Here is a 57671-nt window from a genome sequence, read left to right as displayed (position 1 = left end):
CATCGCCGAGATCGGCGGCGTCGTCCGCTCGCGAGCGCCCTACGCACTCGTGGCGGCCGGAATCAGCGCCGTGCTCTTCCTCGTCTTCGGACTCGTCGGCTCGGGCCGCGGCGCTTCGGGGGCGATCGCCGGCGCGGACGGCGACCCGATGAGCCTCGTCATGGTCGTTCCCGTGGTCGTCCTCCTCGCCGTCGCGTTCTGGAAGCGCGACATCTTCCTCGCCGCGACCGTCGGACTCCTCTCGGGCATCGTCATCGGACTCGCGACGGGGCTCATGAGCCTGGCCGACGTGATCTCGGTGGGAGAGGACGGCGCCCCGGGAGGCCTTCTCGTCACCGGTGTCGGCGACATGCTCCCGCTCGTCGGTCTCGCGATCGTGATCTTCGCGATCGTCGGCATCCTCCAGGGTGCCGGGGTGTTCGACCTCGTCGTCGATCTGGTCGGACGCTCGGAGCGGTCGGCCACTCCCATGCGGGCCGAGCTGACGATGGGCATCGGTGCGGCCGCTGCCGCGGCGCTGTTCGCCGGCGTCAACAGTCCGTCGATGCTCATGTTCGGACCCGTCGCCGACAAGCTCGGAGCCAAGGCTCAGCTCCACCCGTACCGCCGGGCAAACGTCATGGACGGCTTCACGCTCGGCATCGGCGCCGTCGTCCCGGTGGCGAGCGTCTTCCTCCTCATCTCGAGCCAGTTGACGCAGGGCTACGGCGACGATGTACCGGTGCTCTCGGCATTCTCCATCTTCACCACGTCGTTCTACCCGCTCATGCTCACCGCGGTGATGCTCGTGGCCGTGCTGACGGGCTGGGGTCGTCGGTTTGAAGGGGAGGGCGGGGCCGCGGTGCGTCGTCGCCCCGACGGCGCAGTGGATACCGTCACGGTCTAGCCCTTCGGTGCACGCCACAGGTTGCCGTCGTCTCCGTCTGACCGGAGACGGCGGCAGCCTCGTGGGCCGGTCGATCGGCTAGAGCGTCGCCGCGTGGTCCGGCACGAACCGGTGGTCCTCGATCGGCGGGCGTTCGGTGTCGGACGCGGCCGGCCGCTCGGGGAAGTGCACCTCATCGGGGTCGAGGCGGTCGTACGGGATCTGGCTCAGCAGATGGTTGATCGTGTTGATGCGAGCTGCTTTCTTGTCGTCGCTGTCGATCGACCACCAGGGTGCGTACTCGTGGTCGGTCACGTCGAACATGGCGTCCTTCGCCCGCGAGTAGTCCTCCCACTTCGTGATGGACAGCAGGTCGGTGTCCGAGAGCTTCCAGCGTCGCATCGGGTCGTGCAGCCGCGAACGGAACCGCTTCTCCTGCTCGGTGTCGGAGACCGAGTACCAGTACTTGAGGAGGATGATGCCGTCGTCGACGAGCATCTTCTCCACCTGGGGCACCTGCGCGAGGAAGCGCTCGTACTCCTCGTCGGTGCAGTAGCCCATGACGCGCTCGACGCCGGCCCGGTTGTACCAGGAGCGGTCCATGAGCACGATCTCGCCCTTCGTCGGGAGACGTTCGATGTAGCGCTGGAAGTACCACTGACCCTTCTCGCGCTCGGACGGCTGCGGCAGCGCGACGACGCGGGCCGTGCGCGGGTTCAAGTACTGCATGACGCGCTTGATGGCGCCGCCCTTCCCGGCGGCGTCGCGGCCCTCGAAGATCACGAGGACGCGCGCCCCGGATGCGCCGATCCACTGCTGCATGCTCACGAGTTCGACCTGGAGACGCTTCAGTTCCTTCTCGTACGCCTTCTTGTCGATGTGGTTCTGCTGCTTCTTCGACTTCTTCTTATGGCCCATGGCGGCGAGGCTACGCCCGTGTGGCACCTGCACGACGGGCTTGCGTTATCCCGCCGAATCCGAATCTCACCAGTCGGCAGGACCGGCGCCGCCCGCCTCGTACTCCTCGAGCGGAGCGTCGCCCTCGCTCCAGGCGGTGAGGACGGGCGTGACGATGCGCCAGCACTGCTCGGCGACGTCGCCGCGGACCGAGAGCAGGGTGTCCCCGTCGAGGATTCCCGCGAGCACCTGGCCGTAGGCGTCGAGGTCGGCCGTGCCGGGCCGCGCTTCGAGGACCACCCGTTCGAGTTCCGCGACGTCCTGCGCGCCGTTGACGAACAGGTCGAGGTCGACGTCGCCGGTCTTGAGCGACATCCTGAGCACCGTCCCGCCGTCGGCCGACGCGCCGCCGAGTCCCGTCGGAGGGGTCGATGGACGGAAGTGCACGGCGACCTCCCTGCGGGGGGATCCGATCGCCTTGCCGGAGCGCAGCACGATGGGCACGCCCTCCCAGCGGGGGTTGTCGATCTGCAGGAGGATCTGCGCGAGCGTCTCGATGCCGCGATCGGCGTCCACGTCGGGCTCGTCGACGTAGGAGGGGAAGAGGCGCCCGTCGACGCGCCCCTCCGTGTAGCGAGCGCGCCGTGCCGTTCGCGGGTCGTCGCGCCACAGGCGGACGGACCCGAGCACCTCGGCCATGCGGTCGTGCACCTCGTCCGCCGTGATGGCGTCCGGGCGTTCCATCGTGGTGAGCGCGAGGACCATGAGGAGGTGGCTCTGCAGCATGTCGCGGAGAGCGCCGGTCTGGTCGTAGAACGTGGCGCGGCCCTCGATGCCGAGCTCCTCGTCGTAGAGCACCTCGATCTTCTCGACGTGCTCGGCGTTCCACGTGGCCTCGAGGAAGCGGTTCCCGAACCGCAGCCCCAGCATTCCGAGCGCGGTCGCGTTGCCGAGGAAGTGATCGATGCGCCACAGGCGGTCCTCGGGGATGACGTCGGCGAGCGCCTCGTTGAGGGAACGCGCGTCGTCGAGGTCCTCACCGAAGGGCTTCTCGATCGCGACGACGAGGTCGTCGGGCAGATCGATGGCGGCGAGCGACTCGGCGACGGTGTGCCCCATGGACGGTGGGAGCGCCACGTAGAGGACAGGCGAGGACGGGCACGCGTCGAGGAGCGCCTTCAGCTGCTCCGGATCGGAGGCGTCGGTCGCGACGAACCGCGCGCCGGCGGTCAGCGAGTCGACGGTGTGCGAGGAGATGCCCGCGGCCTCGAGGCTGCGGCGGACGAGGGCCTGCCACTCGTCGTCGCTCTGGGGTGTGCGCGCGGCGCCGATGAGTGTGAGGTCCAGACCCCGCGCGTTCTCGACGACGTGGCCGAGTCCGGGCAGGAGGAGGCGTTCGGTGAGGTCGCCGCCGGCCCCGAGGATCGCGATCGTGCGGGCGTCCGGGGAGAGGGACTCCGCCTCGGGTATTCCGGCCTGGTCGTTCATCGGTACTCCTCCTCGTCGGCGTCACGTGTGCTGCTGTTCCATCTCACGCGAATCGACGGGGCCGGGGGAGGGCCTTGCGTGCACGTCGGGCGCGTGCGACCGGCCCGGATCTCCAGGCATGGAATGTTCATAGGTTTCTCATGGGTGACTGCTGTGTGGTCGATCCACACTCGGGGAATCGACCGGTACACGACCGAAGGAGAAGGACCCATGACACGCATCCCCGAACCCGAGCAGACCCCTGACGGCCCCGCCTACGAGGGCCGTCTCCTCGACCGGGCCGACGAGGAGGTCGTCGACCAGGGAGCCCCCTTCGACATCCGGACGCTCATCAGCCGTCGCGGTGTCCTGACCCTCGTCGGCGCCGGAGTCGGAGCCGTGACGCTCGCCGCCTGCTCCTCGACCGCGACGGGCAGCACGACGGCCGCGGCGACAGCGACCTCCTCGGCGACGCCGACGGCGACGGCGAGACCGAGCGCCACGGCCACCGCGACGACCGCCGCCGTGGACGTCCCCGCAGCCGAGATCCCCGACGAGACGGCCGGGCCCTACCCCGGAGACGGCTCCAACGGCGCCGACGTGCTGGAGCAGTCGGGCATCGTCCGCAGCGACATCCGGTCGAGCATCGACGGCGCCGCCACGGCCGAGGGCGTTCCGATCACGCTCGACCTCACGATCCTCGACATGGCGAACGGTGACGTGCCGTTCGAGAACGTCGCCGTCTACGTCTGGCACTGCGACTCCCAGGGCCGCTACTCGATGTACTCGTCCGGCATCGAGGACGTGACCTACCTGCGCGGCGTCCAGGTGGCGGGCTCCGACGGGGTCGTCTCCTTCACGTCGATCTACCCCGCGTGCTACTCGGGTCGCTGGCCGCACATACACTTCGAGGTCTACCCGGACGTCGACTCGATCAGCGACGCCTCCAACGCGATCGCGACCTCCCAAGTGGCGATGCCCGAGGACCCCTGCAGCGCGGTCTACGCCCTCTCCGCCTACAGCGGCTCGAGCAGCAACCTCGCGCAGGTGAGCCTCGACTCCGACAACGTCTTCGGCGACGACGGCGGCGCCCTCCAGATCGCCACCGTGACCGGCGACACGACAGCCGGCTACGCCGTGTCGCTCACCGTCCGCGTCGACACCTCGACGACCCCGACCGCTGGAGCCGCGCCGTCCGGCGGTGGTGGTGGCGGCGGCAACTGATCGACCACCCACTCCATTCCACCCGCCCATCAACGACCGTCAGGACATCTCATGCTTCAGAACCTCACCGGATGGCACGCCCTCATCATCCTCGCCATCGTGCTCCTCGTCTTCGGAGCGGCCAAGCTCCCGTCTCTCGCCCGCAGCGTGGGCCAATCCGTGCGCATCCTCAAGGCGGAGACGTCGGAGACGACGCCCGACCGCGCGGACTCGCGTGAGACGAGTGCGCGGACGGCCACCGCCGACGACGCGTCCGTATCCACGTCGGTGGACGCTCGCACTCCAGAGCACACCCGCCCATGACCGCCATCGGAGCGCCGGCCGCGCGGATGCCCCTCTCCCGGCATCTCGCTGAGGCGCGAACGCGCCTCATCCGCTCGGCCGCCGCTCTGCTCGTCGGCTGTGTCGCCGGCTACCTCCTCTCCGGCACCATCCTGGAGTTCGTCCGCGCACCGATCGAGGAGCTTGCGGCCTCCCGCAACGCGAGCCTCAACTTCGACAGCGTCACCGGCGCCTTCGATCTGACGATCGCGATCGCCGTCGGCGCCGGAGTCGTCCTCTCGAGTCCCGTCTGGCTCGCCGAGCTCTTCGCGTTCATCGCGCCGGGGCTGACGCGACGGGAGAAGAGATACACGATCGGCTTCCTCGTGAGCGCCGTCCCTCTGTTCCTCGCGGGATGCGCCATGGGGCTGCTCGTCTTCCCGCACATGGTTCTGCTCCTCACGAGCTTCGCCTCCGACGAGAGCAGCAGCGTGCTGGACGCATCGTCCTACGTCGGCTTCGTCGTCAAGTTCGTGGTCGCGACCGGAACCGCTTTCGTCCTGCCCGTCTTCATCGTGCTCCTCAACCTCATCGGCCTGCTGCCGGCCCGCACGATCGTGCGGAGTTGGCGGGTGTGGATCATCGCGATCGTCCTCTTCAGCGCGCTCGTCACGCCGGCGGCGGACGTGATGTCGATGTTCCTCATCGCCGTGCCCATGTCGGCGCTCTTCGTCGCCGCCGGCGCCGTCGTGGTCGTCCACGACCGTCTGGCCGCGCGACGCGCGGCTCTCGACCCGGCCGACTCCCACGAACCCGTTCCCGCGCTCTAGCGCATCCCCGCCTCAGGAGGCAGCACATGTTCGGACTCACGGCTGAGAAGCTCATCGTGGTGGCCCTCGTCGCCGCGCTCATCATCGGTCCGCATCGCCTGCCCGCGTACGCGGAGAAACTCGCGAGCACGATCCGTGCGATCCGGCTCTTCGTGCAGTCGGCGCGGATCGCGGCGGAGCGCGAGATGGGCACGACGCTCGACCCGTCGGAGTGGCGTTCGCTCGACCCGCGTCAGTACGACCCGCGGCGCATCATCCGCGACGCCCTCGCGGAGGACGCCGATCGACGGGAGGGTGGTGGACGGGATGACGCGAAGCGACGGGCGGAGCTCCCGGGTGACGCCCGCGCCGAGTCCGACCCCTCGCCGGCGATCGAGGATCCGGTGACCCCGCCGCCCGCGGACACTCCGAGCGAGACTCGCCGGCAGCGACGCGTCATGACCGGGACATCCGCGCACCCCCGTTGGATACTCGTCGACATCGACGAGGAGGACGAAGCCGAGGCGTCCGCCGAGGAACAATCGTCGGACGATGTGCGTGTGCCTGTGCCTGTGCCTGTGCCTGTGCCGTCGTCGGCGGGCGTCGGTGCGGTATGACGGTCGACTACCCGCTCGCCTCCGAGCGCCGCTCGATAGCGGCATCGGTATCGTCGGCGGCGCTCGGGGCATCGTGCATCTCGACCGACTCGGTCGGCGCATCGTCATCCGAGTCGGTCGAGGACCTCTGAGCGGACTCCGACGGAGCCGAGGGGTCGGGTCCCGGGGCCCGGCGCTTCGCGGGCCGACGGATGCGGCGGGCGATGATCTCTCCGAGGGTGACGCCCGCGGCGAGACTCAGCCCCGTCATCGCTGCCTGGAGGAGCAGCTGTCCGCCGTCGGTCTCGGAGCTGCCGGTCACGACCGCGAGCATCCCGCGGTAGATGGTGAGGCCGGGGAGCAGCGGCACGATGCCGCACACCGTGATCGCCACGAGAGGGATGTCCGTGCGGCGCGAGACGAGGCTCGCGGCGAATCCGACGGCCGTCGCGGCGATCGCGGCCGCCGCCGGGTTGCTCGCGCCCGCCGCGACGGCGGTCGCGAAGACGGCCAATCCGCCGGCCCCTGCGAGGGCGCTCACGACGGCCGTGAGGCGACCGGCATGAGACGCGGCCGCCCACGCAGCCGACGCGATGCCGGCGGCGAGCACTTGCGCGTAGAGGGGCGCGGGGTTCGCGGGGATGTCGTCGAGGGTCAGCGTGATGTCCAGCCGACGCGCCAGGTCGAGCACGCCTCCGATGCCGGCGACGATGCCGACGGTGAGAAGGAGGACCTCGAGGATCCGACCGCTCGCCGTGATGGGGTAGCCGTTGATGGCGTCGTTCGCCGCGCCGACGACGGTGCCGCCGGCGAGGAGCACCACGACGCCCGACGCCACGACGAGGGCAGGGGGAAGGGTCGTGAACTCCACGGGCAGACCGGGGATCGCCGCGCTCAGAGCGACGGCGACGGTCGTCGCTATCGCGGCCCCCGCCGCCTGCCGGAAGAAGACCGGCAGCCCCCATGCGCTCAGGATGCGGCTGGCGGAGTCGATGAGGACCGTCGTCGCCGCGGCGATCGCCACGATCGCCGGGCCGCCTCCGAGAAGCACGGCGACGGCGCCGGCGAGCACGGCGAGGAGAAGGGTGACCATCCAGCGACGCACACGGTGGGGTGCCGACAGCGCCTCGTCGAGCTGGGCATGGGTGGCTTCGAGGACCTCTCGGACCTCGTCGCGCTCCTCCGACCCGATCCCCGGGTCGGACACACTCGTGCCGATCCGGGTCGCACTCAGGGCCCGCTCGATTGCGAGCACACGGCTGAGGCGGCCGTAGTCGGCCGTCGGCGACCCCACGACGCGGAGCACGCTGACTCCCGCGAGCCGGTCGGTGCCGTCGTGCGTCACGAGGATGGAGGTGAACGTGAGGTCGATGTGGCTCTCGACGCCGAACGTCCGGCAGACGCGTGCGATCGCGTCGGTGACGTCGTCGGCCGACTCTCCGAGGGCGAGCATCGCCTCGCCGATCCGCGCGGCCAGCTCGATCACCTCGCGGATCGACTGTTCGGCGATGTGGGGACGACGTGAGCGCCCGCCGAGCGGTAGGCGTTGCGTCGATCCGGTGGTACGCGCAGCGAGCCGTCGCCACCTCGTCCGCAAACCCATACCTGCAATGTAACGGGCGCCAGCGACGGCAGCGGACCGCTCGCCACTGCGGCTAGATTTGGACGAGCCCGTGCCGTCACATCGATGGCGCGATCCGCATCACCCACCTCGAGGAGAATCCCATGTCGGTCGGTCTGCTCGCTGTCGTCGACGACATCCTGACCGCCGCCCTCAAGGCGAGCGCGAAGACCGCAGGCGTCGTCATCGACGACGCGGCCGTCACCCCGCAGTACGTGCAGGGCATTACGCCGGCGCGCGAGCTGCCCGTCGTGTGGAGGATCGCCCTCGGCAGCATCGTCAACAAGTTCGTCATCATCATCCCGATCGCGCTCCTACTCACCGCGTTCGCTCCGTGGGTGCTGCCGTACCTCCTCATCGTCGGCGGCGGGTTCCTCTGCTTCGAGGGCGCCGAGAAGGTCCTCGAATGGTTCGGCGTCTCCCACGGCCATGAGGAGGAGGAGGCTCGGGACGAGAAGAAGCTCGTGTTCGGCGCCATCCGCACCGACCTGATCCTCAGCACCGAGATCATGCTCATCGCGCTCACCGGCCTCCCCACCGACTTCAGCATCTGGATGACGCTCGGCGCCCTCCTCATCATCGGTGCCGGCATGACGGCGCTCGTCTACGGTGCCGTCGCCCTGCTCGTCAAGATCGACGACATCGGTCTGCGCCTCATGAAGAGCCCGTCGCGCGGCGTGCGTCGCGCGGGCGTGCGCGTCGTCGCATCGATGCCGGCGGTGTTCCGCGTCATCAGCGTCGTGGGAACCGTAGCGATGCTGTGGGTCGGAGGACACCTCCTCATCTCGAACCTCGCCGACACGTTCTGGCACGGACCGGAGGACGTCGTCCACGCCGTCACACACACGATCGAGGCCGCCGGTCCGGTCGTGGAGTGGATCGTCGACACGGCGCTCTCCGCGGTGTTCGGCCTCGCGGTGGGGCTCGTCATCGTGCTCGTCGTGACCGGAATCGGCCGCCTGACGAAGCGGCGGGAGCCCGCCGCCTCGCACTGACGCGAGCGCCGCACTGCACGATCTCCGTCGATCGGCCCCTCCCTTTCGCGTTCCGCTGCGAACGACGAGGATGAGGGCAGCGATGCCGCCACCGATCGAAGGAGATCGACGTGATCACCAGTCCATACCCCGACGAGACGATTCCGGATGTGAGCGTCTTCGACTTCCTGTTCGCCGACCTGAGCGAGGACGACGCGGGTCGCACCGCGATCGTCGACGGCACGAGCGGTGCCGAGACGATTTTCGGCGATCTGCGGCGGGGGATCGAGTCGCTCGCCGGTGCGCTCGCGGCTCGCGCCATCGGCACGGGGGACGTCGTCGCGCTCCACAGTCCGAACATCCCGGCCTTCGCGACGGTCTTCCACGGGATCCTGCGCTCGGGCGCGACGGCGACGACCGTGAACGCGCTGTACACGGCGGAGGAGATCGAGACGCAACTGCGCGACTCCGGAGCCGTGTTCCTCTTCACGGTCGGCGCGCTCGCCGAGCCGGCGCTCGCCGCGGCGGCCGCCGTCGGTCTCTCTCCCGAGCGCGTGGTCGTGCTCGACGGACGGGACGGACACGCTGGTCTCGCGGACCTCCTCGGCGAGGGACACGATGCTCCCGTCGTCGACATCGATCCCGCGACCCACGTGGCCGTCATGCCGTACTCGTCGGGGACCACGGGATACCCGAAGGGCGTTCGCCTCAGTCACCGGAACCTCGTGGCGAACGTGGTGCAGACGTACCCGCTGCTCGACGTCGAGTCGACGGACGTCGTCCTCGCCGTCCTGCCGTTCTTCCACATCTACGGCATGACGGTGCTCCTCGACATCGCCCTCAAGCGGCGCGCGACGCTCGTGACCATGCCGCGCTTCGATCTCGCACGCTTCCTCGAACTCATCCAGACCCACGGCTGCACGTACCTCTTCATCGCTCCGCCGATCGCCGTCGCTCTCGCGAAGCACCCCCTCGTCGCGGAGTACGACCTCGGCACCGTTCGGGCGATCTTCTCCGGGGCCGCCCCGGCCGACGCCGGCCTCATGGGCGCCGTCGCCGAACGGGTCGGCGCGCGCGTCCGGCAGGGGTACGGCATGAGCGAGGCGAGTCCCGTCACCCACGCCGGCCGACCCGATCGCGACGATCTCTCCCTCGGCTCCATCGGCGTCCCCGTCGCCAACACCGAGGTGCGGCTCGTCGACATCGAGACCGGTGCAGACATCGACGTGCCGACGGAGGGCATCAGTGAGCCCGGTGAGGTGTGGGTGCGCGGTCCGCAGGTCATGCTCGGGTACCTGGGTCGTGAGGACGCCACACGCGAGACGGTCGACGAGGAGGGCTGGCTCCACACGGGCGACATCGGCACGGTGGGTGCCCAGGGCGAGTTCTACATCGTCGACCGGCTCAAGGAGCTCATCAAGTACAAGGGCTACCAGGTGGCGCCGGCGGAACTCGAGGCCCTGCTCCTCACCCACCCGGACATCGTGGACGCCGCCGTGGTGGGGGCGCCCGACGCGGACGGTCAGGAGATCCCAAAGGCCTTCGTCGTGCAGCGGGAGGGTGCAGCACTCGACGCCGCCACCGTCGAGGCCTTCGTCGCCGAGCACGTCGCGCCCCACAAGAAGGTACGGGCCGTCGAGTTCATCGAGACCGTGCCGAAGTCGGCGTCCGGCAAGATCCTGCGGAAGGACCTCAGGGGCTGACCGATCGGGGCGGCCGCTCGGCCGCCCCGATCCGCACAGGTGTCAGGCGCTCGGTCGCGGGTACACGACCCCCGTGAGCTGCTCGGATGCGGCCCACAGGCGCTTCGCCATGTCGACGTCGCTCGCGGCGGCCGTGCGTCCGACGAGAGTCGGGTACCCGCGCTGCTCGCCGAAGCCGTCCGGCCCGACGAAGCTCGCGCCCGGGAGATCCTCGACGGCGGCGAACAGGGTGGGGAGCGCCCCCATCCGGTCGGACTGGGCGACGACCTTCGTCACGACCCCCATCGCGCGGTCCGCGATCGCGTGCCCCGAGCGTCCGGCGAGGTTCGTGGAGGCGAAACCGGGGTGGGCGGCGTGCGAGCGCACCCGCGAGCCGTCGGCCTCCAGTCGGCGCTCGAGCTCGAGCGTGAAGAGGAGGTTCGCGAGCTTCGACTGGCCGTAGACGGCCCAGCCCTTATACGGCCGATTGCGCCAGTTGAGGTCGGCGAGGTCGATGGTCCCCATGCGATGTGCGCTCGAGGACACCGTCACGACACGGTCCGTGATGTGCGGCAGGAGGAGGTTCGTCAGAGCGAAGTGTCCGAGGTGGTTGGTGCCGAAGTGCAGCTCGAAGCCGTCGACCGTCGTCGACTGCGGCTGCAGCATCACGCCGGCGTTGTTGACGAGCACGTCGACGGGTCCATCCCACTCGTCGGCGAAACGCCGGACGGAGGAGAGGTCGGCCAGGTCCAGTTCGCGGACGTCGACCTTTCCGCGGATCGAGGCCGCGGCCTCCCGTCCCCGCTCCGTGTCGCGCACCGCGAGAACGACATGCGCGTCGGCCGCAGCCAGTCCCGCGGCCGTCGCCCGTCCGAGTCCACTGTTGCCGCCGGTCACGATGACGGTCCTGCCGCCCTGAGCTGGGATATCCCGAATGTTCCACGTGGTCATTGCGCCACTGTAGGCGGCGGCTATGGACGCGGGCTGGGGGTGGACGAACACGCAGGGCGCGGATCAGCGACGCCTCTGATGCAGAGGGAGCGTCACCGTGAAGCGCGACCCCTTCCCCGGCAGGCTCTCGACGTCGATGCGTCCGTGGTGCGCGTCGACGATCGTCCGGACGATCGACAGACCGAGTCCGAGTCCCTGCGTCGCCTGGTCCCGTACCTCCTGCGCTCGGAAGAAGCGGTCGAAGAGCTGCCGCTGATCGCTCTGTGAGATCCCGATCCCCGTGTCCGTGACGACGATGGAGAACTCGGTGTCGCCCGGGACGAGAGAGAGGGAGACGCGGCCGCCGCGAGGGGTGTACTTCAAGCCGTTCGACAGCAGGTTGTCGATGACCTGGCCGATACGGCTCGCGTCGGCATCGGCGTCGAAGCGCTCGGGTGCGTCGACCTCGACGTCGATCCCGAGGACGTGGGCGCGGGGCGCCACGGCCTCCGCGCACTCGCGGACGACATGGGCGAGGTCGACCGGGCCGGGTCTCACACGGATCTCGCTCGCGTTGGACGTGAGCAGGTCGGAGATGATCGCGTGGAGCTGGTCGGCGTTGCGTTGGATGGTCGAGACTTCGCGACGGATCCCGAGGGCATCGAGGTCGTGGGCGTCCGAGAGGATGTCGAGGTAGCCGATGATGGAGGTGAGCGGTGTGCGCAGTTCGTGCGACACGGCGACGAGGAACTCCTCACGCACGGAGATGGCGTTCGCGAGGTCCGTCACGTCGTGGCCGACGAGGACCGTTCCGAGGAACGCGCCGTCGTCGGTGTGCACTCCGACGGAGTTCGCGACGATCGCATGCTGGTTTCCGGGTCGTCCGATCCAGTAGAGGAGTCCACGGAACTCCTCTCCGCGGAGTGCCCGGTAGATCGGCTGGTCCTCGCGGCGGAGTGGAGTGCGTCGGTCTGCCTCGTACGCAGCGAGCGCGCTCTTCGACGCTTTGTCGTACTCGGCGATCTCGGCCTGAGCGAACGTGGCCTGATTCCGCATGCCGACGGAGCCGTCCGGCAGGAAGTGCACGATGGCGGCGTCCACCGAGTTGGCCACGGTGAGCGCGAGCGCGTTCGCCTGTTCAGCCTCGTTCAGCACACGACGGGCTTCGGCGCGGGTAGCCCGGAGGAGCCGGGCTGCCGCATGCACCGTCACGGCCACGATCGTGATGAGGGCCGGGAGGAGGAAGAGGGAGGCCCAGTCGCGACCCGTCGCCGGTGCCGGCCTGCCGGCGAGGATCGGCAATGCCGTCACGTAGAGGGCACCGATCGCGGAGAGGGGGATGGCGCTCACGGGGAAACGGTACGAGAGCCACATCACGGGGAAGACGATGAGGAGACCGGTCGACGGGAGCGCGGCATAGAGCGATTCTCTGAGGAACGCGACGGCGACGATGTCCGACAGGGGGATCGCGATGAGCGCGTTCGAGGGCAGCTGGTTCCACGGCACGATCGCGATGGAGGCGGTGGCCAGGGCGGTGACGCCGAGCCCGAGGAGGAAGAACGCGTCACCGATCGCCGAGGGGACGCCGATCAGCACGAAGCCGACGAGGACGACGGTTCCGAAGACGAAGGGTGCCTGACCACGCCAGAAGACGTCGCGACGACGGATGAGCACTGCCGATGCGGCCATCGTCGACTCCTTCCGGCGGATGTCGTCCGCAGCTTCGAGCATTCCCGATCACCGCTGCGTCGCCGCCGTGGCGCGCCGGACGAACGGGAGGAGATCGATCGCCGGGCGACGCTCTCGCCCGGCGGGAGGATCAGACGTGGCCGCGCAGGGTCGACGTCTGCCCGACGGCGTGCCCGGGCTCCTCCGTGAACACGAGACCCGTGCCGCTATTCGCCGAGTCGGTCAGCGCCTCGATCCACTCCCGGTTGATCGCCGGCGCCCGTCCGCCGGAGAACTTGAAGTACAAAGGGATGCCTCGATCGAGCCAGATGGCGGATCGTCCATCGCCGACGGCCGGATCATCCTTCCACGAGAAGAAGAAGCTCTCCCCGCGACGGAGCTTGTTGCCGATCACGATCTGCAGGTGGGCGAGCGAGCGGTCGTCGATGTCGATGTCGATGTCCGAATCGCCGTAGACGAGTTTTCCCATGGGTGGCTCCTTGACGCAATGGGCACCGACGGTGCGACGGGGTGCCGCCACCCTACCGCTCCCCGGCCGCGGCGGGCACGGGATCAGAGCCGCGAGAGGGCTTCCCGAACGTCGGCCGCGTCCTCGAACCACGACTCGGCGAGAGCGCGCAGATCGCCGATCAGGGTCGGGGTCGCGTGCGAAGCGATGGCGTGCAGCAGCAGATCCTCGCGGGCTGCGGGAAAGGTGATGGTGTCGAGCACGGCGGCGAGGTCGCCGAGCCGTCGCATCGAATCCATGTGCGGCGCGGTGGTCACGACGCCTCCGGGAGCACGCGGCGAGCGGTCAGACGGTCGAGGATGGCGCCCAGCGCCGTGTCGAGGGAGTCGAACCTGGTGCACTCGCCGACGAGCGGCCACATCCACAGGGTCTCGATATGATCGTCGACCTGCTCGACGTAAGCGAGGAGCCGTGTCCCGTCGTCGTCCGGGAGGGACGCGTCACAGACACGCCACGACGTGTCCGTGAGGGCGATCGTCTCCAGTTCCCTGTCGATCCGTCGAATCGGCATCGCAACGTTGCTCATACCGGCCCCCTTCTCTCTGCTGTGTCCAGCCTGGTACACCCGACGGGAGCCTGTCCCCGACTTGACACGACGTTGCGACGCTGTTAAGCGCCCGTTCAGGTGGAAGATCTCGGTCCGCCAGGCCCCTCGGACCAGACGCGATGCCGCGTGTCAAGCCTCGGATCGTCCGTCGGAGTTCGTGTCTAGCGTGGAGGGCGTGCCGAACGCTGTCCGCTTGTCCTGTCCATCCCCTCCCGCCCGGGTCCGCCCCTCTCGTCTGAGCGGTGTGTCGTGGCCCATCTGATCGTCGGGAAGGACGACTTCTTCCTCGAGGACCGTCTCGTCGAGCACCTCCGCTTCGTGGTGGGTCAGAAGCTCCGTCGGGGGGAGGCGTTCCTGCTGACGTGGAGCTATCCGGCGGAACAGGGTTCCGGCCGGCGGTCGGTCTGGGTGCACGAGGGCTCGATGCTCCACTTCCGCCTGCCGAAGGCGTCGGCTGGTCTGAACGCCGAGTGGCTCAGTCGGCTCCTCGAGGCCTCGCACTCGGTCAGAGGCCTCAACCTCGACGAGGTGCCCGAACCCTCGTCATCGGCCGATGAGGAGGGCAGGGGAGACGACCCGCGCGAGCGGGCGCACTCGGTGGGGCGCCGTTCCTGACACCGAGATCGATCGGGACCAAACGGTCCTCAGAGGGTCGAGAGGTCGTCGTTGACGTTCACCGCGATCTCGTCAGCCGTCGTGGCGGCGGCCCGGGCCGAGACGGCGCGAGGCGCACCCAACGCGGCGGTCGACGCCTTCATCTTGGCGACGAGGATGTCGTCCTGCAGCTCCTCCCCGGCGTCTTCCTCGTCCTCCGCGATGAGTTGGCTCGCGGGACCGATGAGGAGGGTGGCGCGGGTGATCGCCCCGTCCTCGCGACGCACGGGGATGGTGACCGTGGCTGAGCTCACGTTCCGCGCGAGCGCCGCGGCGTATTCGAGAAGGGTCTTCGCGATCTCCGTCCCCGTGACGACCGAGTCGTTGCTGTAGAAGATGCGCTGCATGCCGCCAGTCAACGCGGGCGTTCGCGGGGGAGTCAACCCCGTTCGGCGAGCTCATCGGTCGTGCATGGGCGGCGGGACCGCATCCAGCGGGACGTCATGCTCCGGCGCGGACGCCGATACGTCAAGCCCGGGGACGTGCCGTCGTCGATGCGGTCAGGCTGGGGTGGTCGATGCACACGGCGCCGCCGTGCGGACACCGGCTGTAAGGGATGAGAGGGGACGCCATGGGGACACTGACATACGGGCAGCGGGACATCACGGTCGACGATCGGACGCTCGTCCACGTGAGCGTCGTCATCACGCAGAAGCTGCGGAGACGGGAGAGCTTCCTTCTGACGCTGCCGTCGACGAACCGCGAGATCCGCTCCGAGTCGCTCTGGATCAGCGCGATGAGCGACCTCGTGTTCTCCTACGCGGGGAACCGCGTCCCCGCGCTCGACCACGAGTGGCTGGAGTCGATGATGACCGAGTCGTTCTCCGTGCATGGCCTCGATCTGACGACGCACACGGACTCGGTGCACGGACCGCGGCCTGTCGTGAGAACCGCCGACGCGCGTCCGTCCGCCCGAGCGGGCGGACGCGCGTGGTAGCCCGCGCTACGGGCAGGTGAACGTGATGCCGTCCTGCTCGTGCACGCCGGAGCCGAGCTGGCCGCAGACCTCGTTGAAGGCCTCACCGGCCGCACCGGCGAGGGCCGCGATCGCAATGATCGACACGATGATGATGATCGTGCCGATGATGCCGATGATGATTCCGGCGAGCGCGAAGCCGTTCTTCGCGCCGGCCTTCCGCGACTGCACCATCGCGACGATGCTCAGGACGAGGCCGACCGGAGAGAGGAGGAAGGCCAGGATCAGGCCGACGATGCCGAGGGTCCTGCCCGGGACGGGGCCGTTCGGGGTGCCGCCGTACTGCGGGCCTCCGGAGTACTGCGGTGCTCCGCCGGGCTGGGAGGACGCCGGGGGGTACTGCTCGCTCATGTGGTGCCTTTCGGTTCGGATTCTCCGTCACTGTAGCCATCCGGACTCGTCCGGCGGTAGGGGGTCCCCTTCCGCGGACGACGGGCGCCGCCCGTAGCATGGGCGGGTGAGCACCCGCGACGACATGCCTCCCCTTCCCGCCGAGACCCGCGGGGGCACACGTCCACCCGTCGCCCTCCTGCTCGACGTCGACGGGCCGATCGCCAGCCCGGACACGCGGACCATCCGGCTCGAGAGCATCGCGCGCGATCTCGCGGCCCTCGCGAACAGCGGAGCCCTCGTCGTCTTCAACACGGGGCGGGCTGCCGCGTTCATCAGCGAGGTCGTCGTCCCCGTCGTGCGGGCCGCTGGACTCGAGAGCGGACACCGCCTCTGGGCCGTCTGCGAGAAGGGCGCCGTGTGGTTCGGCTTCGACGCGGACAGCCAGGACGAGGCGGAGGTGGATGAGGCGCTCGCGATGGACCCGTCGCTCGAGCGATGGGTCGAACTCCGCGTGGCCGAGCATTACGCCGACACGATGTTCTTCGACCGCCACAAGCTCGCGATGATCTCGGTCGAGCAGATCGTCGACGCGGCCAGGGCCGACTATCACGCCGCTCAAGCGCTGTTCGACGAGGACGTCTTCCGACGTGTCCTCGAGAGCGGTGGCGGTGTGGAACGGCGGGAGGTCGTCGACGTCGGACGGGCCGGAACGGTCACGGTGCGGATCGACCCCACGATCATCTCGACCGACATCGAGCACCCCGCACTCGGCAAGGACCTCGGGGCGCAGCGGGCGATCCTCCTCGCCCGCGAGCACGGCCTCGAGATCCCCGCCGTGTGGCGCACGATGGGGGATTCCCGGACCGACTACGCGATGGCGGATTGGCTGCACGCGAACGGGTATTCCGTCGCCCATGTGGACGTCCGACCGGCCGATGGTGTCCCCGAGACGCAGTATCCCGTGCTCGTGGCGGACGGCGATCTCGTCCACGACGATGCGGCGGCCGTCTTCCTCGAGCGCTGGCGGCGGATCACCGACGCGGACGGGTGGGGTGCGGACGGCGTGCCTGACGGTCAGGCTGCCGCGAGCGCCTGAGGGCGGCGACGGCCCGCTCGGCCCCGACGCCTGGGTTCACGTCCGGTAGCCGGAGTTCGCTGCTTGCAGTACGGAGTTCACGTCTGGCAGTACGGACACCAGTACGTGACGCGCAGGGAGAGCTCATCCGCTCCGAGTTCGCCGCGTTCGATCCGGGTGCCGCAGCGACGGCATGGCGTGCCGTCGCGCCCGTACACCCACACCTGTCGGCCGGGCCTCGTGTCTCCCGTGGTGGTGCGTTCGGCGCGGTCCCGGTTGGCCTGCAGCAGCCGATGTGCGAGGTCCACGGTGCGCACGACATCGACGTCGCCGACGGGACGCGTGGGGAGCGCGCCACGGAGGAAGCAGATCTCGTTGGCGAACACATTGCCCACTCCGGCCAGGTTGCGCTGGTCGAGCAAAGCGACAGCGAGAGGCTTCGCCGGATCGGAGGAGAGACGGTCGACCGCCTCGACGGCGTTCCAATCCGGGCCGAGCAGGTCGGGACCGAGGTGTCCGACTACGTCGTCCTCCCGGTCGCGGGGGATCAGCTCGGTGACGCCGAGATCGAATCCCACGCCGATCCACGACTCGGTTCCCACGACGGCGCGGACCGTGTGGTCGGGGCGACGCCACCGCGAGCCCGGACGGTAGAGATGCCAAGACCCCTCCATCTTGAGGTGGGTGTGCAACGTGAAATCACCCACGCGGTGCAGGATGTGCTTGCCACGGCTGACGACCTCGTGGATCTCCTCGCCGCGCAGGTCGGACGTGGCGAACGACGGGACCCTCAGGTCCCACCGGGTGACGGTGTCCTCGGCCAGCGCGCGGTGCAGCTGGGCGGCCGTGCGGTAGACGGTGTCGCCCTCAGGCACGACGGATCCGGAGTCCACGCGGCGTCTCGGAGAAACCGGCTTCGCGTAGCGGCAGGGCGAGCCTGCTCCCGAGGACGAAGTCGCCGTTGACGTTCTCGACGGCGAGCTTCTCGATGCGGCCGTCGCGTACGACGCCGGCGAGAGACACCGCGGCGTCGGCCACGAGTTTCTCGTCCTCCGTGAACACGAGGAGCGATGAGCCGCCTCGCTCGAGGTAGAACACGAGCTCCCCGTCCACCATCGTCACGAGCCCTCCGGCCTTCCGCCCCGGGCGGTGCTTGGTGCCCGTGGTGTCGGCACTCGGCCACGGGAGGGCTGAACCGTAGGGGTTCGCCGGATCGGTGGCCGCGAGCGTCACGGCGGTCAGCTTCTCACCGGGGCGCTCGCCGCGTGGCTCCGAGCGCACGAACGTCCGCACCCGGTCGACGGTGCCGGAGGTGGAGAACTGCGCGGCGCCGAGGCCGTCGATGATGTACCCGCGGCGGGCCCTGCCCTTCTCCTCGAATCCGCTCAACACCTTGTATGCCAGGGCGAAGCCGCCGGGCACGCCTTCCGTGGACACCGAGCCGCGTGTCACGATGCCGTAGCGGTCGAGGAGGATCTCGGCCGTAGCGGCAGCGCGGATCGTGGGATCGCTCTCGGCGAGGGGGAGGATCGACCACCGCCCGCCCAGTCGCTGGCCTCCGCTCCCGGCGCCCGCGACGCGGGTGGTCATCGTGGGGCGCGCGTACCCACGGCCGCGGTAGGTGCGGGAGCGCGGTGTTGCCCGGGCGCTGCGGTGCGAGCCGCCACCCCCCGTGAGCGTCCGGAGAGGGCTGAACGTGTCGTTCGTGATGAGCCCTGCCCACACGAGCTCCCAGATGGCTGCGACGAGTGCCTTGTCATCGTCCGATCCCGTGCTCTCGGCGAGCTGGGAGAAGAAGTACGCGCCACCCGTGCCGAGCGCGAGGAGGACCTCGCGCTGCAGCGCGTCGGGCTCATGATCGTCGCGTGCGATCGGGAGCGTCACGGGGGCGGCGTCGGCGGGGTGGAGAGCGACCCAGCCGTCGTTGCCGGCCAAGGATCCGGCGCCCGACCAGGAGACCTCTCCCGTCGCGGTGAGCTCGTCGAGCATTCCCGGCGAGTAGTCGCGCACGCGCTGGGGGAGGACGAGGGATTCCCACGCGGATGCGGGAACGGGAACGCCGGCGAGCTGCTCGATCACCGTGAGGACGCCGTCCACCCCGCGAAGGGAGCCCGAGACGTGCTGCCAGTCGGGGAGGAATCGCGCGAAGGTCTGCTGATCGACGGGCTCCACCTCGTGCCGCAGTGCCGCGAGCGAGCGGAGGCGCAGTCGGCGAAGCACCTCGGCGTCGCACCATTCGTCGTCGTCCGCGCCGCGGTCCCTCGCAGCGGTGAGGAACTCGCCGCTGAGGACGCGACGCTCGTCGGCGAGGCGGCCGAGGGTGTGTCGTGCCACGGCCGCTCCGAGCCCGAATCGACGGGCGACCGCTCCCGTGGTGAACGGGGAGTGCGTGCGCGCGTACCGGGCCACGAGGTCGCCGAGCGGATCGGCGACGGGCTCGATGAAGGCGACGGGGACTCCGATGGGGAGCGGGACGCCGAGGGCGTCTCGCAGACGGGAAGCGTCCTCGATCGCGGACCACCACTCCGCTCCCGCGAACGATGCCCGGATGACGCGCCTGGCCTTCTCGAGCTCTGCGAGGTGTGCACGGGCCGTCTCGACGGTCGCGTGGGGAGGAGCGACGTCGTCGTCCGCGTCTGAGGCCCCGTCACCGGTCCGGGCGCCGTCGGTCGTCGTCTCCCTGACGTCGGCGTCCAGGTCGCCTTCGAGACGTTCGGCCACCTCTTCGACGGTGAGGGGGCCGAGCATCCGCACGAGGTCGGCCACCCCCTCGATGCCGCGCATGCGGCGCTCGGGGGCGAGCCGCTGGAGCTCCAGCTCCGTGCGGGCGATCACCCCGGGGTCGAGCAGTTCGCGCAGCTCGACGTGCCCGAGGAGTTCCGAGAGCATGCCCTGATCGAGTGCGAGGGCTGCTGCCCGTCGTTCGGCGAGGGGGCTGTCGCCCTCGTACATGAAGGCGCCGACGTACCCGAAGAGGAGGGATGCGGCGAACGGGGACGGGGTGTCTGTCGTGGTCTCCACGACACGCACCGCTCGGGATTCGATGCGCTTCGCGAGGTCGAGGAGCGCCGGCAGGTCGTAGACGTCCTGCAAGCATTCGCGCACCGTCTCGAGAAGGATCGGGAAGTCGGGGTACCGCTTCGCCACGTCGAGCAGCTGGGCCGACCGCTGCCGCTGCTGCCAGAGGGGTGCGCGGGAGCCGGGGCGGCGGTTCGGCAGGAGCAGGGCACGGGCCGCGCACTCCCGGAAACGCGAGGCGAACAGTGCAGAACCGCCCACCTCGTCTCGCACGATCGCCTCGAGCTCGTCCGGCTCGATCACGAACAGATCCGCCCCGGGCGGCTCGGCGTCCGTATCGGGGATGCGCACGATGATCCCGTCGTCGCTCGCCGTGGCGCCTCCGTCGACTCCGAGGCGTTCACGCACCCGCGCGGCGACCGCGAGGGCCCACGGAGCGTGCACGTGCATGCCGTACGGGGAATGCAGGATGACGCGCCAGTCGCCGAGTTCGTCCCTGCTGCGCTCCACGACGAGCGTCCGATCGCTCGGCAGGTGTCCCGTGGCTCGTTTCTGCTCACCCAGATAGGTGAGGAGGTTGCCGATCGCGCGCTCGTCGAGGCCCGCCGACGCGAGTCGCTGTTCCGCCGTGGCTTTGGGTGCGGCGTCGGTCTCGCGCATGAAGGCACCGATGGCCTCACCGAGCTCGGCCGGTCGACCGAGGCCGTCGCCCTTCCAGAACGGGAGACGACCGGGCTGCCCGAAGGCCGGTGTGACGAGCACGCGGTCGTGCGTGATCTCCTGGATGGTCCAGCTCGTGGCGCCGAGCGCGAACACGTCGCCGACGCGTGACTCGTAGACCATCTCCTCGTCGAGTTCTCCGACGCGCGTGCCACCCTTCGCGTCTCCGCCGACCATGTGCACCGCGAACATGCCGCGGTCGGGAATGGTGCCCCCGCTCGTGACCGCGAGTCGCTGGGCACCCGGGCGGCCCGTCAGGGTGCCGGCGTCGCGGTCCCACACCAGGCGCGGCCGGAGCTCGGCGAAGTCGTCGCTCGGGTAGCGTCCGGCGAGCAGATCGAGGGTGGCCTCGAACGCGGAACGAGGCAGGGAGCGGAAGGGGGCGCTCCGTCTCACCGTCTCGAACCACGCCTCGACCTCGACCGGGTCGAGGGCGCACACCGCGACGGTCTGCTGTGCGAGGACGTCGAGAGGGTTGGCCGGCACCGAGAGCCGTTCGATCTGCCCGGTGACCATGCGCTCGGTGGCGACGGCCGTGCTCACGAGATCGGAGCGGTGCTTGGGGAAGAGCACCCCGCGGGAGATCTCGCCCACCTGGTGTCCGGCGCGGCCGACGCGCTGCAGGCCGCTCGCGACCGACGGAGGCGTCTCCACCTGCACCACGAGGTCGACGTCGCCCATGTCGATGCCCAGTTCGAGGCTCGACGTGGCCACGACGCAGCGAAGGCGACCCGTCTTGAGGGCGTCCTCGATCTCGGCGCGCTGCTCCTTCGAGACGGAGCCGTGGTGGGCGCGAGCGAGCGGTCCGCCCGTGCTCTCCGTGGACGCGCCCGGTTCGAGTAGTGCCGTGCCCGCCGTCGTCCTCGTCGCGTCAGCCGATGCCGTCGGAAGCGCAGATCCCTGGGGCCTGGCCGATCCCTTCGTCTGGCCGCTGCCTCCCATGAGCGCCGCCGGCGGGCGGCTGACCGCACCGGGTCCGTCGTCGTCCGGCTCACCTGGAGGCGCGTTGCGCTCCTCCCAGATCTCGTTGAAACGGGCGGTGAGGCGTTCGGCGAGGCGCCGCGAGTTCGCGAAGACGATCGTGGACCGGTGGTCGAGGATCCGGTCGACGATCGCCTCCTCCACGTGAGGCCAGATGGACGTGGTGCGTTCACCGTCCTGCGTGAAGGTGCCGGAGGTCGCCCCCTCCCGTGGCCCGGTGGGGGTCGGGTCGCCCGCCCCGGGGTCCGTCATGTCGTCGACGGGCACCACGACGGTGAGGTCGAACTTCTTGTCGGCCGTGGGCGCGACGATCTCGACGGGCGCCCGACCGCAGAGGAATCGTGCGACCTCCTCGTGCGGTCTGACGGTGGCCGACAGGCCGATGCGCTGCGCCGGCTTCTCGAGCAGATCGTCGAGCCGTTCGAGGGATACGGCCAGATGCGCCCCGCGCTTCGAACCCGCGAGTGCATGGACCTCGTCGACGATCACCGTCGACACATCGCGGAGCGTCTCGCGTGCGGCGGAAGTGAGCAGGAGGAAGAGCGACTCCGGCGTGGTGATGAGGATGTCGGGCGGGGTCTTCAGCAGCGCTCGTCGTTCCGCTTGCGGTGTGTCGCCGGAGCGTACGCCCACGCGGATGTCCGGCACATCGATACCGAGCCGCTTCGCCGTCTGCGTGACGCCGACGAGGGGCGAGCGGAGGTTGCGTTCCACGTCGACGCCGAGCGCCTTGAGCGGGGAGATGTAGAGGACGCGTGTGCCGACGGGGCGATCGGTCGCCGCGGGGGCCGGGCCGCCGGAGATCAACCGGTCGATCGACCAGAGGAACGCCGAGAGGGTCTTGCCCGAACCGGTGGGAGCGACGACGAGGGCGTTCGACCCGCGCGAGATGGCGTCCCACGCGCCCGCCTGGGCCCGGGTGGGAGCATCGAACGCGCCGGCGAACCACTCCCGGGTGGCGGGAGAGAACCGGTCGAGGATGTCGCTCATCGTGTCATCGAAACACACACCACCGACATCGGGGACGGGGTCGACGCGAGTGCGCTCACGATGCAGGGCAGACGGCGTGGTGCGCGCGGGAGGACGCACATCGAGGGAACCTCACGCGGTGCGCCGGATGAACGCCGATACGTCGGCGAGCTCCTGGGGGGACACCGCGTGCGCGAGGCCCTCGTAGATGCGGCCGGTGAGGGTCGTGTGGGCCGGGAGCCACTCGCCCGTCTGGCGGACGGCCTCAGCGGGAATCACCGTGTCGAGGGTGCCACGGCCCCAGAACACCGGAGGCGCCGCGAGGGCGAGCGCCTCATCGCCGTCATGGTCGCGCGAGGCGACGAACCCGGCGAGGGAGACGGCATAGGCGAACCGATCGGGGGACGAGCGGAGCAGCTGGAGCACGACGGAGGCTCCCTGCGAGAAGCCGAGGAGACCGATCGACGTCGGTTGCACCTCGAGTCGGGAGATCCAATCGAGGACGGCCGTCGCCGCGGCGTCGACCTCGGCGGCGACGGGCAGGAAGTCACCCTGAAGCGGGTACCACGCCCACCCCATGAGCGGCCACTGGGCGGCCAACGGGGCACGGAGGGAGGCGATCACGGGTTCGAGCGGCAGGGACGTGCCGAGCTGGAAGAGGTCGCCCTCCGTCGATCCATAGCCGTGGAGCAGGACGAGGAGGGGTCTGTCCGCGCGGTCCCGCGGACCCGCGGACCACAGGACGGCCTCGTCATCGATCACGACGTCGCTCACGTGTGCTCCTCCCGGTGTGCGGTGAGCCCTCTGGAGCTCCAGGACCAGCGTACGTCCGGCCCCCGACAGCGGGTCGGTCCGGGACGGTCCGCCGTCGCAGGACGCCGCATCCGACGACCGACGACGTCTCGCGACGAAGCGCCCTCCTCCACGACTCTCGGCGTCGGTGCACCCTCGTGCTCGTGCGCACGGCAGAATGGCCGCATGGCCGTGCGCACCCCCGATCCTGATCCCGACGTTCCCGAGGAGCCCAACGCGTCGTCACGACCGTCCGTGAATCCGGGCTGGTTGAGCGACATCGAGCTCGCCGAGATCCGCCAGCGGCTGCCGCTCCTCTACGTCGAAGCCGTCCCCGTGCGGGTCGACGGGCTCGGGGTGGTCACCGAGGTCGGCGTGCTTCTGCGCTCGACCCCGACCGGGCAGATGACGCGCACTCTCGTCTCCGGCCGGGTCATGTACGGCGAGACCATCCGGGAGGCTCTCTTCCGGCACCTCGAGAAGGACCTCGGTCCGATGGCCTTCCCGCAACTGCCCACGTCTCCCGTCCCCTTCCAGGTGGCGGAGTACTTCCCCATGCCCGGCGTCTCCCTCTTCTCGGACGACCGGCAGCACGCCGTCTCCCTCGTCTACGTCGTTCCGGTCACCGGTACGTGCGAACCGCGCCAGGACGCCCTCGAGGTCACCTGGATGACGCCGAACGAGGCCGCGTCCGACGCGGTGTCCGCTGAGATGGAGGGCGGCAGGGGCAGCCTCGTCCGCTCGGCCCTCGCTTCGGTGGGCTGCTTGCGCTGAGCACCGTCGGTGCTCGGCGCGCGGTGAAACCCCTCTGTCACGTCGCGGCATCGAACGCCACCCCTCCTCCTCGGAGACCAGGTACGGCTACAGTCGCGACATGAGCGTCGTAGCCCCCGTCCTCGCCCAGTGGATGGCGCGTCAGCGCTGGTACCAGGCGAAGGGCGCAGAACCCGCCCTCCGAATCGTCGGAACCCTCGACGGCGGAACGCCCGGTGTGCGCGTGGCGACCTTCCTCCTCCTCGACGAGGCGGCGGCCGAGCCCCTCCTGTACCAGGTGCCCGTGGCTTTCCGGGCACAGCCCCTCCCGGAGGCGCAGTCCGCGCTCATCGGCGAGGTCGACGGGCGCTACCTCTACGACGCTCCGCACGACCCGGCCTACGTCGACCTCCTCCTCCGCACGATCTCGGAGGGCGGGCGTCTCGAGGGCGCGGACGCGAGCGCCACCGGCCACCCGTCGGCGGATCCGGGAACGGCGGTGTCCTCTCACGTCTTCTCAGGCGAGCAGTCGAACACGTCGATCGTCGTCGAGGTCGACGGCGGACCCGTGCCGCAGGTCATCGTCAAACTGTTCCGCCTGGTCCATCACGGCGAGAACCCGGACGTCACGCTCCAGACGGGGATTAGCGCCGCCGGGTCGGATCGTGTACCGCGCTCGTTCGGCGTGCTCACCGGCTCGTGGCCCGACCCGGGTCGGGCCGACGGGGTCGCCGTCGGCCATCTGGCCGCCGTGCAGGAGTTCCTGCCGGGCAGTGAGGACGCCTGGCGCGTCGCTCTCCGAGCCGCGGCATCCGGAGAGGACTTCACCGGGCGTGCGGCCGAGCTCGGCGAGGCCGTCGCGGAGGTGCACGAGACCCTCGCGGACGTCTTCCCGACCGTTCCGACGACGCCGGCCGACATCGCGGACGCCGTCGCCCTCATGCGCTCGCGTCTCGCGATGGCGGCGAACGAGGTGCCTGCTCTCCTCGAGCATCGGGAGGAGATCGACGCCGTCTACGAGCGGGCGACGCGCGCGGAGTGGCCGGCCCAGCAGCGCGTGCACGGCGACCTCCACCTCGGACAGGTCCTCTGGACCGATGCGCGCGGCTGGGTGATCATCGACTTCGAGGGCGAGCCCCTCCGTCCGATGTCGGAGCGCTCGCGTCCCGATATCGCTCTGCGTGACGTGGCCGGGATGCTGCGTTCCTTCGACTACGTGGCGGGGTCCCTGGGCCAGGACGGCTCCTCGGACGCGAGTGTCGCCTCCGCATGGGCCGCGGCCGGCCGGGACGCGTTCATCACGGGGTACGGTCGGCGCTCCGGGGTGGATCTCGCCTCCCACCAGGTCGTCCTCGATGCCTTCGAGCTCGACAAGGCCGTGTACGAGACGCTCTACGAGGCCAGGAACCGGCCGGCCTGGCTCGGTATCCCTCTCGCCGCCGTCGCCCGGCTCGTCACGCCGAACGCGGGCTGATCTCTCCACGTGGTGGACGGACGCGGCCGAGGTGAGGATCTCGGCGGTCTCACGACTCGACGTCCGTAGAATCGCCTCATGGGTCTTCCCGAAATCCTCATCTCGCTCCTCGTCGTGGTCGTCGGGATCGGAGCGGCGGTCGGCGTCACCGTCGCCCTCGTCCGCCGTGCCGGCCGTCGTCGGATCGCCGCCACCGAGAGCGAGCTCCGTGAGCTGGAGACGCGCGCCGGCTCGGCCCTCGTGCACGCAGACGACCGCGTCCAGGCGAGCGAGGACGAGGTCGGCTTCGCCGCGGCCGAGTTCGGCGAAGCGGCGACGGCCGACTTCACACGGGCGCTGTCGCGGTCCCGCGAGCGTCTCCGTGAGGCCTTCGCACTCAAGCAGAAGCTCGAGGACGCGTTCCCCGACACCGTGGAGGAGCGCCGCGAGTGGAACCGGCGCATCATCGAGCTCGCGGCGGCGGCCGAGCAGGCGCTCGCCGAGCAGTCCGACGCATTCACCTCGCTCCGCTCGCTCGAACAGCAGGCTCCGTCGGCCGTGCGCTCCATCCGATCGCGCATCGCCGAACTGGAGCCGGGTATCGAATCGTCCGAGAGGCTGCTCGAGCGGTTGCGGGAGCGCTACTCGGACGACGCCCTCCGCGCCATCGGTCGGAATCCGGCGCAGGCGCGCGAGCTGGTCGTCTACGCCGAGCGCAGCCTCGGGGTTGCTGAGGACCGCGTCGGAGCGAAGCGCGCCGGCGAGGCGACGGTCCCCCTTCAGACCGCCGAGGAGGCCGTGCACCGAGCCGGACAGCTCGTCGCGGCCGTCGAGCGCTTCGAGGTGGACGCGCTCCGCGCGGAGTCGACCCTCGCGGCCGTCATCGCCGACACCGAGTCCGACATCGTCGAGGCCCGCCGCTTGACAGGTACCCTCCGGGACGTGTCGGCGCGGCCGGCGATCGAGTCGGCGATCGCCCGGGCTCAGGATGCCCTGACCGTTGTGACCGCTCCGTCCGAACGTCGCGACCCCCTCGGCGAGCTCGAGCTGCTGCGCGACGCGAACAGCGCTCTCGACGACGTCACCGCCGATGCACGCGGGCGGCAGGAGCAGCTCGACCATGCTCGTGCGGCTCTCGGGTCCGCGATCGAGGACGCCGAGCGCCAGATCGGTGTGGCGCGCGACTTCCTGTCGGGCTACCGCGGCCCGATCGGCCCGGATGCGCGCACGCGGCTCGCGGAGGCCGAGCGCCTACTCGAGACGCTCGAGAGCGCGCCGGACGCGGTCGCCGCTCTCGCGCAGGTGCGTCGAGCCGCGAGCCTCGCGGCGCTCGCCGTCACGCTCGGCCAGCGCGACATCGAGGCGCACCAGCAGCAGCAGTACGAGCAGATGCAGCAGCAGCAGTATCGCCAGGGCTATGGCGGCTATGGAGGAGGCTACGGCGGCGGACGCGGTGGCGGGGGAGGGGACATCATGGGCGGTGTCCTCGGCGGCCTCATCATCGGCGGCCTGCTCGGTGGCTTCGACGGAGACTGACCCCCTACACCCCCCACCCACCCCAAAAAGATCGGGATACAGCACGGAATTTCGTGCCGTATCCCGATCTTTTTGGGGTTTCCGCTGGGTGGGACGGGGGTCAGCGGGTGAGGCGGACCTCGTGGATCGTCTCGCCGAGGAACGGTTCGTCGTGGGCCGCGCCATCGGCGACGAAGCCGTTGCGACGGTAGAACCCGTGCGCCCGGGGGTTGTCTTCCGCCACCCAGAGATACACCGGATCGGCTCCGACCGCCGCGTCGAACAGCTGCTGCCCGATGCCCGTGCCGTGGTAGGCGTGCAGCAGGTAGATGAAGTACAGCTCGCGCTCGCGCGGGGCGTCGTCGTCGCGCGCGGGGCCGCAACCGGCGAAACCGACGATCTCACCGTCGACGAGCGCGGCGTACTGGACGAAGTCGTCGCCCTGGTTCATCCAGTGCGTCCAGAGCTCCGCCATCCGTCGCGGCGAGAGGTTCGCGAGCGTCGCCGAGCTCACGAGGTGGTCGTACGTCTCGTGCCAGCAGGTGGCGTGGACGCGGCCGAGGGCCTCGGCATCGACGTCGCGCACGGGCCTCACGATGGCGGATTGTGTCTCCATGGCCTGACCATACCCGCGCGCGTCTGGCTGCCCAAATCCGGCTCGGGCGGACAGAGAGATCGCGCGGGCACCCGGAATTCCGAGTGCCCGCGCGATGGGGTCGTGCGTGCGTGAGAGGTCAGCCCTGGGCGCGGCGGGGGCCGTTGCCCCGGCTCGTGCCGGAGGACCGGCCGCCCACGAGGCTGCCGACGCGCATCGGCGCCTTCGCACCCGAGGAACCGCCGCGGCGGCCACCGGAGGCGCCTGCGCCGGACGACTGGCCGCCGGAACGACCGCCGGACGTGCGCGGAGCCGCGTCGCGCGCAGGGCGCTGCCCGGCGGACTCGTCGCGTCCGCCGCGACGTGCGCCGCCCTGGCCGCGACCGCCCTCGGCGTTGCCGCCCTGAGCCCTGGCCGGTCGTGCGTCCTGACCGCGCTGACCGTCGCGACCGCCCTGGCCGCGACCGCCCTGACGACCGCTGGCGTCTCCGTCGCGGGACGCGCGCTTGCGTCGTGCATTGGCGCCCTGCGAGGTACCGCCGCCGCCCTGGGAGCGACGCTCCTCGGGAGCCGGCTTCACGTAGGCGGCCACATCTCCGACGAGTGCCGTGACTTCGCGCGAGTCGGCCGTCACGACGGTCGGCTTCACGGAGATCTTCGCCTTGCGCAGGAGCGAGGAGAGGTCGGAGCGCTGCGCGGGGAGCGACACCGTCACGACGTCGCCCTCGCTGCCCGCTCGCGCTGTGCGACCGGAGCGGTGCAGGTACGCCTTGTGCTCCATGGGCGGGTCGACGTGCACGACGAGCTCGACGTCGTCGACGTGGACGCCGCGCGCGGCGACGTCGGTCGCGACGAGCACGCGGACGCTGCCCTCGCCGAACGCCTTGAGGTTGCGGTCGCGCTGCGGCTGCGACAGGTTCCCGTGCAGGTCGACGGCGGGGATGCCCGACGCGGTGAGCTGCTTCGCGAGCTTCTTCGCGTGGTGCTTCGTCCGGAGGAAGAGGATGCGGCGACCGGTGCCGGAGGCGAGCTTCTCGACGAGGACCTTCTTGGCCTCGACGCTCTCCACCTCGAACACGTGGTGGGTCATCGCGGCGACGGGGGAGTTGGCCTCGTCGACGGAGTGGAGCACCTCGTCGTGCAGGAAGCGCCGGACGAGCTTGTCCACGCCGTTGTCGAGCGTGGCGGAGAACAGGAGGCGCTGGCCGTTCGCCGGCGTCTTCTCGAGGATGCGTGTGACGACGGGGAGGAACCCGAGGTCGGCCATGTGGTCTGCCTCGTCGATCACGGTGATCTCGATGGCGTCGAGCGACACGAAGCCCTGCTTCATGAGGTCCTCGAGGCGGCCGGGGCACGCCACGATGATGTCGACGCCGCTCTTGAGAGCGGAGACCTGGCGGGCCTGGCTCACGCCGCCGAAGATCGTCGTGGTGGTGAGGTTGTACGCGGCGGCGAGAGGCGCCACGACGGCGTCGATCTGGGTCGCGAGCTCGCGGGTGGGAGCGAGGATCAGAGCCAGGGGGCGGCCGGGGCGACGCTTGCCGCCGGCGAGCGACCCGCCGAGACGGGCGACGAGGGGGATCGCGAAGGCGATGGTCTTGCCGGATCCCGTCTTGCCGCGGCCGAGCACGTCACGGCCGGCGAGCGTGTCGGGAAGGGTGTCGGCCTGGATGGGGAACGGCTCCGTCTTGCCATCCGCCGCGAGGACGGTGAGAAGGGGAGCCGGCACGCCGAGCGTGCTGAAGGTGATGTCGGACACAAGTGCCTTTCGGGGCATTTGCCCGCACGGCGCGGCTCCGCTCGCGGACGAGGGAGCTGGTGCGGGAGGTGGCGAAGGTGCCTCATGGCACGATCGTTCGCCGTTTGGAACGGTGCGGTGCGGTGGGTGACCACCACGGCGCACGGTTCAACAGAGATCCCGCGCGATCCATGTGGATCGCTCCCCGCGCCGATTCTCCGGAGGAGATGTGCCCCTGCAAGAGAGGCATCGGACGTGCGGGTGAGAGATGTGAAGAGCGTTCAGACGACGCAGGGAACCCGTCGATGGGTTCGCCGTTGACCCCAGTCTAGCCGACGAGAGGCCGCTGGCGCAGTCCCGGACGGATATCAGGCCGTCGGAGCCTCGTCGACGGCCTGGATCTCGGGGTCGTACGCCCACGTCGGCGCGAGCTCGGCGAGTCGCGATCCCCGCCACTGCCAGACGACCCACAGCGGTAGCCAGAGGGCCGGGGCGACGGCTCCGCCGATGTCGAGCCTGTCGCGGTAGAGCGTCTTCCCGGCGTCCCCCGGGGCAGGGGCGACGGCCATGCGGTGGCGCCAGCTGCCCAGCAGGGCGAGGGGTCCGGTGAGCGGCGCGCCGTCGTCGACGAGGATTCGAACACCGTCGGACCGGTGGTCGTCGAAGGAGATGTCGATCCGCTGTCGACCGGAGGGGACGAGTCCGGCGAGCGAGAGCCCCACGGTCGTGGTGGTGGCGTCCCACATCGTCGGGAACTCCGTCTCCGGTTCCATCATCATGAGCGGCGCGTAGATCTCCCGCAATGCGGCGGGGGAGCGGAGCGCGCGCCACGCGACGTCGGGTTCGCAGTCGAGAACGGTCTTGAGCTGGATCCTCATACCCCCATGATGTCGAAGACGCCCTGCTGGTGTTCGCCCTTGACAGCGATCCTGGTCCGCAACGGGGCGGTGTCCGCGCGTGTGCTTCCTACACTGGATGGATGACGACCGAGCAGACCGCAGGACCGCGAACGGACTCCGACGCGACGCCCGGCGACCGCGCCGTCGGTCCGTCGCCGGACGCGCCGCTCGTATGGGATCCGCAGAGCCTCCCTCCCGCCCGGTCCGAGTCCCCCGTCCGCACGGAGACGGAGGCTGCCATCGGTGGACTCGCCGCCGGTCTGCTCGCCGCCCTGTTCGCCGCCATCATGTTCGTGGGAAAGCTGACGCCGATCTGGGGCGGATGGTCCGTGGGTTCCGCCGCGATGGGTTCGGTCGCGGTCGCGTGCCTGGCTGCGAGCATCACCGGCTACTGGCGGTCTCGGACCCAGCCGGGGCAGCGGTGGCGTCTCACGCTCCCGTCGTGGAAGTTCATCGTCGACACCGCGGCGGTCGCGGTCGTGCACGTGGCGATCGCCGCGATCGTGACGTTCGGCGCCTTCACGATCCTGCAGCAGGGCTTCCGCGACCTCCTCGTCGACGGATACGCGGCCATCGCCGCCGTCGCCGTCGGCACCGGGCTCGCCACCTACGCGGTCTACCTCTCCGTCTCGAAGCTCACGACGGTGACCATGTCGCAGCTCCTCGTCGTCTTCATGACCCTCGGCACCTTCGCGAGCATGGCGATCTCCACCGACCCGCACTGGTGGCGCTACCACTTCAGCCACCTCGGCACGTTCGGCGATCGTGGCAGCAGCCTGTTCAACGTCACGCTCATCGTGGCGGGAGTGCTCGTCACGACCTTCGCGCTCTACGTGGATCGTGACCTGCGCCTCCTCCACGATCGGGGCGTCATCCGGTCTCGGCGGACCGCGAGCGCCGTCTCGACCCTGTTCGTCCTGCTCGGGATCGCGCTCGCGGGCATCGGGATCATCCCCATCAATCTGAGCGTCGTCGTCCACAACGTGTTCTCCGCCGGAGCGAGCATCGTCTTCGCGGTGATGCTTGTGAGCGCCCCCGTGCTCCTGCGCGGGATGCCCTGGCAGTTCTTCCTCGTGACGGCCGGCTTCTTCCTCGCTCTCGTCGGAGCCGGCCTCCTCCACTTCGTGCTCAACTACTTCAACCTCACGGCATTCGAGCTCGTCGCGTACATCATCCTGTTCGGGTGGATCGCGGTGTTCGTGCGGTTCCTCGCGGCGGTCCTCCGCTCGGAGGAGCGGGCCACGACATAGGGTCGGCCTCGTGGCGATCCGGTATTGGCTGGCGGTGGCGCACCGCGATCACGTCCGGCGCGCCGTGGAGCACGGCGTCGCGCAGCTGACCTTCGGGCGCCGCGAGGGCCTCGACCGCATGCGCGAGTCCGACGGGCTCGCGTTCTACTCGGCGAGGGACCTTCCGGACGGGAATCCCGTGCGCGCCTTCACCGCCGTCGGGCGAGTCACGGACGATGACCTCTATCGCGTCGGCGGCGTCGACTCGGGATGGCGACCGTGGCGTCGCCGGGTGGACTTCCGCGCCGATGTCGCCGACGCACCGGTCCGGCCCCTCCTCCACGTGCTCGAGTTCACGCGGCACACGGCCGATTGGGGCCTCCAGCTGCGCGCCGGGTTCCTCGAACTGAGCCGTCACGACTTCGAGGTCATCGAGCAGGCGATGCGGATCCAGCCGGGGGAACGGTACCCGCGCTCTCCTCTACGATGATCCGGTGACGATTCCTCCAGCCTTCCCCCCGGCCGGTCAGGGCCGCTACCAGGTCCGCTTCGACGTCGGCCCCTCCGGCCTCGCACGCATCGGAGACGCTGACGTGATCGTCCGGGTCGATGCCTTCGGTGAGGCGGCCGCGGGCGTCGATGTGGCACCCGTCTCGGCGGACGCCGCCGTCCTGTCCGCGGATCTCGGCACGCGGAGTGCCGTGGCGCGCTGGATCCTCGACCACCAGGTCTCCACCGGGCGACGCGTGTCGATCTCCGTCGTCACGGCGTCGGCCGACGGCTCGTTCGGCTCGGCCGACGTCCTCGCCGCCGGTGCCGTCATCGACGCCCTCGCCGCCCTCGGCATCGACTTCACCTCGCCGGAGGCGGCGGTCGCGTGCGCGGCGTTCTCAGGACTGTCCGGAGCCGTCGGTCATCTGCTCACGGCCTCGGTCGCGGGGCAGGAGCTCGTCGCAGCCGGCCGACTCACCGTCGAGCAGGTGCGGGAGCGGGCCGTCATCGACGCGGACGACCACCCCGTGGTGCTGCGCGCTCCGTCGGCGTAGCGTCGAGTGTGGTCGCGCGTCTCAGCCCGGCCATGTCAAGAGGAGAACTCATGCAGGCAGTGCTCGGCGACCGTGTGATCGCGACGGCGGAGGACGACGACCTCATCCGCATCGAGGGCAACTGGTACTTCCCGCCGGCGTCGATCGACTGGGCGAGCCTCGAGGAGAGCCCGACGCCCTACACCTGCCCGTGGAAGGGCGTGTGCCAGTACTATTCCGTGGCCGGCGGTCCGAGCGACATCGCCTGGTCGTACCCCGAGCCCTATGCGGGAGCCGCGGAGCGTGTCGGCAAGGACTTCGCCGGCTACGTGGCGTTCGACCCCCGGGTCACCGTCTCGGCGTGAGCCGGACGACTCGTCAGTCCTGATCGACGCGGGCCCGCCGTTCGCGGTGGGCCCGCACCTTGTGGCGATTCCCGCACCGCTGCATCGAGCACCACCGGCGGGTGCCCCCGCGGGATGTGTCGAGGTAGACGAGCGTGCAGTCCTCGCCGTCGCACTCGCGGATGCGTCCGCTCGCGTCGGCGTCGAAGAGCGCGATGGCATCGCGAGCGATCGTCGAGAGCGCCTGAGCCGCGCGTGGCTCCGTCCGCCCGGCCTGGCGCGATCCGCCGTCGAGTCGAGGCGGGATGTCGGGAGTCGCGCCGTACAGATTCACGAGGTCGATGTCCGTGCCGGCGAGCGGGAGGTCGCGAGACCGGGACAGAGCGAGCCGCGTGATAGCGCCACGAAGGGCGTGGGCATCGGCGACGTCGCGCTCCGTGGCGGGTCCGGCCGGCATCCGCCCACCGAGCCAGTCGTCGAGGTCGGCCGTCGATCGGAGGAACTCCCACGGGTGGTCGATCCGTCCGTCGGCAGCCCCGAGCCCACCCGTGTAGGCGAAGTCGAGCGCGAGCGAGCCGCTGTCGAACCACCACTTGACGCCCTCGGCCGATTCGAACCACTGCCCGGTCGGAACATCCACTCTTGAGGAGACTTTCACGTAACCAATATAGTCGGTTACGAGAAACGGTCCCGGCCGGGAGCCGATGACGGGAGCGGTCATGATCCAGGTGACATTCGACGCGAGTGACCCGCATGCGCTCGCCGCGTTCTGGGCCGATCTTCTGAGCTATGAGGTCGAAGACCACGCCGAGTTCGTGGACTCCCTCCTCGCGACCGGGCAGCTCGCGCCGGAAGAGGTGATCGTCCGCGACGGACGCTCCGCTTTCGCCGACGTGGCGGCGGCGAGCGACCCGTCGGGGGAAGGGCCCCGCCTGTTCTTCCAGAAGGTGCCGGAGCCGAAGACGTCGAAGAACCGCGTGCACGTCGACGTCCGCGTGCCGGAGGAGCGCCGCGAGGACGAGTCGAAGAGGCTCATCGACAAGGGCGCGACGCTCCTCTGGATCACGAGCGATCGCGGACCGACCACCTACACGATGCAGGACCCCGAGGGGAACGAGTTCTGCCTGGACTGACCGAGGACGCCGGTTCAGAGGAGCTTGCGCAGGGTCCGGAGGTTGCGGGTGGTCGTGCTGGAGCGGTAGCGCGTGCGCGCGGTGCGCTTCGCGAAAGCGGTGTCGGTGCTCGACCCTCGGGGGAGGTCCCAGTAGAGGACCCCGTCGCCGGGCACGACCCGCTCGGCGTCCGCGGTCGTGTCTGCGAGCGCGAAACCGGCGAGTTCGGCCAGGATCGCGGGGTCGGAACCGAAGAGGACGTACGGCTGCCGTCCCTCGACCTCCTCGAACGGGAAGCCCTCCACGACGCGGCTGATGCGGCTCTGGCTTGTGAGGACGATCCACGCGTCGTAGCCGAAGGCGTCCTCGAGCGCTCCCTCGATGCGCTCCTTGAGCTCCGATTCCGGCGTCTGCCCACCGTCGAACACGACGTTGCCGCTCGCGAGGACGGTGCGCACCGACTCGAAGCCGAGGTCGCGGAACACGGCGGCGAGCGGGGCAGACCTCACGGTCACGCCGTTGACGTTGACGCCTCGGAGGAGGGCGACGTGGAGGTCCGCCGCGCTCACAGCGGGGCCGACGCGGCGGCGCTGCGGCGCATGGCCGGCGTGATCTCGCGGCGGCGCCACGCGATCTCGAAGCGGGCGTCGAAGCTGCGGGAGCACACGGCGCACGAGCTGCGCCGGTTGGGTCGCCGGTGCCGATAGACCGTGTGCCCGCTCGGGCACGTGCCGACCCAGGGTGCGAGCTCGTCGGCGGTGCGCCCGGAGTGCAGGCGGGCCCCCTCGTACCCGAGTTCCTCGGCGATGCGCTTCCACTCCGCTCCATGGCCGACGGACGCGCCGGCGAGGGCGTGCGCCACCTCGTGGAGGAGGATCTGGTGCACTTCGTCGTCCTCGTAGCGCGCGGCGAGGTAGCGGGACACCGTGATGCGGTGATCCGTGTAGTTGCACAGCCCGGCACGCTTCTTTGCGTTGTCGAACCCGAAGGACCACACGGCCGGGTCGAGGTGGAGGGTGATGAGCGCGTCCGCCCAGACCTTCACTCGAGCGAGATCTGCCATGGAGTCACGTTATAACGAGCCACCGACATCACCGCGCAGCCGTGCCGTCCGGCACCTCGGTCGGATACTCCGAGCGGGTCAGACCCGGTCGGCCAGGTACGATTCCGTCACCGCGATGGCGATGAGCGACGACTCGATCTGCTCGTCAGGAGCGCCGAGCTCGCGGCGCAGCTCGGCGGCCGCCTGGAAGTCGGCGAGAGCCTCCTCGAACCGTTCCAGGTCGAAGTACACCTTGCCGCGGTGCTGCAGGCTGAAGGCCTCGTACAGCGTCCACTCGTGGGTGTGGGCCTCGTCAACGCAGGCGTTCAGCTCGTGGATCGCGTCGTCGTACGATCCGCGGAACTGGAGCACCTGGGCCCGGAGGAGGCGAGGCCTCACGAGTTCCTTGCGATCGCCCGTGAAGCGGGCGAGTCGCACGGCCTCGTTCGCGACGTCGAGCGCCTCGTCGAGCTGTCCGGCGACCTTCAGGAGCCAGGCCTTCTCGCAGAGCGCCGTGAGGCTGCGGAGGTCGCCGAGCTCGTCCAGCCGCTCTCCAACGGCGCGGAGATCGACCTTCTCGCGGAGGGTCGCCGCGTCGTAACCGAGGATGATGCTGTTCGTCACCGGCACAACGATAGGCGGCGATCCGGCTGCTCCCCGCACCGCCTCCCGCCTGTCGGAGATTCGTCGCCGAATCCGGGCGCGGACCTGCGGTCAGCGACCCGGCTTGACCTGGAAGACCGACTTCGACGGGGGAGGAGAGCCCGTCGCCGTCGCGTCCGTCGCGATCGGTGCGCCGGAGGCGAACTCGCGCAGCTCACGACCGGACACCGCTCTGGCGGGGTGTGGGCCTCCGGCGAGGAGTCGGGGGAGGAAGTCGAAGGGCAGCTCCGACGGCGAACCCACGAGCACGAGGTTGCCGAAACGGCGCCCCTTGAGGATCTGGGCCTCGGCGATCACGGCCACGTGGTCGAGAGCCGCGGAGAGGGTGGAGACCTGGCTGCGGGCGAACGCGAGACCCGGGCCGTCTGCCACGTTGACGGCCAGGAGGCCGTCGGGGGCGAGGAGGCGGGCGACCTCGCGGTAGAACTCGACGCTCGTGACGTGCGCCGGCGTGCGGGCGCCCTGGAAGATGTCCACGATGACGAGGTCGCACGCGCCGTGCAATGCGGACGGCAGCCGCCCGACGACCTCGCGGGCGTCGCCGTACCGCACGCGGATCGACGCGCGCTTGGGCAGCGGGAGGTGCTCCCTGACGAAGTCGACGAGATCCCGTTCGATCTCCACGACCTGCTGCCTGCTGCCCGGCCTGGTCGCCTCGACGTAGCGGGGGAGGGTGAGTGCTCCAGCGCCGAGGTGAACGGCGGTGATGGGGGCGCCGGGCTCGGCGACGAGGTCCGCGACGTGACCGATGCGTCGAACGTACTCGAAGGTCAGATCGCTCGGATCCTCGAGGTTCACGTGCGACTGGGGGGTCCCGTCGACGACGAGCTGGAAGCTGCCGGGGACGAAGCGGTCGGGTTCGATCACGGCCTGGAAGCCGCTGCCCTGGAGCCGCACGTGGGGATTGTCCATCCCCCGAAACTACCGCCAGCGGCCGTCGTCCTCGTCGGCCGCGACGGGAATGCCGGAGCGGGGTGGGCGTTTATACAGGAGACTCCGGGAAAAGGTCAAGCCGAGAAGTAGACATGGGGGTAACTTCCGCATATGATTGACCTTTGCGCTCCCTGACGTTTCACTCTGCCTTCATATTGCGGTCGGCCCGTGTGCACGATGATCCCGCTTCCCTGCGGTTTCGAGGTGCACCTTTCTGTGCGTCCGGCGAGACTTCCCTCATCAACTGACAGTGACACGACCTGACGGGGTCCACGGAGGTTATTTCCTTGGCTGCTGCGCGCAACGCAACTCCCACCACACTCAAGAACGGCCGCGGGGCTTCCCGACTGTCGTTCGCCAAGATCACCGACACGCTGACCGTTCCCGATCTGCTCGCGTTGCAGACCGAGAGCTTCGACTGGCTCGTCGGTAGCGAGGCCTGGAAGGCCCGCGTCGCCGAAGCATCGGCGGAGGGTCGGCAGGACCTGCCCTCGAAGAGCGGACTCGACGAGATCTTCGAGGAGATCTCTCCCATCGAGGACCTCGGCGAGACGATGCAGCTCTCGTTCGCGAACCCCTACCTCGAGCCGGAGAAGTACTCGATCGAGGAGTGCAAGGAGCGCGGCAAGACCTACGCGGCCCCTCTGTACGTCGAGGCCGAGTTCATGAACCACCAGACCGGTGAGATCAAGACCCAGACGGTCTTCATGGGCGACTTCCCGCTCATGACCGAGAAGGGCACGTTCATCATCAACGGCACCGAGCGTGTCGTCGTGTCGCAGCTCGTCCGCAGCCCCGGCGTCTACTTCGAACGCCAGCAGGAGAAGACCTCCGACAAGGACATCTACTCCGCTCGCGTCATCCCGAGCCGCGGTGCCTGGCTCGAGTTCGAGATCGACAAGCGCGACCAGGTCGGCGTCCGCATCGACCGCAAGCGCAAGCAGTCCGTCACGGTCTTCCTCAAGGCCCTCGGCCTCACGAGCGAGCAGATCCTCGAGGAGTTCAAGGGCTACGAGTCCATCGAGCTCACCCTCGAGAAGGACGCCATCCTCACCAAGGAGGACGCGCTCCGCGACATCTACCGCAAGCTGCGTCCGGGCGAGCAGGTCGCCGCAGAGGCCGCCCGCGCGCTTCTCGACAACTTCTACTTCAACTCGAAGCGCTACGACCTCGCGAAGGTCGGTCGCTACAAGATCAACAAGAAGCTCGGTCTCGACGCGCCCCTCAGCGACTCGGTGCTCACGGTCGACGACATCGTCGCGACCATCAAGTACCTCGTCCGCCTGCACGCCGAGGAGTCCACGTTCAACGGCCTCCGCAGCGGCAAGCCCGCCGAGATCCGTCTCGACACCGACGACATCGACAACTTCGGCAACCGTCGCATCCGCGCCGTCGGAGAGCTCATCCAGAACCAGGTCCGCACGGGCCTCAGCCGGATGGAGCGCGTCGTCCGCGAGCGCATGACCACGCAGGACATCGAGGCCATCACGCCGCAGACGCTCATCAACGTGCGTCCCGTCGTCGCCGCGATCAAGGAGTTCTTCGGAACCTCCCAGCTGTCGCAGTTCATGGACCAGAACAACCCGCTCGCTGGTCTCACGCACAAGCGTCGCCTCTCGGCCCTCGGCCCCGGCGGTCTCTCGCGCGAGCGTGCCGGCGTCGAGGTCCGCGACGTCCACCCGTCGCACTACGGCCGCATGTGCCCGATCGAGACCCCGGAAGGCCCGAACATCGGTCTGATCGGCTCGCTCGCGTCCTTCGCCCGCATCAACGCGTTCGGCTTCATCGAGACGCCGTACCGTCGTGTCGTGAACGGCAAGGTCACCGACGAGATCGACTACCTCACCGCCATGGAGGAGGCCGACTTCATCGTCGCCCAGGCCAACGCGCCCCTCAAGGCGGACGGTCACTTCACGGAGGACCGCGTCCTCGCCCGTAAGACCGGTGGAGAGGTCGACCTCGTGCCGGCCGAGGACATCGGCTACATGGACGTCTCGCCGCGCCAGATGGTGTCGGTCGGTACGTCGCTCATCCCGTTCCTCGAGCACGACGACGCGAACCGCGCCCTCATGGGTGCGAACATGCAGCGTCAGGCCGTTCCGCTGCTCCGCAGCGACTCACCGCTCGTCGGAACCGGTATGGAGGGCTACGCCGCCATCGACGCCGGTGACGTGCTCACGGCTCAGAAGGCCGGAGTCGTCGCCGAGGTCTCGGCCGACGTCGTCACCATCCAGCTCGACGAGGGTGGGACGCAGACCTACTACCTGCGCAAGTTCGACCGCTCCAACCAGGGCACGAGCTACAACCACCGCGTCATCGTCAACGCCGGCGACCGCGTCGAGGTCGGCGAGGTCATCGCCGACGGACCGGCCACGGAGAACGGCGAGCTCGCGCTCGGCAAGAACCTCCTCGTCGCGTTCATGACGTGGGAGGGTCACAACTTCGAGGACGCGATCATCCTCAGCCAGAACCTCGTGAAGGACGACGTTCTCTCGTCGATCCACATCGAGGAGTACGAGGTCGACGCTCGCGACACCAAGCTCGGCAAGGAGGAGATCACCCGTGATCTCCCGAACGTCAGCCCCGAGCTGCTCAAGGACCTCGACGAGCGCGGCATCATCCGCATCGGCGCTGAGGTCCGCCCCGGCGACATCCTCGTCGGAAAGGTCACGCCGAAGGGCGAGACCGAGCTCTCGGCCGAGGAGCGCCTGCTCCGCGCGATCTTCAACGAGAAGAGCCGCGAGGTGCGCGACACGTCCCTCAAGGTGCCCCACGGCGAGTCCGGCACGATCATCGCGGTGAAGGAGTTCAACGCGGAGGACGGCGACGACGAGCTCGGCTCGGGCGTCAACCGTCGTGTGGTCGTCTACATCGCCCAGAAGCGCAAGATCACCGAGGGCGACAAGCTCGCCGGCCGTCACGGCAACAAGGGTGTCATCGCGAAGATCCTGCCCGTCGAGGACATGCCCTTCCTCGAGGACGGCACGCCGGTCGACGTCATCCTCAACCCGCTCGGTATCCCCGGTCGAATGAACTTCGGTCAGGTCCTCGAGCTCCACCTCGGCTGGATCGCTCAGCAGGGCTGGAAGATCGAGGGCAACCCCGACTGGGCCAAGAAGCTGCCGGAGGTGGCTCGCGAGGCCGCTCCGCGGACCAAGGTCGCGACCCCGGTGTTCGACGGCGCGTCGGAGGAGGAGATCGCAGGTCTGCTCGACTCGACCCTCGTCACGCGTGACGGCGACCGCCTCATCGGTTCGTCCGGTAAGACGCCGCTGTTCGACGGTCGCTCCGGCGAGCCGTTCCCGGCTCCCGTCTCGGTCGGCTACATGTACATCCTGAAGCTGCACCACCTCGTGGACGACAAGATCCACGCCCGCTCCACCGGTCCGTACTCGATGATCACCCAGCAGCCGCTCGGTGGTAAGGCGCAGTTCGGTGGACAGCGGTTCGGTGAGATGGAGGTGTGGGCCCTCGAGGCCTACGGCGCCGCATACGCGCTCCAGGAGCTCCTGACGATCAAGTCCGACGACATCCTCGGCCGCGTGAAGGTCTACGAGGCCATCGTCAAGGGCGAGAACATCCAGGAGCCCGGCATCCCCGAGAGCTTCAAGGTCCTGATGAAGGAGATGCAGTCGCTCTGCCTGAACGTCGAGGTCCTCTCGGCCGACGGCACGGCTGTCAGCCTCCGCGACACCGACGACGACGCGTTCCGCGCGGCGGAAGAGCTCGGCATCAACATTTCCTCCCGGTTCGAATCCTCGTCGATCGACGAGATCTGATCCCGGTCACGAAACGCTCTGTAGAACTTCGAGAAGATTCACCGTAGGAGATAAGAATTGCTCGACGTAACAACATTTGACGAACTCCGCATCGGTCTCGCCACCGCCGACGACATCCGTCGTTGGTCGCACGGCGAGGTCAAGAAGCCGGAGACCATCAACTACCGCACGCTGAAGCCCGAGAAGGACGGCCTCTTCGGAGAGCAGATCTTCGGGCCGTCCCGTGACTGGGAGTGCGCGTGCGGAAAGTACAAGCGCGTCCGGTTCAAGGGCATCGTCTGCGAGCGCTGCGGCGTGGAGGTCACCAAGTCCTCCGTCCGTCGTGAGCGCATGGGCCACATCGAGCTCGCCGCTCCGGTCACGCACATCTGGTACTTCAAGGGTGTGCCCAGCCGTCTCGGCTACCTGCTCGACATGGCGCCGAAGGACCTCGAGAAGGTCATCTACTTCGCGGCCTACATGGTCATCAGCGTCGACGAGGAGGCACGTCACCAGGACATGCCCGGTCTCGAGAACGAGCTCCGGCTCGAGATCAAGACCCTCGGCGACCAGCGCGACGCCCGTATCGCCGACCGTCTCAAGAAGCTCGAGGACGACCTCGCTGCTCTCGAGGAGGAAGGCGCGAAGGCCGACCAGAAGCGCAAGACGAAGGACGCCGCCGAGAAGGAGATGGGGCAGGCCCGCAAGTCGTTCGACGAGCAGATCGCCCACCTCGAGCGCGTCTGGGAGGACTTCCGCACCCTCAAGGTCGGCGACCTCAAGCCCGAGGACGCCGTGTTCCACGAGCTGCAGGACCGTTTCGGCCTGTACTTCGAGGCCTTCATGGGTGCCGAGTCGATCAAGAAGCGCCTCGAGGCCTTCGACCTGAAGGCCGAGGCCGAGCTGCTGCACCTGCAGATCGCCGAGGGCAAGGGTCAGAAGAAGATCCGCGCCATCAAGCGACTCCGCGTCGTCAACTCCTTCGTGCAGACCGGCAACTCGCCGGCCGCGATGGTGCTCGACGTCGTGCCGGTGATCCCGCCCGAGCTGCGCCCGATGGTGCAGCTCGACGGTGGCCGCTTCGCGACCTCCGACCTCAACGACCTCTACCGTCGTGTGATCAACCGGAACAACCGTCTCCGCCGTCTGCTCGACCTCGGTGCCCCCGAGATCATCGTCAACAACGAGAAGCGCATGCTCCAGGAGGCCGTCGACGCACTGTTCGACAACGGCCGCCGTGGTCGCCCCGTCACCGGAACCGGCAACCGTGCGCTCAAGTCGCTGTCCGACATGCTCAAGGGCAAGCAGGGACGTTTCCGTCAGAACCTGCTCGGAAAGCGCGTCGACTACTCCGGCCGTTCGGTCATCGTCGTCGGCCCGCAGCTCAAGCTCCACCAGTGCGGTCTGCCCAAGCAGATGGCGCTCGAGCTGTTCAAGCCGTTCGTCATCAAGCGCCTGATCGACCTGAGTCACGCTCAGAACATCAAGGCGGCCAAGCGCATGGTCGAGCGTTCGCGCGGCGAGGTGTGGGACGTGCTCGAGGAGATCATCCGCGAGCGCCCCGTGCTCCTCAACCGTGCGCCCACGCTGCACCGTCTTGGCATCCAGGCGTTCGAGCCCCAGCTGGTCGAGGGCAAGGCCATCCAGCTCCACCCGCTCGTCTGCGCCGCGTTCAACGCGGACTTCGACGGTGACCAGATGGCCGTCCACCTCCCGCTGTCCGTCGAGGCCCAGGCCGAGGCGCGCATCCTCATGCTCGCGTCGAACAACATCCTGAAGCCGTCGGACGGCCGTCCGGTGACCCTGCCCTCGCAGGACATGATCATCGGTCTGCACCACCTCACCACCGTCACCCCCGGTGCCGTGGGCGAGGGACGTGCGTTCTCGAGCATCGCCGAGGCGATCCTCGCGAAGGACCAGGCGTCGCTCCACCTGAACGCCGAGGTGCGCATCCGTCTCGAGGGCCTGTACTTCCGCGAGGGAGAGGCGCCCGAGGGCTTCGAGCAGGGCAAGCCGTTCCTGCACACCACCACGCTGGGCCGCGCCCTCTTCAACGAGGCGCTGCCGGTGGACTACCCGTTCATCGACGCCGTCGCGGACAAGGGCCAGCTCTCGTCGATCGTCAACGACCTCGCCGAGCGCTACCCCAAGGTGGAGGTCGCAGCCACGCTCGACCGCATCAAGGACGCCGGTTTCTACTGGGCCACGCGTTCCGGTGTCACCGTCGCGCTGTCCGACATCCTCACGCCCCCCAACAAGCGTGAGATCGTCGCCGGCTACGAGAAGCAGGCAGCCAAGGTGCAGTCGCAGTTCGAGAAGGGTCTCACGACCGACCTCGAGCGTCGTGCGGAGCTCATCAAGATCTGGACGCAGGCGACCGACGACGTGCAGAAGGCGATGCGGGACAACTTCCCCGTCGACAACACCATCAACCGCATGGTGTCCTCCGGCGCTCGTGGTAACTGGCTGCAGATCCGGAACATCGCCGGTATGCGTGGACTCGTGTCCAACCCGAAGGGTGACATCATCCCTCGTCCGATCATCTCCTCGTACCGCGAGGGACTGTCGGTGGCCGAGTACTTCATCGCGACGCACGGTGCCCGTAAGGGTCTGGCCGACACGGCCCTCCGTACGGCCGACTCCGGGTACCTCACGCGTCGACTCGTCGACGTGTCGCAGGACGTCATCATCCGTGAGGACGACTGCGGGACCTCGAAGGGTCTCGAGCTGCCGATCGCGGCGTTCGACTCCGCCGGCACGCTCGTCCGCGACGCCAACGTGGAGAACTCCGTGTTCGCCCGTTCGCTCGCTGCCGACGCCGTCGACGCGCAGGGCACCGTCATCGCCGAGGCCGGTTCGGACGTCGGAGACGTTCTGATCGACAAGCTCGTCGCCGCCGGTGTCGAGTCGATCAAGGTCCGGTCGGTCCTCACGTGCGAGTCCGCCGTCGGTGTGTGTGCTGCCTGCTACGGCCGCTCGCTCGCCACCGGAAAGCTCGTGGACATCGGTGAGGCCGTCGGCATCATCGCGGCCCAGTCGATCGGTGAGCCGGGAACCCAGCTCACGATGCGTACCTTCCACACGGGTGGTTCCGCGTCGGCCGACGACATCACGCAGGGTCTTCCCCGCGTGCAGGAGCTCTTCGAAGCCCGTACCCCGAAGGGTGCGACCCCGATCGCCGAGGCGGCCGGACGCATCACGATCGAGGAGACGGACAAGAGCCGCAAGGTGATCCTGACCCCGGACAACGGCGACGAGCCGGTCGTCTACCCGGTGCTGAAGCGTGCGACCCTCCTCGTGGAGGACGGAGAGCACGTCGAGCTCGGGCAGAAGATCCACGTCGGTGCCGTGGACCCGAAGGAGGTCCTGCGCGTGCAGGGCGTCCGCGAGGTCCAGAAGCACCTCGTGGGCGGTGTCCAGGGCGTCTACCGCTCGCAGGGTGTCCCCATCCACGACAAGCACATCGAGGTCATCGTCCGTCAGATGCTCCGCAAGGTGACTGTCGTGGACCACGGTGACACGGATCTCCTCCCGGGTGAGCTCGTCGACCGGTCGTCCTACAACCGGATCAACCGCGAGACGCTCACCGAGGGCAAGAAGACCGCGTCGGCGCGTCAGGAGGTCATGGGTATCACCAAGGCATCCCTCGCGACCGAGTCGTGGCTGTCCGCCGCGTCGTTCCAGGAGACCACGCGTGTGCTCACGCAGGCCGCCATGGAAGGCAAGCGCGACCCGCTCGTCGGCCTCAAGGAGAACGTCATCATCGGAAAGCTCATCCCCGCGGGCACTGGTCTCCAGCGCTACCGCAACGTCGCCGTCGAGGCGACGGAGGAGGCGAAGGCCGAGCGCTACCCGAACCGCATCTTCGCGGACGACGGCGCGTTCAGTGAGGCGGACCTCTCGTTCGTCGACTTCGACAGCTTCTCGAGCGACGACTTCACGCCCGGCACCTACAGCTAGGCACGAGTCGCAGTAACCGAAGGGCCCCGGCATCCGCCGGGGCCCTTCGGCGTTCCGCCCCAGCTCTGGCCTCCGGCGTTCCGCCCCAGCTCTGGGGGTGCCTCGGTCGAAACCGTTATCCGGACGAGATCCGTGCGCGTCGATCGGACCCGTAGATTGTGATCATTCCGGAGGGGACAGGCGCCAGCCGACCGGGGCTCGATGACCACGGGTGCGTGGACGTGGATCATGGCGGCGTCGAGAGAGGCACCCATGGGCACGGACGATCCGCTCGCACCACCACCACCGAAGGGAGGATCGTCGACCGACGGATCCTCGGACGCCGAGCCGGGCCGTTCCCGGTGGAGGCTGGCCGTGACGATCGGCGCTGTGGTCGTGTTCGCGGTCGTCGGGGCGATCGGCGGCGCAGCTGCCGGCCGGTCCGTCGCCGAGGCTCAGCCGTCCGCACCTCAGCCGTCCACCCCCGTGATCTCACCCGTACCGCCGACGAGCGCCGCACCGTCACCGTCCGCGAGTCCGTCCGAGTCGCCGACCGTCGAGATTCCCGCGAGCTGCGACGGACTCTACTCCGACGCCGTCTACGCCGACCTCACCGGGTGGGCGCGGCTCAACGCCAACGCCGACGCCCCTGGCGGGGGGACGTCGCCGACGATCTCTCGGGGGATCGTCGCCGATACGCTGTGGAACCTCGACCGGCTGCAGTGCACGTGGTTTCCGAACGACGACTTCCACCAGGTGATCGGGACGACGGTGGCGGCCATCTCGCCCGTGACACTCGAGGGCCTCTCCGAGGTGCTCCAGAACGGCACCTTCACGTGCGAGACCCACCGCTCGGGCTCGCTCTGCGAGATGGTCGAGAGCAACGCGTACACGCTCACCACGAGTGTCTACATGCGTGAGGGGATCATCATCGCGACGGGGATGACCGAGGTCTCGTACGAGGGTTACCTCGACGACGTCATCGACGCGCTCTGGGGAGCGCGGCGATGAGTGCGGCAGCGCGGAGCGGCCGTCGCATCATGCCCGCCCTGGCCTGGGTGCTCGTCGCCCTCCTCCTGATCGTGGGCTCGACCGCCGTCGGATTCCTCGTCGGCAGTGGGGCCGAGGCCGTGTCAGAGGCGTCTCCGACGACGTCGGCAGTGCCCACCGGTGCCCCCTCGACGCCTACCGGATCGACGCCCTCGCCGGTACCGACGACGGTCCGAGCCCCCTCGTCCTGCACGGCCGCGTACACCGTGGAACTCGTCGAGCGCGAGGGGTCCGGGTACCTCTTCGCCGACCCGGCAGGAACGGTCGTCGACGAGATGGCCGATCCGGCGATCGCCGCCGCGTTCGAGTCGTTCGGCGGGCTCCGGTGCGCCTGGTCGTACGAGCAGGGATCGGAGATCGACATGGTCTCGGGTGTCGCCGAGGTGCCCGTCGCCGAGATGGCCGATCTGGGGGCCCAGCTCCGCGCGTCCGGAGCGGAGTGCGTATTCGTCCGCGCAGGCCTCGTGTGTCGCACAGGCGGCCCCGACGACCCGGACGACTCGACCTTCGTCGGCGAGGTGCACATGCTGCGTGACGGACTGTGGACCGTCCACGTCGGGCACTGGGGCGTGTCGGAGTACGCGTCCTCGATGAACGATGCGCTCTTCGGCGGGCTCGAGGTCGACGTCCCCGCCGAGTGATCGCTCGCCCGGGCGACCCGGTTCCTCGGCTGTAACGGGTGCCGTCGGGCTGCGGGCGCCTCTCCGTCAGACGGTTGCGAAACCGTTATCCGGATTTCATCCGTCCGTGCCGCCGGGGACCGTAGATTGTGATCATTCCGGAGGGGACAGGCGCCAGCCGACCGGGGCTCGACGACCGCGGTGCGGGGACGTGGATGAGGGCGGCGCCGAGAAAGGTGCCCTGATGGGTTCCCCCGATCCACTCGCTCCCGAGCCGCCGGCGGCGGAACCGACCGATCCCCCACCTCCCCGCCGGCGGAGGGGGATGATCCTCCTGGCGGCGACGACGGTCGTTCTCGCCGTCGCCGCGGGCGTCGGCGGGGCGTGGTGGGGCGGAGAATTGGCGGGCGCCTCCGGCGCGTCGGCCGAGCCGACCACGGGGCCCGAGGCCGCGCCGCCGCCGTCGAGTTCGCCGTCGAGCCCCGCGCCGACACCCGGACCGACCGCTGACGCCCTGCCGGACGAGTGTTCCACCCTGTACAGCCCCGGCTTCTTCGACGAGCTCGACGCACTCGACGACGGGCACATGGAGCTCAACCGCACGGACTTCGACTTCCAGACCCTGCATCGCGGCCCGCGGCTGTCGGACGATTACCTCACCGGCGTCCTGTGGAACCTCGACCGGCTCCAGTGCGATTGGGATCCGCCGCCCACCGACGTGTTCATCGGAACGACCGTGGCGCCCCTGCCGACGTCGGCCGGTGAAGACGTGACGACGGCGCTGACCCTGTCCGACTTCACGTGCTCGTCGTACCGCGAGGGCACGCTCTGCCTGCAGACGACGGAGTACGCGGAGTCGTCGACGACGCTCGTCGACGAGGTGTTCATCCGAGACGGCCTGATCGTCGCGACCGGATACCTCAACATCTCCGTCGAGGGATACCTCGACGACATCGTCGATTCGCTGTGGAGCGAGCGATGAGCGCCGCTGAGGGCCGACGGGGCCGAGGCGTTGCCGCCGTGGCGGTCGTCGCAGCGGTCCTGCTCGTCCTGGGGTCGGGCGCGGCCGGTTTCGCGCTCGCCGGTGGCCTGACGGCCGGGGGAGTCCCTGGCCCGTCGAGCGCCTCGTCCGCTGCCCCTGTCGCATCGGAGACGCCCCCGACGGTCCCGACGTCGGAGCCGACGCCGGCGGCGGAGACCGTGTCGGTTCCGGCCTCATGCGACGAGGCGTATCCGACGTCCCTCCTCGACAGGAGCGTGCCCGGCTTCGTCGAGGCGGACGAGGTGAACGACGTCGATTCACGAGTCGGGGATGCGGACGTCCGGGCCCGGTTCGGCGAGCTCGACGGCATCCGGTGCCGCTGGGACGACGGCTACGGACGAGCGGAGATCGTGTCGGCCGCCGTCGCCGTCCCGTCCGGAGAGACGCCGGAGCTCGTCGAGCTCCTCCGAGCGACGGGGTCCTGCGCCACCGTCCGCTCGGGTGTCATGTGCGTGATGCCGCGGGTCGTCCGGGAGGACGGATCGGAGCAGCTCGAGACCCACATGGTGAGGGACGGCGTCTGGGCCGTCCACATCGGCGAAGAGGACACCCCGGAGTACGCCGCGGCCATGAGCGACGTGTTGTACGGCGAGGTCGACGTGCGCGTCCCCTCGACGTGATCGGCCGCACCCGGCGGGCCGCGACGGCGGTCGCGGCTCTCCGGGTGCCCGACAGGTAGCATCGGAGACGTACCCGATCCGCCCTGGAGGAGTCATGACGCACATCGAGGTCGACGACGAGCCGCGCTCCCCGTCCGACTCCGCGACGTCCGACGGCAATGCTCCGCGCCGGAGCGGCCTCTGGATCGGCTCGGCGATCGCGATCGTCGCCGTTCTCGCCCTCCTCGCCGGTACGGTCTTCGCCCTCCTCACGCACATGGACGGCGCGGGCGAGCAGAGCCCCAGCCAGCCGAACGCCGGCGGCTCGTCGTCCGACGGCTCTCGTCCGGTGCCGGCCGAGACGCCCGCAGCGGCTCTCGCGGCGCCGCGGCCCACCGATTGCCAGCAGATCTACTCGGCGGAGATGCTCGCATCCCTCCAGGCGACGGGCCTGCCGCTCAACGACGGCTCGGTCGCCGACAGTCTCGGCACGACGGACCCCGAGCTCGCGGACGTGATCGCCCAGAACAGCACCTTCAAGTGCAGCTGGGGATCCGCGGGGGAGTACGGGCTCAACACGAACATCACGCAGGTCTCGACCGAATCGTCGACGGTCGTGCTCGATCGGCTGTCCGCTCTCGGCTTCGAGTGCTCTACGGAATCCCAGGGCACCCGCTGCGTGCAGAGCGAGACCGTCACAGACGAGCTCGGCACCTACCGGGCGGGAGAATCCCACTTCGTCCGCGGGGGCGTCTGGGTGGCGACCCACTGGATCAACTTCGCGCCCACGGGCTACACCCAGGACATCGTCGCCTCCCTCTGGCCCGCGGAATAGGGCGGAGAGCCCGGCTCCGGCGACGCCCGCGTGCCACCCGGATGCGGGGGAGGAGCGGCGGTAGAGTCTCATCGAGCAGAGACCGCCTGCTCGCCGCAGAACGGGAGCTCCACCATGACGTCGAACACGCCGGACCACGAGGCTTCGGACCACAACGAGACCACACCGCACGGTGAGGCGGGCGTTCCCGTCGAGCCCGTACAGCCCGTCTCGGCACAGGACGTCTACGACGGAGACGAGACCCCTTCATCCGCCGCCCCCGGAGGCGAGCGATTGCACCCCGACGCCGTGAACGATCCGGCCGATGGTGTGCGTACCGATGCGGCGGCCGCGGAGGCGGCGGACGTCGGCGCCGAGGAGCGTGAGCCGTACCCCATCGGAGCGACCGACGCCGAGCCGGCGCCCGTGACGTCGTCCTCGTCGGGCGATGAGATCGTGGTCGACTACGGCTCGGCGCAGGAGCCGGACCCGGCGGACGAGCCCCCGCTCACGAAGCCGTCGCCCGCGGACGAGCAGCACCCGTATCCTCCGCAGGCGCTCGGCGAGCCCGCACCGGCGACCGCGACGGCCGCCACCGGTGCCGGCGTGGCCGGCGTCGCCGCGGCGGGTGCCGCCACCGATCGCGATCGCGACAACGCTTCGGAGCGGACCGACCGCGACGCAGACGCCTCGAGCCGTCCGGTGTACGTGCAGGCTCCCACGCCGCCGAAGGCGAAGGGTAACCGCGGTTTCGGCATCCTGATCGGACTCCTCGCGACCGTCGTGTTCGCCGGGCTCTACCTCCTCGCCCTCGTGTTCGTCGTGACGCCGTTCATGACGCCGGCCTCGGACGCCGCTCCCGACACGGCGCTCATGAGCACGCTCGCGAGCGCGGTGTTCTACGTTCCCGTGATCGTCTTCTTCCTCGCCTGGGCCCTCCTCGTCGTGATCCTCACGCGCGCCTCCTGGTGGGGATACGTGATCGGCGGGTTCTTCGTCGGTCTGCTCACCTACGCCGGATACCTCGCCGGTCTCCTCGCGGCCAACGCCTTCGAGGTGGCCCCGTCGCAGGTGCCGCAGTTCCTCCTCGATCACCTCTTCGATGCGCCGGCCCTCCTCGCCTTCGTCATCGCCCGAGAGGTCCCGATCTGGTTCGGCGTCTGGGTCGGCAAGCGCGGCCGCGCCGTCCGGGTGCGCAACGCCGAGGCGCGCGACGAGTACGAGCGTCTCCTCGAGGCCGGTCCCTCGGCGCGCGTCTGACGGTCGCGCGACACGCACTCGCCACCCGCGCGCCGCGGTCCGACGCCGAGGGGGGGACCCGTCCCCATCGCGACCGGCCGGTGCCGTCGAGTAGCGTTGCAGGAACGGCCCGCCCGGGCACGCCGTCGCACGCGGCATCCAGGGCGTCGACGAATCGAGGGCACTGGTGACCGATGGAAGGACGCATGGCGTGACGGATCGGATCGTGATCGTCGACGAACGATCGGAGATCTCGATCACCGCGTTCGGTCGGACCGAGACCGGGCCGGTGCGTGCGGTCAACGAGGACAGCCTCTTCACGTCCGCGCCGGTCTTCGCCGTCGCCGATGGACTGGGAGGGCACCATCGCGGCGACCTCGCGAGCCGCGCGATGGTCGAGCAGCTCGCCCTCAGCATCCGGCCGGGACGTCCGACGACGCCCGACGCGATCTTCACCGCGATCACCGCGGCGAACGCGGCCGTCCGCTCGTGGAGCGCTCGCGGAGGTGTCGCCGGGACGACGATCGCCGGTGTCGCCCTCGTGAGTCTGTCGACGCAGATCGATCTGCACTGGATGGCCTTCAACATCGGCGACTCCCGCGTGTACCTGCGCGACGAGCGCGGGCTGCGTCAGGTGACCGTCGACCACTCGGCCGTGCAGGAACTCGTCGACGACGGCTCCATCACCCGCCTGCAGGCGGCGACCCACCCCGACCGCAACGTCGTCACGCGTGCCGTCGGCGTCGAGGACGATGCGGATCCCGACGTCTGGCTCATCCCCGTGACGGGCCGCCAGACCTTCGTGATCTGTTCCGATGGTCTCACCCGCGACGTGTCGGAGGCGGAGATCCTTGCGGAACTCGACACCGACGTGGCGGCAGCGGCCGGCGCGCTCGTCGAACGCGCCATCCGACAGGGATCGCGAGACAACGTGACGGTCGTCGTCGTCGACGCCACGAGCACGGAGACCGGACCGGAGCGCCCCGGATATCACGACCTCCGGCCGCTCGGAGTGCTCGAAGAGACCCTTCCGCGAACATGAGACCCGAGAACGCCATGACCGTCTTCCGCTACCGCCCCACGCTCACTCCGGAGTGGCTCGTCGTCGCCGCGCCCGGGTGCATGCTCTCCGTTCGACTCGATCTCTCGAGTCCGCGCATCGAGCAGCTGGTCTCGCTCACTCGCGGCGGCTCGACCGTGCAGGGTCTCCTCGACGCCCTCACGTCCGGCGGGCTCGCGAACACGCCGTCGTTCGTGCTCGCGTTCTGGCTGCCCGGACGGCTGACCGCCGACGGGGTCGGCGTGGTGGCCCGCGGTGAGGGTCGCGCCGTCGTGGAGACGACCGGGGGAGACGTCGCGGTGGAGGCCGGCGGATTCGCGAGCTGGACCGAGCGTCACGTCGACGCGGCGACGGGTGTCGTCTTCGAGCTGGGCGACGCCGGTGGCGACGTCATCGACCTCGAGATCGACGGCGGCTCGGTGTGGGCATCGCGCGTCTCGGTCGTCGACGGTGCCGCCGATGCGGCGAGTCCTGCGGCGGCGAGCCCTGAGGTGGCGAGCCCTGTGGTGGCGAGCCCCGACACGACGAGCGCTGACTCGAGCATGCCCGAGCCCGACTCGGCTGATGCGACGGTCGTCGAGGACATCGACGACGATCCGATCGAGGGGCACACGATCGCGCGTCCCTCGCGAGCCGTGCGCGCGGCGCGCGAGGCGGCCATCGCCGATGCGGTCGCTCCACCGGCGCCTCCTCTCCCTCCGGCCCCCCCGCTGCCGTCGGTCGCGCCCGCTCCGGGTGTTCCCGGCGCGGCTGTGCCCGTCGACACGCTCGGTGATCACGACGGCCTCACGGTGCTGGCGGAGGACCTGCGCGCCGCTCGACAGTCCGGTCACCTGCCCGCCGCCGCACCGACACAGTCGTTCGCGGTGCAGTGCTACGAGCTGGAGCTGCCGTCGGGCGCACGTCAGCGTCTCGACGCACCCGTCCTCCTCGGGCGCGCGCCGAGCGTGGCCGGTGTGCCGGCCTCCGCCCTTCCCCACCTGGTCACGCTCGCGGGCGACGACATCTCGCGCAACCATGTGCGTGTCGCCGTCGAGGGAGGCACCGTCGTCGTGACGGATCTCCACTCCTCCAACGGGACGCTGGTCGTGATCCCTGGTCGGGCCCCCGAGAAGCTCCGCGGCGGTGAACCCACTCCCGTGATCGGCGGCTCACTCATCGATCTCGGTGGCGGGGTGACCGTCCGCGTCTGGGAGTGCTGACCGTGCGGCGCGCGCCCACGAGTCCCCCCGAGATCCCCGGGCTGACGTTCCTGCGACCCCTCGGGTCTGGAGGGTTCAGCGACGTCTACCTGTACCAGCAGGAGCTGCCCCGTCGTGAGGTGGCGGTCAAGGTGCTCGCGGCCGAGACGGTCGACGATCAGGCCAGGGCGGCGTTCGTCGGCGAGGCGAACCTCATGGCGCAGCTCTCGGCGCACCCGTACATCGTGACCATCTACGGCGCCTCGGTCGCAGCGGACGGCCGACCGTATTTCATGATGGAGTACTGCGCGGGGCCGAGCCTCGCCGATCAGTACAAGGACCATCGCTTCACCGTCGCCGACGCCCTGCGGACGGGCGTCCGACTCTCGAGCGCCGTCGCGACGGCCCACTCCGCCGGCATCCTGCATCGTGACATCAAGCCGGCCAACGTGCTCACCAACGCTTACGGGTGGCCTGCCCTCACCGACTTCGGAATCTCGGCGGCGCTCGAACCGGATCACGCTCACGCCGGCCTGACCTCTGCGGGCGACACCCCCGTCGGGGAGGCCGATGGAGGGACGAGCCCCACGATCGGCATGTCGATCCCGTGGTCACCGCCGGAGATGTTCGCGGATCACCCGCAGACGGATGTGCGGAGCGACGTCTTCTCGCTGGCCGCGACGATCTACACCCTGCTCGCCGGCCACACCCCGTTCGAGGTGCGCGGGAAGCCGAACGGGATGATCGACCTCATCGGCCGCATCGAACGCGGGGCGATGACGCCGCTCGAGAACGACAGGCCGGACGTCCCCCGTTCGCTCCTGCTCGTTCTCGCTCGCGGCATGGCCGTCGACAAGGAGTCGCGGTACGACTCGGTCCTCGAGTTCGCCCGCGCGCTGCAGAGGGTCGAGCTGGAGCTCTCCTTCAGCCCTACGACGATCGACGTCCCGAATCTCGCGGTGCCGGCCGCCGGTCGTCCGGACGCCGGAGACCCCGATGCCACGCGGCTGCGTGACATCCGCACCGTCGACGCCCAGGGCGCCGCTAGGGCCCAAGGCACCGTCGACGCCCAGGGCGCCGCCGGTGCCCGCCCGCCCGCGCCCAGTGCAGCGCCCGACGGCGGCGACGACGGCGCGACGGTGGTCCGTGGCGTGCGTTCGTCAGCTCCCGTGGCTCCCGCTCCGGCGGGTCAGGCGGCCCGCCCTGTGGACGACGCGACCGTCAGGGGCGTCCGCCGATCGACGGTCCGTGCGCGGCGCCGGTGGGTCCCCGCTCTCGTGATCGGTGTCGTCGTGCTCCTCGTGGGGGGTGCGGTCACGGCGGGAATCCTCCTCGGCGGGGATGAACGCGAACCCGTCGCGAGCCCCAGCTCGGGCGGGGACGACCCTCTCGACGTCGAGGGGGTCCCCGCGCCGGAGGAGGGTGACATCGCGATCGGCGGCGGTGGATCGTCCGTCACCTTCACCTGGACCAACCCGGACGCGCGCGAGGGCGACCGCTACATCTGGCAGCGGACGGACGGCGTCGCGGGCGACAAGACCCCGTCGAGCGAGGCCTCCGCGACGATCGACGGCATCACCCCTGGCGACGAGGTGTGCGTGTCCGTCTGGATCGTGCGCTCCGGTCGTCAGTCACCCGAACCCCTGGAGATGTGCACATCGTGACGAATCCCCGTATCGAGTTCTGCGGCGAGTGGTACGACGTCGCCGACGACGAGCCCTTCTACATCGGCCGGGACGCCGACCTCGTGATCGACGAGAATCCGTTCCTCCATCGGAGATTCCTCGCCGTCTCGCGCGAGAACGGCCTGTGGTGGCTCGCGAACGTCGGGACGCTGCTGTCTGCGACCGTCTCGGACGACTCCGGTCAGGTCCAGGCGTGGCTCGCCCCGAACGCCCGTCTCCCGATCGTCTTCCCGACGCTCAACGTCCTCTTCAGTGCCGGGTCGACGACGTACGACTTCGCCATCCACTCCGGGTCGGAGTATTTCGCCACATCGCAGCTGACGTCGGCGTCGACGGGGGAGACGACGGTCGGCCCCATCCACCTGACGACGAGCCAGCGGTTGCTCGTCGTGGCGCTCGCCGAGGACATTCTGAAGCAGAACTCCCCCGGTCGGGGAGAGATTCCGGCGTCGGCGGACGCGGCGGCCCGCCTGGGCTGGACGCAGACGGCGTTCAACCGCAAGCTCGACAACGTGTGCGACAAGCTCGACCGGCACGGCGTGCAGGGTCTCCGGGGCGGGCGCGGCAAGCTCGCGACGAACAGGCGCGCACGACTCGTCGAGTACGCCGTCTCCACGCGTCTGGTGGATGCCGACGACCTCATCCTCCTGGAGCGCAACGCGGCGGAGGTGGAGGCTGCGGCATCCGCTGGCGCCGAGCCCGACGAGAGTGCTGAGACGACGGGGTCGATCACGCCATCGTGAGCATGCGTCACGCCTGAATTGGGGGTGAGGCGGACGCCGTCCGACCAGTGGCCGGGACGGCGTGCGTGTTAGCGTCGACGAGGGGTCGCTCTTCGCCGTCGGGCGTCACCCGTGACACGGATGATTAGAGAACCGCCGAGGGGATGTGACGGATGGGGATAGCGACATGGCTGCGCGGCCGCAAGGTGACCGCGTCCGTCGTCGCCGTTTCGGTGCTCGTGGCCGTGCCGGTCTCGTTCGCCATCCTCCACGACGGCTTCCCTGTCACCGACGTCACGCTCGATGCCAAGGACGTCTGGGTCACGAACGGCTCAGAGCTCCTGGCCGGTCGCCTCAACCGGCAGATCGAGGAGCTCGACGCCGCGGTTCAGACCGTCTCGAACGAGATCGACATCCTGCAGGACGGCGAGACGGTCGTTCTCCACGACCTCACCGGTTCCACGATCGAGATGATCGATCCGTCGTTCACGACGCTCGTCGAGCAGACCGACATCCCCGCGGGTTCGTCCGTCGCTCTCGGGGCCACGACCCTCGCCGTGCTGTCCGCCGACGGCGAGCTCTGGACGACCGACGTCGGATCGGGTCTCGAACTCAGCACCGTCGACGTCGAGCCCACGCTCGAGCTCGGCGCCGGCGCCCAGGTGGCCGTGTCCTCGAGCGGAACCGTCTTCGCCCTCTCGACGGAGGAACGCGAGCTGCACACGCTCCCGGCGGACGGCTCCGAGTCATCGACGCAGCAGATGCCGGCCCTCGAGGATGTGGAGATCGCCGCGGCGGGGGAGGAACCCGTCGTCTTCGATCGCACCGGCAATCGGATCGTCCGAGGCGACGGCTCGACGGTCGACCTGCCGGAGCAGGGCCTCGTCCTGCAGCAGTCGAGCCCCTCGGACGACGTGGCCCTCGTCGCCACGGGCGATGCGCTCATGGCGGTCCCGCTCGCGGGTGGTGATGATCCCTCCGTCGTCTCCGCGAAGGTCGGCAGGGCGTCGACCGAGCCAGACGATGTGGCCGCTCCCGTCAACCTCGCGGGCTGCTGGCACGGAGCGTGGTCGTCGTCGAGCCGCTACATGGCCGTCTGCGGCGACGACGTGGATCGTCAGGACGTCGAACCGACCGCGGACGGATCGCCCCTGATGTTCCGCGTTAACCGGCAGATCATCGCCCTCAACAACCTCTTCACCGGTGACATCTGGCTCGTCGACGCGAACATGCGCCTCGTCCAGAACTGGGAAGAGGTGACTCCTCCGGAGGAGGAGGAGGGCGAGGAGGGCGACGAGAAGGCGTCGCGGCAGTCCTTCGAGGACACGATCGCGGAGCGCACCGAGGTGAACCGCCCGCCGATCGCGCGCGACGACGAGATGGGCGTGCGGCCGGGCCGATCGACCGTCCTCCCGGTGCTCGACAACGACACCGATCCGGACGGCGATGTCCTCACCGTGATCAGCGACACCGGGATCGGCGAGAAGGACGGCGTCCTCGAGTACGTCGACGGTGGGCGCGCCCTCCAGTTCACCCCGGCGGAGAACAAGACCTCCGGCACGATCTCGCTCCGGTACACCGTGTCGGACGGGCGATCGGGCGGTGTCTCGACCGCGTCGCTGTCGATCCGTGTCGTGCCGTACGAGATCAACGAGCCGCCGGCCGAACAGCGGGTAGGCGCGACGTCCGTCGAGTCCGGCCAGACCGTGTCATACAACGCCCTCACCGATTGGCGGGATCCCGACGGCGACGACATCTACCTCAAGAGCGCGGCCTCGAAGGCGGGGGATCGCGTGCGGTTCTCGCCCGACGGCTTCGTCACCGTGACGCACTCCTCCGGGCAACTCGGAGTCCGCGACATCGTCTTCGTCGTCTCAGACGGCACGACCGACTCGACCGGAAGCTTCGCCCTCGATGCGAAGCCGGCCGGTTCGATGAACCCCGTCGGGACGCCCGATTTCGCCGATACGTTCGTCGGCCAGGCCGTCGAGCTCGACGTGCTCGACAACGACGTGTCACCGTCGGGCGAACCGCTCGCGCTCGTCGGCGCCGAGGCTCTCACCGCCGGGGTCGGAATCACCCCGAACACCGACACGGGAACTCTCTCCGTCTCGGCCGGAGCCCCCAACTCCTACTACATCAAGTACACGCTCTCGGCCGGATCGAAGACGAGCGTCGGCCTCGCGCGCGTCGACGTGTCGCAGATCCCGGAGGAGGTCGGTGCGCCGATCGCGGTCCGCGACACGCTGTACCTGCGTCCGAACGAGCCCACGAGCCTCGCGGTGCTGAACAACGACGTGTCGCCGTCCGGTTCGGTGCTCGCCGTCCGATCCGTCGAGGCCTCGGACGACGCATCCTCGCTCTCGATCGAGTTGCTCGGTCAGTCGGTGGTGCGCGTGACGGCGAACGAGGCGATCGATCAGCAGCTGCAGTTCTCCTACACGCTCTCCGACGGGCTCCACGACGCGACGACGACCGTCACCGTCGTCCCCGTCGCTCCGCTCACGAAGCATCAGGCGCCCATCCTCGAGGACGACTTCGTCAAGGTGAGGGCCGGAGACATCGCGAGCGTTCCCGTGCTCGACAACGACCTCCACCCCGACAACGCCGTGATGACGGTCGACCAGGAGCTCACGAAGGCCGCAGAGCAGGGTCTCTCGTTCGTCACGGGCGACCGCGTCCGTTATCAGGCCCCGTCGGAACCCGGTGTGTACACCGCGACCTACCAGGTGACCGACGAGTTCCAGCAGAAGGCGGTCGCGAACGTCGTCTTCACGGTGGTGCCGGCGGATCCCGACAACAACCTCGCGCCCACGGCCCCCACCCTCACGGCCCGCGTCTTCGCCGGCGCGGACGTCGAGGTGAACGTGCCGCTCGACGGCCTCGACGGCGATGGCGACTCCGTCGTCTTCGACGGTGTGACGGGGGCGCAGAGCCTCGGCCTCGTGCGCAGCCAGACCTCCGACTCGTTCGTCTACGAGGCGAACCCGACCCAGTACGGGACGGACACGTTCCCCTACCGTGTGAAGGACGTCTACGGCGCGACCGCGATCGGCACGATCAAGATCGCGGT

Annotated in this window: 52 protein-coding genes (2 of these 52 cut by a window edge); 31 read left to right on the top strand and 21 right to left on the bottom strand. The window is 69.5% G+C overall.

From position 1 onward, the window contains the following. Positions 1-886, top strand: partial view of a Na+/H+ antiporter NhaC family protein gene (locus CLV49_RS02105; protein WP_106564824.1) — the 3' portion only. 683 nt of this gene lie to the left of the window's left edge; the window shows 886 of its 1569 coding nt (coding positions 684-1569); its start codon lies beyond the left edge, outside the window; it ends in the stop codon at positions 884-886. 78 nt (positions 887-964) lie between these two features. Here CLV49_RS02105 and ppk2 read toward each other — a convergent pair whose 3' ends face one another. Next, positions 965-1783: a polyphosphate kinase 2 gene (ppk2, locus tag CLV49_RS02100; protein ID WP_106562058.1), complete on the bottom strand. Its 819-nt coding sequence runs from the start codon at positions 1781-1783 to the stop codon at positions 965-967. 66 nt (positions 1784-1849) lie between these two features. Beyond that, positions 1850-3250: a glucose-6-phosphate dehydrogenase gene (locus CLV49_RS02095; protein WP_106562057.1), complete on the bottom strand. Its 1401-nt coding sequence runs from the start codon at positions 3248-3250 to the stop codon at positions 1850-1852. A gap of 210 nt (positions 3251-3460) precedes the next feature. On the opposite strand from CLV49_RS02095, the gene CLV49_RS02090 reads away from it, so the two are divergent. From CLV49_RS02090 to CLV49_RS02075, 4 genes are read left to right on the top strand one after another with little or no spacing between them, the layout of a single operon-like run. Beyond that, the gene (locus CLV49_RS02090; protein WP_106562056.1) at positions 3461-4453 is read left to right on the top strand and encodes an intradiol ring-cleavage dioxygenase; all 993 of its coding nucleotides are present in this window, start codon (positions 3461-3463) and stop codon (positions 4451-4453) included. Positions 4454-4504: 51 nt separating this feature from the next. Then, on the top strand, positions 4505-4756 hold the full coding sequence (gene tatA, locus CLV49_RS02085; RefSeq protein WP_106562055.1) for a twin-arginine translocase TatA/TatE family subunit: 252 nt from the start codon (positions 4505-4507) through the stop codon (positions 4754-4756). Beyond that, a complete protein-coding gene (gene tatC, locus CLV49_RS02080) occupies positions 4753-5544 on the top strand; it encodes a twin-arginine translocase subunit TatC (protein WP_243696757.1) in 792 nt (263 codons plus the stop codon). Before tatA ends, tatC begins: the two co-directional genes overlap by 4 nt. A 26-nt stretch (positions 5545-5570) precedes the next feature. Further along, positions 5571-6140, top strand: coding sequence for a twin-arginine translocase TatA/TatE family subunit (locus tag CLV49_RS02075; protein ID WP_106562054.1), 570 nt, complete (start codon positions 5571-5573; stop codon positions 6138-6140). 7 nt (positions 6141-6147) lie between these two features. Here the strand turns inward: CLV49_RS02075 and CLV49_RS02070 are convergent, their stop codons facing one another. Then, complete coding sequence (locus CLV49_RS02070; protein WP_106562053.1) at positions 6148-7722, bottom strand: threonine/serine exporter family protein; 1575 nt, start codon at positions 7720-7722, stop codon at positions 6148-6150. A gap of 122 nt (positions 7723-7844) precedes the next feature. Here CLV49_RS02070 and CLV49_RS02065 point away from each other — a divergent pair, with 122 nt between their 5' ends. Both CLV49_RS02065 and CLV49_RS02060 read left to right on the top strand, forming a co-directional pair. Then, a complete protein-coding gene (locus tag CLV49_RS02065) occupies positions 7845-8735 on the top strand; it encodes a DUF808 domain-containing protein (protein ID WP_106562052.1) in 891 nt (296 codons plus the stop codon). A 110-nt stretch (positions 8736-8845) separates the two neighbouring features. Beyond that, complete coding sequence (locus tag CLV49_RS02060; RefSeq protein ID WP_106562051.1) at positions 8846-10417, top strand: AMP-binding protein; 1572 nt, start codon at positions 8846-8848, stop codon at positions 10415-10417. A gap of 42 nt (positions 10418-10459) precedes the next feature. Here the strand turns inward: CLV49_RS02060 and CLV49_RS02055 are convergent, their stop codons facing one another. From CLV49_RS02055 to CLV49_RS02035, 5 genes are all read right to left on the bottom strand, one after another. Then, positions 10460-11347: an oxidoreductase gene (locus CLV49_RS02055; protein ID WP_106562050.1), complete on the bottom strand. Its 888-nt coding sequence runs from the start codon at positions 11345-11347 to the stop codon at positions 10460-10462. 63 nt (positions 11348-11410) lie between these two features. Further along, the gene (locus CLV49_RS02050) at positions 11411-13015 is read right to left on the bottom strand and encodes a sensor histidine kinase (protein WP_158261881.1); all 1605 of its coding nucleotides are present in this window, start codon (positions 13013-13015) and stop codon (positions 11411-11413) included. Between the two features lie 130 nt (positions 13016-13145). Then, positions 13146-13484 carry a DUF7882 family protein gene (locus tag CLV49_RS02045; protein WP_106562048.1) on the bottom strand — a complete coding sequence of 113 codons (339 nt, stop codon included), beginning with the start codon at positions 13482-13484 and terminating at the stop codon, positions 13146-13148. A gap of 83 nt (positions 13485-13567) precedes the next feature. Then, positions 13568-13780, bottom strand: coding sequence for a DUF2795 domain-containing protein (locus CLV49_RS02040; RefSeq protein WP_127054510.1), 213 nt, complete (start codon positions 13778-13780; stop codon positions 13568-13570). Beyond that, positions 13777-14049: a hypothetical protein gene (locus tag CLV49_RS02035; RefSeq protein WP_243696756.1), complete on the bottom strand. Its 273-nt coding sequence runs from the start codon at positions 14047-14049 to the stop codon at positions 13777-13779. Before CLV49_RS02035 ends, CLV49_RS02040 begins: the two co-directional genes overlap by 4 nt. A 270-nt stretch (positions 14050-14319) precedes the next feature. On the opposite strand from CLV49_RS02035, the gene CLV49_RS02030 reads away from it, so the two are divergent. Next, complete coding sequence (locus tag CLV49_RS02030; RefSeq protein WP_106562046.1) at positions 14320-14685, top strand: DUF7882 family protein; 366 nt, start codon at positions 14320-14322, stop codon at positions 14683-14685. 29 nt (positions 14686-14714) lie between these two features. Here CLV49_RS02030 and CLV49_RS02025 read toward each other — a convergent pair whose 3' ends face one another. Further along, a complete protein-coding gene (locus CLV49_RS02025; protein ID WP_106562045.1) occupies positions 14715-15071 on the bottom strand; it encodes a hypothetical protein in 357 nt (118 codons plus the stop codon). 224 nt (positions 15072-15295) lie between these two features. Here CLV49_RS02025 and CLV49_RS02020 point away from each other — a divergent pair, with 224 nt between their 5' ends. Beyond that, positions 15296-15661, top strand: coding sequence for a DUF7882 family protein (locus CLV49_RS02020; protein WP_106562044.1), 366 nt, complete (start codon positions 15296-15298; stop codon positions 15659-15661). Positions 15662-15667: 6 nt separating this feature from the next. On the opposite strand, the gene CLV49_RS02015 is transcribed toward CLV49_RS02020, so the two are convergent. Further along, on the bottom strand, positions 15668-16051 hold the full coding sequence (locus CLV49_RS02015) for a DUF4190 domain-containing protein (protein ID WP_106562043.1): 384 nt from the start codon (positions 16049-16051) through the stop codon (positions 15668-15670). A 106-nt stretch (positions 16052-16157) separates the two neighbouring features. Between CLV49_RS02015 and CLV49_RS02010 the strand changes: the two genes are divergently transcribed. After that, positions 16158-17129 (top strand): HAD family hydrolase, encoded by a 972-nt coding sequence (locus CLV49_RS02010; protein ID WP_243696755.1) that lies wholly within the window; start codon positions 16158-16160, stop codon positions 17127-17129. A gap of 77 nt (positions 17130-17206) precedes the next feature. Here CLV49_RS02010 and CLV49_RS02005 read toward each other — a convergent pair whose 3' ends face one another. The 3 genes from CLV49_RS02005 to CLV49_RS01995 all read right to left on the bottom strand — a co-directional run bounded on the left by CLV49_RS02005 (position 17207) and on the right by CLV49_RS01995 (position 23570). Beyond that, positions 17207-17983: a DNA-formamidopyrimidine glycosylase family protein gene (locus CLV49_RS02005; protein ID WP_106564820.1), complete on the bottom strand. Its 777-nt coding sequence runs from the start codon at positions 17981-17983 to the stop codon at positions 17207-17209. Then, on the bottom strand, positions 17976-22817 hold the full coding sequence (locus tag CLV49_RS02000; protein ID WP_106564819.1) for an Lhr family ATP-dependent helicase: 4842 nt from the start codon (positions 22815-22817) through the stop codon (positions 17976-17978). Before CLV49_RS02000 ends, CLV49_RS02005 begins: the two co-directional genes overlap by 8 nt. Before the next feature lie 111 nt (positions 22818-22928). After that, on the bottom strand, positions 22929-23570 hold the full coding sequence (locus CLV49_RS01995) for an alpha/beta hydrolase (protein ID WP_106562042.1): 642 nt from the start codon (positions 23568-23570) through the stop codon (positions 22929-22931). Between the two features lie 204 nt (positions 23571-23774). Here CLV49_RS01995 and CLV49_RS01990 point away from each other — a divergent pair, with 204 nt between their 5' ends. The 3 genes from CLV49_RS01990 to CLV49_RS01980 all read left to right on the top strand — a co-directional run bounded on the left by CLV49_RS01990 (position 23775) and on the right by CLV49_RS01980 (position 27330). Further along, the gene (locus tag CLV49_RS01990) at positions 23775-24362 is read left to right on the top strand and encodes an NUDIX hydrolase family protein (protein ID WP_106562041.1); all 588 of its coding nucleotides are present in this window, start codon (positions 23775-23777) and stop codon (positions 24360-24362) included. 100 nt (positions 24363-24462) lie between these two features. Continuing rightward, on the top strand, positions 24463-25815 hold the full coding sequence (locus tag CLV49_RS01985; RefSeq protein ID WP_106562040.1) for a maltokinase N-terminal cap-like domain-containing protein: 1353 nt from the start codon (positions 24463-24465) through the stop codon (positions 25813-25815). A 78-nt stretch (positions 25816-25893) separates the two neighbouring features. Then, entirely contained in the window at positions 25894-27330 is a 1437-nt protein-coding gene (locus tag CLV49_RS01980; protein ID WP_106562039.1) for a hypothetical protein, read from the top strand. Positions 27331-27430: 100 nt separating this feature from the next. On the opposite strand, the gene CLV49_RS01975 is transcribed toward CLV49_RS01980, so the two are convergent. From CLV49_RS01975 to CLV49_RS01965, 3 genes are all read right to left on the bottom strand, one after another. Next, positions 27431-27925, bottom strand: coding sequence for a GNAT family N-acetyltransferase (locus tag CLV49_RS01975; protein ID WP_106562038.1), 495 nt, complete (start codon positions 27923-27925; stop codon positions 27431-27433). Between the two features lie 118 nt (positions 27926-28043). Continuing rightward, on the bottom strand, positions 28044-29663 hold the full coding sequence (locus tag CLV49_RS01970) for a DEAD/DEAH box helicase (protein ID WP_208019895.1): 1620 nt from the start codon (positions 29661-29663) through the stop codon (positions 28044-28046). 347 nt (positions 29664-30010) lie between these two features. Further along, entirely contained in the window at positions 30011-30520 is a 510-nt protein-coding gene (locus tag CLV49_RS01965; protein WP_106562036.1) for a hypothetical protein, read from the bottom strand. A 101-nt stretch (positions 30521-30621) separates the two neighbouring features. Between CLV49_RS01965 and CLV49_RS01960 the strand changes: the two genes are divergently transcribed. From CLV49_RS01960 to CLV49_RS01945, 4 genes are read left to right on the top strand one after another with little or no spacing between them, the layout of a single operon-like run. Beyond that, complete coding sequence (locus CLV49_RS01960) at positions 30622-31791, top strand: DUF998 domain-containing protein (protein WP_106562035.1); 1170 nt, start codon at positions 30622-30624, stop codon at positions 31789-31791. Positions 31792-31801: 10 nt separating this feature from the next. After that, the gene (locus CLV49_RS01955) at positions 31802-32260 is read left to right on the top strand and encodes an EVE domain-containing protein (protein WP_106562034.1); all 459 of its coding nucleotides are present in this window, start codon (positions 31802-31804) and stop codon (positions 32258-32260) included. Between the two features lie 4 nt (positions 32261-32264). Then, positions 32265-32816 (top strand): hypothetical protein, encoded by a 552-nt coding sequence (locus CLV49_RS01950; protein ID WP_106562033.1) that lies wholly within the window; start codon positions 32265-32267, stop codon positions 32814-32816. A 50-nt stretch (positions 32817-32866) separates the two neighbouring features. Then, entirely contained in the window at positions 32867-33160 is a 294-nt protein-coding gene (locus CLV49_RS01945) for a DUF427 domain-containing protein (RefSeq protein WP_106562032.1), read from the top strand. Positions 33161-33173: 13 nt separating this feature from the next. On the opposite strand, the gene CLV49_RS01940 is transcribed toward CLV49_RS01945, so the two are convergent. After that, on the bottom strand, positions 33174-33779 hold the full coding sequence (locus tag CLV49_RS01940; protein ID WP_243696754.1) for a CGNR zinc finger domain-containing protein: 606 nt from the start codon (positions 33777-33779) through the stop codon (positions 33174-33176). Positions 33780-33858: 79 nt separating this feature from the next. Between CLV49_RS01940 and CLV49_RS01935 the strand changes: the two genes are divergently transcribed. Then, positions 33859-34272 carry a VOC family protein gene (locus tag CLV49_RS01935; RefSeq protein WP_127054508.1) on the top strand — a complete coding sequence of 138 codons (414 nt, stop codon included), beginning with the start codon at positions 33859-33861 and terminating at the stop codon, positions 34270-34272. A 14-nt stretch (positions 34273-34286) separates the two neighbouring features. Here CLV49_RS01935 and CLV49_RS01930 read toward each other — a convergent pair whose 3' ends face one another. From CLV49_RS01930 to CLV49_RS01915, 4 genes are all read right to left on the bottom strand, one after another. Continuing rightward, the gene (locus tag CLV49_RS01930) at positions 34287-34820 is read right to left on the bottom strand and encodes a DUF1697 domain-containing protein (RefSeq protein WP_106564818.1); all 534 of its coding nucleotides are present in this window, start codon (positions 34818-34820) and stop codon (positions 34287-34289) included. Beyond that, entirely contained in the window at positions 34817-35314 is a 498-nt protein-coding gene (locus CLV49_RS01925) for a SprT-like domain-containing protein (RefSeq protein WP_106562029.1), read from the bottom strand. Before CLV49_RS01925 ends, CLV49_RS01930 begins: the two co-directional genes overlap by 4 nt. A 78-nt stretch (positions 35315-35392) precedes the next feature. Further along, positions 35393-35917 carry a tetratricopeptide repeat protein gene (locus CLV49_RS01920; RefSeq protein WP_106562028.1) on the bottom strand — a complete coding sequence of 175 codons (525 nt, stop codon included), beginning with the start codon at positions 35915-35917 and terminating at the stop codon, positions 35393-35395. A 90-nt stretch (positions 35918-36007) separates the two neighbouring features. Next, the gene (locus CLV49_RS01915) at positions 36008-36868 is read right to left on the bottom strand and encodes a spermidine synthase (protein ID WP_106562027.1); all 861 of its coding nucleotides are present in this window, start codon (positions 36866-36868) and stop codon (positions 36008-36010) included. Between the two features lie 308 nt (positions 36869-37176). Here CLV49_RS01915 and rpoB point away from each other — a divergent pair, with 308 nt between their 5' ends. From rpoB to CLV49_RS01850, 13 genes are all read left to right on the top strand, one after another. Next, complete coding sequence (gene rpoB / locus CLV49_RS01910) at positions 37177-40668, top strand: DNA-directed RNA polymerase subunit beta (RefSeq protein ID WP_106562026.1); 3492 nt, start codon at positions 37177-37179, stop codon at positions 40666-40668. Positions 40669-40725: 57 nt separating this feature from the next. Continuing rightward, a complete protein-coding gene (gene rpoC, locus CLV49_RS01905) occupies positions 40726-44607 on the top strand; it encodes a DNA-directed RNA polymerase subunit beta' (protein WP_106562025.1) in 3882 nt (1293 codons plus the stop codon). A 354-nt stretch (positions 44608-44961) separates the two neighbouring features. Beyond that, positions 44962-45597 (top strand): hypothetical protein, encoded by a 636-nt coding sequence (locus CLV49_RS01900; protein WP_127054506.1) that lies wholly within the window; start codon positions 44962-44964, stop codon positions 45595-45597. Continuing rightward, entirely contained in the window at positions 45594-46277 is a 684-nt protein-coding gene (locus CLV49_RS01895) for a hypothetical protein (protein WP_106562023.1), read from the top strand. The genes CLV49_RS01900 and CLV49_RS01895 overlap by 4 nt, the downstream gene beginning before the upstream one ends. Before the next feature lie 304 nt (positions 46278-46581). Beyond that, on the top strand, positions 46582-47238 hold the full coding sequence (locus CLV49_RS01890) for a hypothetical protein (protein WP_106562022.1): 657 nt from the start codon (positions 46582-46584) through the stop codon (positions 47236-47238). Then, positions 47235-47918 carry a hypothetical protein gene (locus CLV49_RS01885; RefSeq protein WP_127054504.1) on the top strand — a complete coding sequence of 228 codons (684 nt, stop codon included), beginning with the start codon at positions 47235-47237 and terminating at the stop codon, positions 47916-47918. The genes CLV49_RS01890 and CLV49_RS01885 overlap by 4 nt, the downstream gene beginning before the upstream one ends. Before the next feature lie 94 nt (positions 47919-48012). Beyond that, positions 48013-48732: a hypothetical protein gene (locus CLV49_RS01880; protein ID WP_106562020.1), complete on the top strand. Its 720-nt coding sequence runs from the start codon at positions 48013-48015 to the stop codon at positions 48730-48732. A 114-nt stretch (positions 48733-48846) separates the two neighbouring features. Beyond that, a complete protein-coding gene (locus tag CLV49_RS01875) occupies positions 48847-49971 on the top strand; it encodes a vitamin K epoxide reductase family protein (protein WP_106562019.1) in 1125 nt (374 codons plus the stop codon). Positions 49972-50161: 190 nt separating this feature from the next. After that, positions 50162-50992 (top strand): PP2C family protein-serine/threonine phosphatase, encoded by an 831-nt coding sequence (locus tag CLV49_RS01870; protein WP_208019893.1) that lies wholly within the window; start codon positions 50162-50164, stop codon positions 50990-50992. After that, positions 50989-52212: an FHA domain-containing protein gene (locus CLV49_RS18430; RefSeq protein WP_208019892.1), complete on the top strand. Its 1224-nt coding sequence runs from the start codon at positions 50989-50991 to the stop codon at positions 52210-52212. Before CLV49_RS01870 ends, CLV49_RS18430 begins: the two co-directional genes overlap by 4 nt. Beyond that, a complete protein-coding gene (locus CLV49_RS01860; RefSeq protein WP_243696753.1) occupies positions 52206-53855 on the top strand; it encodes a serine/threonine-protein kinase in 1650 nt (549 codons plus the stop codon). The genes CLV49_RS18430 and CLV49_RS01860 overlap by 7 nt, the downstream gene beginning before the upstream one ends. Beyond that, complete coding sequence (locus CLV49_RS01855; protein WP_424978949.1) at positions 53843-54619, top strand: hypothetical protein; 777 nt, start codon at positions 53843-53845, stop codon at positions 54617-54619. The genes CLV49_RS01860 and CLV49_RS01855 overlap by 13 nt, the downstream gene beginning before the upstream one ends. A 152-nt stretch (positions 54620-54771) precedes the next feature. After that, positions 54772-57671 carry the 5' portion of an Ig-like domain-containing protein gene (locus tag CLV49_RS01850; RefSeq protein WP_106562017.1) on the top strand. 2329 nt of this gene lie beyond the right edge of the window, so 2900 of the gene's 5229 nt are visible here — the first part of the coding sequence; its start codon is at positions 54772-54774; its stop codon lies off the right edge, out of view.

The sequence above is a fragment of the Labedella gwakjiensis genome, assembly GCF_003014675.1.
Lineage (GTDB): Bacteria > Actinomycetota > Actinomycetes > Actinomycetales > Microbacteriaceae > Labedella > Labedella gwakjiensis.
The sequence above is the reverse complement of the archived record's forward strand: the minus strand, read 5'-3'. Positions and strand labels throughout refer to the sequence as shown.

Excerpts from the sequence above, each read along its gene's own strand:
- CLV49_RS01875 (WP_106562019.1), top strand. The coding sequence starts at position 48,847 with ATGACGTCGAACACGCCGGACCACGAGGCTTCGGACCACAACGAGACC.
- tatA (WP_106562055.1), top strand. The coding sequence starts at position 4,505 with ATGCTTCAGAACCTCACCGGATGGCACGCCCTCATCATCCTCGCCATC.
- CLV49_RS01880 (WP_106562020.1), top strand. The coding sequence starts at position 48,013 with ATGACGCACATCGAGGTCGACGACGAGCCGCGCTCCCCGTCCGACTCC.
- CLV49_RS01935 (WP_127054508.1), top strand. The coding sequence starts at position 33,859 with ATGATCCAGGTGACATTCGACGCGAGTGACCCGCATGCGCTCGCCGCG.
- tatC (WP_243696757.1), top strand. The coding sequence starts at position 4,753 with ATGACCGCCATCGGAGCGCCGGCCGCGCGGATGCCCCTCTCCCGGCAT.
- CLV49_RS01885 (WP_127054504.1), top strand. The coding sequence starts at position 47,235 with ATGAGCGCCGCTGAGGGCCGACGGGGCCGAGGCGTTGCCGCCGTGGCG.
- CLV49_RS01890 (WP_106562022.1), top strand. The coding sequence starts at position 46,582 with ATGATCCTCCTGGCGGCGACGACGGTCGTTCTCGCCGTCGCCGCGGGC.
- CLV49_RS01925 (WP_106562029.1), bottom strand. The coding sequence starts at position 35,314 with ATGGCAGATCTCGCTCGAGTGAAGGTCTGGGCGGACGCGCTCATCACC.
- CLV49_RS01985 (WP_106562040.1), top strand. The coding sequence starts at position 24,463 with ATGAGCGTCGTAGCCCCCGTCCTCGCCCAGTGGATGGCGCGTCAGCGC.
- CLV49_RS18430 (WP_208019892.1), top strand. The coding sequence starts at position 50,989 with ATGAGACCCGAGAACGCCATGACCGTCTTCCGCTACCGCCCCACGCTC.
- CLV49_RS01990 (WP_106562041.1), top strand. The coding sequence starts at position 23,775 with ATGGCCGTGCGCACCCCCGATCCTGATCCCGACGTTCCCGAGGAGCCC.
- CLV49_RS02065 (WP_106562052.1), top strand. The coding sequence starts at position 7,845 with ATGTCGGTCGGTCTGCTCGCTGTCGTCGACGACATCCTGACCGCCGCC.
- CLV49_RS02035 (WP_243696756.1), bottom strand. The coding sequence starts at position 14,049 with ATGAGCAACGTTGCGATGCCGATTCGACGGATCGACAGGGAACTGGAG.
- CLV49_RS01945 (WP_106562032.1), top strand. The coding sequence starts at position 32,867 with ATGCAGGCAGTGCTCGGCGACCGTGTGATCGCGACGGCGGAGGACGAC.
- CLV49_RS01965 (WP_106562036.1), bottom strand. The coding sequence starts at position 30,520 with ATGAGGATCCAGCTCAAGACCGTTCTCGACTGCGAACCCGACGTCGCG.
- CLV49_RS01980 (WP_106562039.1), top strand. The coding sequence starts at position 25,894 with ATGGGTCTTCCCGAAATCCTCATCTCGCTCCTCGTCGTGGTCGTCGGG.
- CLV49_RS01895 (WP_106562023.1), top strand. The coding sequence starts at position 45,594 with ATGAGTGCGGCAGCGCGGAGCGGCCGTCGCATCATGCCCGCCCTGGCC.
- CLV49_RS02095 (WP_106562057.1), bottom strand. The coding sequence starts at position 3,250 with ATGAACGACCAGGCCGGAATACCCGAGGCGGAGTCCCTCTCCCCGGAC.
- CLV49_RS02050 (WP_158261881.1), bottom strand. The coding sequence starts at position 13,015 with ATGGCCGCATCGGCAGTGCTCATCCGTCGTCGCGACGTCTTCTGGCGT.
- CLV49_RS02015 (WP_106562043.1), bottom strand. The coding sequence starts at position 16,051 with ATGAGCGAGCAGTACCCCCCGGCGTCCTCCCAGCCCGGCGGAGCACCG.
- CLV49_RS01960 (WP_106562035.1), top strand. The coding sequence starts at position 30,622 with ATGACGACCGAGCAGACCGCAGGACCGCGAACGGACTCCGACGCGACG.
- CLV49_RS02025 (WP_106562045.1), bottom strand. The coding sequence starts at position 15,071 with ATGCAGCGCATCTTCTACAGCAACGACTCGGTCGTCACGGGGACGGAG.
- ppk2 (WP_106562058.1), bottom strand. The coding sequence starts at position 1,783 with ATGGGCCATAAGAAGAAGTCGAAGAAGCAGCAGAACCACATCGACAAG.
- CLV49_RS02075 (WP_106562054.1), top strand. The coding sequence starts at position 5,571 with ATGTTCGGACTCACGGCTGAGAAGCTCATCGTGGTGGCCCTCGTCGCC.
- CLV49_RS01915 (WP_106562027.1), bottom strand. The coding sequence starts at position 36,868 with ATGGACAATCCCCACGTGCGGCTCCAGGGCAGCGGCTTCCAGGCCGTG.
- CLV49_RS02070 (WP_106562053.1), bottom strand. The coding sequence starts at position 7,722 with ATGGGTTTGCGGACGAGGTGGCGACGGCTCGCTGCGCGTACCACCGGA.
- CLV49_RS01975 (WP_106562038.1), bottom strand. The coding sequence starts at position 27,925 with ATGGAGACACAATCCGCCATCGTGAGGCCCGTGCGCGACGTCGATGCC.
- CLV49_RS02090 (WP_106562056.1), top strand. The coding sequence starts at position 3,461 with ATGACACGCATCCCCGAACCCGAGCAGACCCCTGACGGCCCCGCCTAC.
- CLV49_RS02045 (WP_106562048.1), bottom strand. The coding sequence starts at position 13,484 with ATGGGAAAACTCGTCTACGGCGATTCGGACATCGACATCGACATCGAC.
- CLV49_RS02020 (WP_106562044.1), top strand. The coding sequence starts at position 15,296 with ATGGGGACACTGACATACGGGCAGCGGGACATCACGGTCGACGATCGG.
- CLV49_RS02000 (WP_106564819.1), bottom strand. The coding sequence starts at position 22,817 with ATGAGCGACATCCTCGACCGGTTCTCTCCCGCCACCCGGGAGTGGTTC.
- CLV49_RS02055 (WP_106562050.1), bottom strand. The coding sequence starts at position 11,347 with ATGACCACGTGGAACATTCGGGATATCCCAGCTCAGGGCGGCAGGACC.